Below are 55,383 nucleotides of genomic sequence, written 5' to 3' on the forward strand. Positions count from 1 at the left end.
GTTCCTCTGGAACCGCGGGGTCGTCAGCTACGGGCTCGGCGTTCACCCGGACCTCGTCTGCGACGCCGATCTCCACCCCTACACCGAGCGGTACCTCCGGCGCGCCCTGTTCGAGGAGTCGCTCGGCGCCGTCTCGCCCGCCGACCGGTGGACCGACGAGTGGTTCGACTTCGAGACGGGCGACCCGCGCGCGTGGCGCGAGAACTCCGGCCCCACGACGTGGGTCGGGCCCGACGCCGACCCCGACGAACCGGTCCGCGGCCGAGTGTGGGGCGGCTCCTTCGGGATCGTAAAGTGGCACCTCCAGGCGGACCGATACCTGCCGGACCCCGAACGGTTGGACGGGGCGGTCCTCGCGCTGGAGACGTCGGAGGACGTGCCGCCGCCTCGCGAGGTCGGCTACACGCTGCGCGCGATGGGCGAACGCGGGCTGTTGGAGCGGTTCGACGGCGTGCTCGTCGGTCGCCCGCGGACAAACGCGCCGACACTGGAGTGGGACCCGGACCCCGACGAGTACCCCGCCGAGCTGGAGCGTGCGATTGCCCGCGAGCTCGAACGGTACGCTCCCAACGTCGTCGCCGGCTTCGGCTACGACTTCGGCCACACCGACCCCTCGTTCCCGCTCCCGCTCGGCGCGGTCGCGACGCTCGATCCGACGGACGGGGCACTCCGATTCGACCCTGACTGACCGCTCGTTGCCCGAACGGACCGCTCAGGTCAGGTCTCGAGCCGGTACCGGTACGGCCGCTCGGCGATGACCTCGACCTCGCCGCGCTCGGCCCACCGCCCCAACACGGTGGCGACGCGGTGCGGGCTGTCGAGCCCCTCGCACTCCTCGACGAGCGCGAGGATCTCCCGCGCCGTCAGCGGCTCTTCGGCCTCGGCGAGCACGCTGCGGATCCGGTCGTATCGACCGTGTTCGCCGGCGCTCATGCGTCTTACGTAAGAGTGCCGGACATATAGGGTTCAGTGAGACAAGAGTCAGACAATCGTCTGACACGGGGGCTGAAACGGACGTTCGTCGGGGTTTCGGAGGGATTCGGGCGTCCCGATCCACCGCCCACCAATCCTCAGGCGTAGGGGTCCTCGGCCTCGAGGTCGCGCTCGGCTCGGTACTGCTCGACGAACTCGCTCACGTCGAACTCGACCATCTCGCGCTCGAACGCCGAGAGCGCCTCGTCGTCGTCGGCGTGGCTCACGGCGTGTTCCATCAGCTCGACGACGAGCTCGACGACGACCTCGTGGAGGCGGCGAGAGTCGAAGTCGGTCACCCACGCCATCGCGTAGCCCACGTCCGCGTTCTCGCTGGCGTCGTGGACGACGACCGCCTCCGGGAACTCCTCCAACACGACGCCGAGCAGGTGCGGCGTGTCGAACTCCGGCATCTCCTCGCTGGTGGTCTCGATCGCCTCCCGCAGCACCTCGACGAGGAAGTCGGGGAGGAACCGCTCGGGCGGGTGGACGTCCATCACGACCGCGTGCGTCTCGCCGCAGTCGCACTCGAACTCGCGCATGCCGAGGTCCAGCTCGCCGGCCGCCATCGTCCGCCCGCAGGGCAGCTCCAGCGTGTTCTCGTCACCGCCCGGGACGCGCGGCTGGGACATGGCCCCGCTTGGTCGCTGTCGGGGTTAAAAGACGCGGAACGAGACGGTCCCGGGTCGGCTCGGCGGTCACTGGCCGTCGTTCTCCCCTCCCTCGTGATCGCTCTCGTCTCCCTCGTGGTCGTCGTCTTCCGAGTCGGAGTCGCTCGCCGCGCGGTGGTCGTCTCCGCCGTGCGTCTCCACTTCGGCCTCGATGTGGATCTCGACGCCGCCGGCCTCGTAGCTCGCCTCGACGAGCTCGGCGTCGTCGCGTTCGATCTCCAGTTCGTCGCTGTCGACCTCTACGTCGACCTCCACGTCAACGGTGACGTCTTCGGGCATGGTCGGGTGTGAGTACGTGCCCCACACCAAAAAGCGGTCGACGGTCGGGAGGGTAGATCGGTAGCGGGCGGTCGGCGGCGTCAGCAGCGGCCGGTCGGCGATGAAGTCGACGGCGACGAACGGTTCACGGGGGCGTTCCGTCGCCTACTGGAATCCGATGCGGCCGCCGGTGTCGCGGATCGCGCTGCCGCTGCCGCCCTTGAACTGCTGTTCGACCTCCTCGTAGTACGCGAGGATGTCGTCGTTGATCGTGGGGCGGACGGACTCCAACGCGGCCCGGAAGTGCTTCATCTCGACCTCCTCGGCGTCGTCGTCGTCGCGGAGCGCCTCGATGGCGGCCTCGCGGGCGATCCCCTCCAGGTCGGAGCCGACGTAGCCGTCGGTGATCTCCGCGATCTCGCGGAGGCTCACGTCCGGCGCGAGCGGCGTGTTCTGGGTGTGGATCTCGAGGATCTGCTCGCGGCCCTCCTGGTCGGGCTGGCCGATCATGACGAGCCTGTCGAACCGCCCGGAGCGCAACAGCGCGGGGTCGATCATGTCGGGCCGGTTGGTGGCGCCGATCACCATCACGTCGCCCATCTCTTCGAGGCCGTCGAGCTCGGTGAGCAGCTGGTTGACGACGCGCTCGGAGACGTTGTTCCCCATCTCCTGCCCGCGCGAGGGCGCGAGGCTGTCGAGCTCGTCGAAGAAGATGATCGTCGGGCTCACCTGCCGGGCCTTCCGGAAGGTCTGGCGGATCGCCTTCTCCGACTCGCCGACCCACTTCGAGAGCAGCTGCGGCCCCCTGACCGAGATGAAGTTCGCGTTCGTCTCGTTGGCGACCGCCTTCGCCATCAGCGTCTTCCCGGTGCCGGGCGGCCCGTACAGCAGCACGCCCTTCGGCGCGTCGACGCCCATCCGGTCGAACTTCTCCGGCGAGGTGAGCGGCCACTCCACGGACTCTTGGACCTGCCCCTTGGCGTCGTCGAGCCCGCCGACGTCGTCCCACGAGATCTTCGGGAGCTCGACGAGCACCTCCCGCATCGCCGACGGCTCCACCTCCGTGAGCGCGCCCGAGAAGTCGTCGCGCTTGACGATCATCCGGTCGATCAGGCTCGGCGGGACCTCCTCGTCGTCTAAGTCGATCTCGGGGAGGTAGCGCCGGAGCGCCTTCATCGCGGCCTCCTTCGTCAGGCTCTCGATGTCGGCGCCGACGAACCCGTGGGTCTCGTCCGCGAGGTGATCGAGGGAGACGTCGTCCGAGAGCGGCATCCCGCGGGTGTGGATCTGGAGGATCTCCTTGCGCCCGACCTCGTCGGGGACGCCGATCTCGATCTCGCGGTCGAACCGTCCCGGGCGGCGGAGCGCGGGGTCGACGCTGTCGACGCGGTTGGTCGCGCCGATGACGACCACCTGCCCGCGCGTCTCGAGACCGTCCATCATCGTCAGCAGCTGCGCGACGACGCGGCGCTCGACCTCGCCCGTGACGTCCTCGCGCTTGGGCGCGATCGAGTCGAGCTCGTCGATGAAGATGATCGAGGGCGACTCCTCTTTCGCGTCCTCGAAGATCTCCCGGAGCTGCTGTTCGGACTCGCCGTAGTACTTCGAGATGATCTCCGGGCCGGCGATCGAGAAGAACGACGCGCTCGTCTCGTTGGCGACCGCCTTCGCGAGGAGGGTCTTCCCCGTGCCCGGCGGGCCGTGGAGCAGGACCCCCTGCGGCGGCTCGATCCCGAGCTTCGAGAAGATCTGCGGGTGTTTCATCGGCAGCTCGACCATCTCCCGGACGCGCTGGATCTCGTTCTGGAGGCCGCCGATGTCCTCGTAAGTGATCCCGCCGCCGGTCTTCTCGAACCCGGAGATCGGCTCCTCGCGGAGCTCGACCTCGGTGTCCTCGGTGATCAGACAGACGCCGTCGGGCTCGGTCTCGACCGCGATCAGCGGGATCGCCTGCCCGGGCGACCGCATGAACGGGTGGTTCGTCGAGGACATCACCGGGACGATGTCGCGCTCGACGACCGGCCGCTTGAGGATCTGGCGTTTCACCATGCCGGCGGCGTCGGAGCCGAACTGGACCGACGCCTCCTCCGGCGGGGCCAAGACGAGCGTTTCGGCCTTCTCCGCTTCCGCCTTGCGGATGGTGACGCGCTCGCCGATCCCCACGTCCGCGTTCTGTCGGGTGAACCCGTCGACGCGGACCGTGTCGGTGTTCCAGTCCTGGCGGTCGGCGCGCCAGACCTTCGCCGCGGTCGTCTTCGCGCCCTCGATCTCGATGATGTCGCCGGGCGAGAGCTTGAGGTGCAACAGCGTGTCGGGGTCGAGCCGGGCGATGCCGCGCCCCGAGTCGTTCGGGTACGCCTTCGCCACTTCGAGTTGGACTTCGTTCATGGTTCCTCGCGGGGGTTGTCCGTATCTCCACCGGGTTCGGGAATAAGCCTGTTGCCCGTGTTGGCGCCGCCGGTCGATTCGGACGAATCGGCGGCCGCGGCAGACTGTGTCATCATGTAGCACGATATGGTTCCCGGTCTTAAAACCCCGTCGTAAGCGTGCGTTTTCGCCGTCGACCCGAGCGTGGTGGAGACCGCTGGATCCGGGAGTATATGTCCCGGGCTCGCCTCCCGTCTGCCATGCGAACGCTCGTCTTCGACGGCCGAACCGGCGCCGCCGGCGACATGATCTGCGCCGCGCTGATCGCGACTGGCGCCGATCCCGCCGTCCTCGCGCCCGTGACCGACCGTCTGCCGGTCCGATACGAGGTCGATGAGACGACGAAAAACGGGATCCGAGCGACGACCGTGGACGTGCTCCTCAGGGAGTCGGGGGACGGTGGGGGGGACAACGCCGAGCCAGCGACCAAAAGCGATCGGAGTCACGCGCACGGCCACGACCACAGTCACGATCAGGGCCACGAACACGACCACGACCACAGTCACGATCAGGGCCACGAACACGAACACGGCCACCACGAACACGAACACGCCGAGGGCGCGGGCGTTCACCGCAGCTACCCCGAGGTCGTCGCGCTCGTGCGGTCGATGGACCTCTCCGATCCCGTCGAGTCGGTCGCGCTCGACGCGTTCGAGCGCCTCGGTCGCGCCGAGGCGTCGATCCACGGCACCGACCTCGAGGGGACGCACTTCCACGAGGTCGGCGCCGACGACGCGATCGCCGACGTCGTCGGGGCGGCGCTCCTCCTCGACGACCTCGATCCCGACCGCATCGTCACCACCCCGGTCGCGACCGGCGGCGGCGACGTCGAGATGAGCCACGGCGTCTACCCGGTTCCCGCGCCGGCGACGACCGAGATCGTCGCCGGCGCCGACTTCTCGGTGGTCGGCGGCCCCGTCGATCGCGAACTGCTCACGCCGACCGGGGCCGCGATCCTCGCCGCTGTCGCCGAGGGCGTCGACCGGCTGCCCGCCCTCGACGTCGACGCCTCCGGCTACGGCGCGGGCGACGCGACGTTTCCGGACCGCCCGAACGTCCTCCGCGCGCTCGTCGGCGACGGCGGTGAAGGCGTCGCAGACGACGCGACCGAGCCAGGCGACGGACTCGTCTGGGACGACATCGCGGTCTTGGAGACGAACCTCGACGACGCGTCCCCGGAGGTGCTCGGCGGGCTCCAAGAGACGCTCTCGCGCGCCGGCGCACGCGACGTGACGGTCGTCCCGACGACGATGAAGAAGTCGCGGCCGGGACACCTCGTGAAGGCCATCTGCAAGCCGGCCGACGCCGAGGCGGTCGCGGAGCGGCTCGCCCGCGAGACGGGGACGCTCGGCGTCCGACAGTCGGGCGCGAACCACCGGTGGATCGCCGAGCGCGCCTTCGAGACGGCGACGATCGCGGTCGACGGGGACGAACACGAGGTGTCGGTGAAGGTGGCCTCGACCGCCGACGGCGACGTCTACGACGTGAGCGCCGAGTACGACGAGGCGGCCGCGGTCAGCGAGGCCACGGGGCTCCCGATCCGAGACGTGCTCCGGCGGGCAGAGGCGCGGGTTCGCGAGTCGATCGGCGAGTAGCCGGGCCGCGGATCACGCCCGTTCGACGCGCTCGGGCTCCACGCCGAACCCGTCCGCCAGTCGCTCCGCGACCCGGTCGGCGACGCCGCCGGGAGCCGCCGCGTCCGGGTGTCGGTCGGGGTCCGCGACCGGTCGCTCGCCGTCGACGGAGAGGGTCGCGACCGCCTCCACCGTCGTGTCGTTGAGTCCGGGCCGGAGGCCGACGATCGACAGCTCGTCGACGGCGACGCCGTCGACCCGCTCCAGCTGTCGGCGGGCGCCCGCGGCGAGGTCGCCGGCGGCCGCCTGCGAGACCCGAACGGTCACCGTCGCTTCCACCGTTCGCGTGTGGATGGCTGCTGCCATGAGCCCCCTCGCCGCGAGTCGAACGCGGTGCGGCCCCGAGCGCCGGATCCCGCCCTCGACGCCCGCGGAGAGCGGGCGGCGAGAGGCGACATCGGCGCTCGCGAGGGGGAACGGTCGCGTGCGCACGGTTCCGCGAGAGAGACGGCGACGGCTGGAGAGGACAGGATGCGGTCCGTCCCGCGGGGGAACCCTCCCCAGCCGACGCGCGTTACGCGGCCGGCCGGACGGACCGTGTACCCGGAGTCCCGTAGCCGGTCCAGCCGCGGAGCCCGCCGCTATTCGGGGCGGCGGACGTCGAGACGGCGGAACGGAGGCGGGTCATACGTGAACTCCGGCGGCGCGAGTGCGCCGTTACCGTCACGTTCGGTGGATGGGTATTAAATCTGTGGCGAGCGTGCGAACCGCTGTCACGCACCGCGGTCCGGGACCGCTCCCGACCGGGCGACCGCCGAGAATCCGCGTCGAGACCGGCGCGCGCGACGGGTTCCGTCGACGGCGAGACGACAGGCCTATGGCCGACGCCCGAACAGGTGCACCTAACGCAGTCACCGTCATGATCGAGCGAATCCACACGTCGGACGTCGAACCGGACGCGGACGAGGTCGCCATCGCCGGCCACGTCCACGAGATCCGCGACCTGGGAGGCCTCGTCTTCCTCATCGTGCGCGACCGCGAGGGCCTCATCCAGGTCGTCTTCAAGGAGGAGCGCGAGCCGGAGCTGTTCGAGGCCGTCCAGGACGTCGGCGCCGAGGACGTGGTCCGGGTGGTCGGCGAGCCGCTGGAGAGCGGTCAGGCGCCGGGCGGCGTCGAGATCGCGCCGACCGAGTACGAGGTCATCGACGAGGCGGACTCCCCGCTCCCGCTGGAGATCTCCAAGGACATCGAGGTCGACCTCTCGACCCGGCTCGACAACCGGGCGCTCGACCTCCGAAAGCCGGAGACGCTCGCCGTGTTCACCCTGCGCTCGAAGCTGATGACGGCGATGGAGGAGTGGTTCGACGACGAGGGATTCGTCGACATCAAGACCCCGCTCATCTCGAAGGGCGGCGCCGAGGGCGGCGCCGAGCTGTTCCCGATCCTCTACTACAACAAGGACGCGTTCCTCTCGCAGAGCCCGCAGCTGTACAAACAGATGCTGATGGCCTCCGGCTACGAGGCCGTCTACGAGACGGGCACCGCGTTCCGCGCCGAGGACTTCGCCACCTCCCGGCACGTCTCCGAGATCTCGATGTTCGACGTCGAGCTCGCGTACATCGAGGATCACGACGACGTGATGGACGTCCAGGAGGAGTCGCTCCGGCACGCGCTGCGCGCGGTCGCCGAGAACGCCGAGCGCGAGCTGGACCTGCTCGACGTCGACCTCGACGTGCCCGAAGACGACTTCCCGCGGATCACCTTCGACGAGGCGCTGGACATCCTGGAGACGGAGTTCGGTCACTTCCCGGACGACCCGACCGACCTCGACACGAAGGGCGAGAAGCTGCTCGGCGAGCACTTCGAGGAGCAGGGCCACCCCGCGTTCTTCGTCGTCGGCTACCCCGACGAGAAGTTCTACTACATGCAGGACGTCGAGGGCGACGAGATAGCCTCGCGCAAGTTCGACCTCATCTACAAGGGCCAGGAGCTCTCCTCCGGCGGCCAGCGCGAGCACGACGTCGACCGCATGGTCGAGGTCATGGAGGAGGAGGGCGTCGAGACGGCCAACTTCGAGTTCTACATCGAGGCGCTGAGCTTCGGGACCCCGCCCCACGGCGGCTACGGGCTCGGGATCGACCGGCTCGTCCAGAAGGTCGCCGGTCTGGACAACATCAAGGAGGCGATCATGTTCCCGCGCGACCCGAACCGGCTGGAGCCCTGACCGGATCGACCGGACCCGTCGCGCGCGGCGAACCGGTTTCGACCCGATCCGCAATCGCGTCCGACCCGTCTCGCCGTCGCGTCCGACCCGTCTCGCCGTCGCGTCCAATTCCGGTGCGCGCTCGCGACGTCGACCGCGACCGTCCGACGCGTTCGTTTATATCTGTCGTCCAGTATTCCGGAACTGCACCGTCGAGCGGTCTGCGTTCGGTTAAACCGGGTTTAACCGGGCGAAACTCGGCTGAACGGCGTGTGCCATTAAAGGGCGTCGGGCTCCGAGCGGGAGTCGCTATGAACGCAATCCGAACGACGCTGATCGCGGCGCTCGCCGCGGTGGTACTGATCGGGACCGGCGCGGCCGCCGGCGCCGTCGCGGCGACCCCCGGTCCGGACGACGCCGCGGGCGACGTGGGGCCGCCGAGCGACCTGCCGGACCAGGTTCCGGACTTCGTCGGCGACATCCTGGGTAGCGTGAACGACTTCCTGTCGGGCGGCGTCGACGACCTCGGTGAGACCGTGAGCGGGATCGCCGGCGGCGACGAGGCCGCCGACGGTGGCGATACCGACGAGGAGGGCGCGTAACGTGACTGACCACACGCCCGACCTCGACGCGCTCGACCGGCGGACCTACCTGCAGGCGACCGGCGCCGCCGCGCTCGGCGCGGCCGGGCTCGCCGGCTGCGTCGGCAAGGCGACCGGAACGCTCGCGACGCGGGTGACCGATCAGCCGGCCGACATCGGCGACTTCGAGTCGCTCGTCGTCACCATCGAGGGGATCTGGCTCGGGCCGGAGGGCGCCGAGAGCGGTGCGGACGGCAACGAGACGGACGACGGCGGGAACGAAACCGACGACGGCGGAAACGAAACCGACGACGGCGGAAACGAAACTGACGACGCCGAAGAAGACGACAACGACGGCGAGGAGGACGACGAAGAGGACGAGCCCGCCGGCCGCGAGTACCAAGAGTTCGACGAGCCGCAGGAGGCCGACCTCGTCCAGCTCCAGGACGGCGAGACGCAGCTGATCGACGAGCGCGAGCTCGAGGTCAACACCTACCGGTTCCTCCAGCTCGACGTGTCGGCCGTCGACGGCACCCTGGAGGGCGGCGACGAGGCCGAGATCGACCTGCCGGGGAACGCCCCGCTCACGTTCAACGAGGAGTTCGAGGTCCGCGAGAACACCCAGACCAGCTTCACCGCCGACTTCGCGCCGGTGCGCCGCGGGACCGGCTCGTACCTCCTGCGCCCGGTTCCGAGCGGGATCGAGGTCTCCTACGAGGAGTCCAGCGGCGACGAGAGCGAGGACGACGAGGGCGGCGAGGAGTAACGGCCCGCGGCGCGCGTCCGCTCGCGCGACTCCTTCGGTCCCCCGTTGAAGCCGCCGCCCGCGGTCTGTCGGACCCGTCCGACCGGCGGCGAGTGCGCGGCTTCGGGGTCAGGGCTGGGAGCGGTCCCGGGAATCGGGGACCGGGGGAATGAGCGCTCGGATCGGTCTCACAGAGGCACACGGTCCCTTTTCGGTCGTCCCGCCCCGGAGCGCCGCGGCGGGACGGTCGGTTCGACACTGACGCCGCGACGACGCACCCTCAGGGTGTCGCGTCGTCGGAGTGCCGCGTCGTCGGAGTGCCGCGTCGTCGGAGTGCCGCGTCGCCGGGGCGTCGTTCGGTCGCTCACGCCGCCGGCACGCGGCGGTCGCCGGCGAACGCACGATACGCGGGTCCTGCGAGCAGCAGGGCGCCGACGGCGGTCATCGCGACCAGCGTCGCGGGGTCGGCCGCGGAGAGGTCACCGGCCGCGAGACGGTCCAACGAGACGCCGACGGCGACGCCGAGGACCACCCACGGGAGCTCGCCGACCGCGGTTCCGAGGAGGAACGGCCGGGAGCGGATCCCGGACGCGCCGGCGCCGACGGAGACGACGTCGGAGGGAAGCGGGAGCAGCCGCGCGGCCGTCACCGCCCGGAGGCCGCTCGTGGCGCTCGCCAGCCGCTCGCCGGCGTCACAGAGGCGAGCCGCGGCCTCGAAGGACTCTCGGGCTCGGACTCGCCCCGAGCGCGCGAACCAGTACGGCAGAATCGCCGTCAGCACCAGCAGGGCGACCCCGATCGGGACGCCGGGCCAGCCGTAGCCGAACCCGACCGCGACGGCGAGCAGCGTCGTCGGCCACGCGAGGAGGGGTCTCACGGCCGTCAGCGCGAGCAGCGCGGCTCCGAACCGGATCGGGTCGTCGTCGAGCCCCGAGAGCGGCGCGAGCACGGCGTCCGGCGACGCGAGCCAGGCGGCCGCCGCGACCGCGGCGAGCGCGGCTCCGCCGACGACGTACCCGACGACCGCGGACCGACGGTTCACGGTCGAGGGTTCATCCCCGGAGATAAACGCTTTGTGGGCGACCGGGCGGTGTCCTCACTCCTCGGCGCCCGTCGCGTCGGACACGGGGTCGGTCAGGCGAGCTTCCCCAGCGCTTCGAAGAAGTCGGTCGGCGGCCCGGCGATCCGCACCGGCGGCGTCGTCCGTTCGACGGTCACCTCGACCGGCGCCTGCAGCGTCGTCGCGTTCCGGCCGTCGCTGACGACGACGACCTCCTCGGCGCCCTCGACCGCCACCGTGACGGTCATGTCGTCGTCGACCACCAGCGGCGGCATCCCCTCGGCGGCGACCATCTCGTTGACGACGAGGGCGCTCACGCCCGGTCCGACCAGCGGACCGCGTTCGGAAAGGTTGTACGCCGTCGATCCGGTCGGGGTCGCCACGAGGACGCCGTCCGCGTGTCCCGCCGAGTACACGCTCCCGTCGACGCGCACCTCGTAGTCGATCCCGGCGCCGGGACCGCGGCGGTCGCCCTGAACGACGACCTCGTTCGCCGCCGGCACTGAGGTCCAGTCGTCCGCGGTGGCGGCGAGCCGCGGCACCTCGCGGACGTTCATCTCGCCGCGGCCGAACGCCTCGACCTCGGCGAGGACGGTTTCCTCGGCCCTCGCGGGCGGGACGGCGTTGAGGAACCCGACCTCGCCGAGGTTGACGCCGACGATCGGCGTGTCGCCGGCGTTGCGCGCGACGAAGAGGAACGTCCCGTCGCCGCCGATCGCGACCGCGAGGTCGCAGTCGGTGAGCGCGTCGACCGATCGCCCGCGGTCGCCCTCGCCGAGCGCGGTCGCCGTCTCCGCGTCGAGCCAGACCGACTCGCCGGCGTCGGCGATCGCGTCCCGCAGGTCCGACGCGAGGCTCGCCGCGCGCTCGCTCCCCTTCCGTGCCACGATTCCCACCTCCATGAGAAGCAGATGCTCGCCGCCGGACAAAAGGGTGCGGACTCCGGACCCGGGTCCGGAAAGTTTCAAGCCGCCCGACCGCGTTGCCCGAGACATGTCGACCGTCCCCGGCCGACTGGAACGATGAGCGAGGAGGACGACTGGTTCGAGCGCGCGCTGCGCGACCTCGACGATGAGTCCGACCGCTCGGCCGACGGAGAGGCCGCAGACGGCGAGGACAGCGAGGCCGCCGACGATGACCGCTTCGTCGACGGCGACTTCGGCGAGGATCACGTCGGCGACCCCGAACCCTCCGGGGGGGACGAGGACGCGGGAGGTCCGTTCGGCGGCGGGGGAGACGGTGATCCCTTCGGCGGTTCGGGAGGGGGTGGCGGCGACCCGTTCGGCGGTTCGGGAGGGGGTGGCGGTGACCCCTTCGGCGGCGGGTCGTTCGGCGACGACGACCCGTTCGGCGGGTACCGGAACAGCGCCCCGAGAGGATCCGACGACTTCGGGTTCGGCGAGTTCGTCGGAGAGGACCGAGGGGGCGGTGAGACGACCGATTTCGACGTCGACCCGGACGAGCTCGACTCGTCGATCGAGCGCACGAACGTCGGGATCGCGGGGCTCGACGAGATGATCCTCGGCGGGGTCCCGCGGAGCTCCCTCCTCTCCGTCATCGGGGGGGCCGGAACCGGAAAGACGACGTTCGCGCTGCAGTTCCTCAACGAGGCGCTCGAGTCGGGTGGGAAGGGCGTGTACATCACGCTCGAACAGACCAGCGACTCGATCTTCGCGACCGCCGAGGAGAAGGGGTGGTCGTTCCGCGAGCACGCCGACGCGGACCGGCTCGCCGTGGTCGACGTCGACCCGATCGAGATGGCGAACTCGCTGGCGTCGATCCGGAACGACCTCACCCGGCTCATCGCCGAGTTCGACGCCGACCGGCTGGTGCTCGACTCGGTCTCCCTCTTGGAGATGATGTACGACCACCCGGCGAAGCGGCGCTCGGAGGTGTTCGGGTTCACCCGGTCGCTGAAGAGCGCGGGCGTGACGACGCTGCTCACCTCCGAGGCCAGCGAGGAGAACCCCTACGCGTCCCGCCACGGGATCGTCGAGTATCTCACCGACGCGGTGTTCGTGCTCCAGTACGTCCGCGGCTCCGACTTCCGAGAGACGCGGCTCGCCGTCGAGATCCAGAAGATCCGCGACGCGAACCACTCCCGGGAGACGAAGCCCTACGAGATCACCGACACCGGCATCTCGGTGTACGGGCAGGCGAACATCTTCTGAGCGCTCTCCCAGAGTCCTCCACCGGTGTCGCGGTCGGGACCACTCCGTTCGAGAAATGCACCGTCCGGGAATTGAACCCGGGCTATTAGCTTGGGAAGCTAATGTCCTACCACTGGACCAACGGTGCTCGGTCCGAACTACCCGACCGCCCCACTTCAACGTAGCGTTTCCGGTGCCGGGAGCCACACGCTTAACACGCTCCCGGAGCAGTCTGTGACATGCACTCGCAGCCGGCCGGAACCGACGCAGCCGTCGAGCGCGAGGCCGTCGAGCGCGTCCGCGAGCGACGCGACGCGCTCGCCCCGGCGCTCGGCCGAGCGTGGATCGACCGCGAGCCGTGGCGCTTCCTCACCGACCTCACCGCGATCGGGAGCCGCATGGCCGGCAGCGACGGGGAGCGCCGGGCGGCGGGGGTCGTCGCGGAGGCGTTCGAGCGCGCCGGCCTCTCCGACGTCGACACCGAGCCGTTCGAACTGGACGCGTGGGAGCGCGGAAGCGCGGAGCTTCGGGTCCGAGTCCCGACCCGGGAGGGCGAGAAGACGACCCGGGAGGGGGAGACGGCGACCCGCGAGTTCGAGGCGATCGCGCTGCCGTACTCGCCCGCGGGCTCGGTCGCGGGCAGGCTCGTCGACGTCGGGTACGGCACGCCGGCGGAGATCGACGAGCGCGACGTCGAGGGGCAGATCGCCGTCGCCTCGACGACGACGCAGCCGGGCGGACGGTTCGTACACCGGATGGAGAAGTTCGGCTACGCGATAGACGCCGGCGCGGTCGGGTTCGTCTTCGTCAACCACCTCGACGGCCAGCTCCCGCCGACCGGCTCGCTGACGTTCGGCGACGAGGCCGACGCGGTCGCCGTCGGCGTGTCGAGGGAGACCGGCGCGTGGCTCCGGGAGTACGCCGGCGGCGGGACCGGCGCGGGCGCGACGGACGACTCGTTCGCGGCGGCGGCCGCTCCCGAGGCGGAGATCGCGGTCGAGGCGACGACCGAGCCGGGAGAGAGCCGGAACGTGGTCGGTCGCGTCGGTCCGGACACCGACGAGCGGCTCCTGCTCACGGCCCACTACGACGGCCACGACATCGCGGAGGGCGCGCTCGACAACGGCTGCGGGATCGCGACCGTCGCGACCGCGGCGGGCATCCTCACGGAGGTCGACCTCCCGATCGGCGTCGACGTGGTCGCCGTCGGCGCGGAGGAGGTTGGGCTGCTGGGCGCGGAACACCTGGCCGAACGGCTCGACCTGGACCGCGTGCGGGGCGTGATCAACGTGGACGGCGCCGGTCGGTTCCGCGACCTCGTCGCGCTCACGCACGCCTCCTCGGCGGCGGAGTCGGTCGCGGGCGCGGTGTCGACGGCCACCCGCCACCCCATCGCGGTGGAGCCGGAGCCGCACCCGTTCTCAGACCAGTGGCCGTTCGTCCGGCGGGGAGTGCCGGCGCTTCAGCTCCACAGCGACTCCGGCGACCGCGGACGCGGGTGGGGACACACGCACGCGGACACGCGGGACAAGGTCGACGACCGCAACGTCCGGGAGCACGCGATGCTGACGGCCCTGCTCGTCGCCGAGTTCGCGTCTCCCGACCGGGAGGTGCCGCGGCTCGACCGCGAGGAGCTGATCGGCGCGTTCCGCGACGCCGACTTCGAGACGGGCATGCGAGCGGCCGACCTCTGGCCTCGCGGCTGGGAGTAGCGCTCGCGGGAGGGGGTCCGTCCCGACCGTCTACCGTCCGCGACCCGTCGGCATCGCCGGCGTCGTGCGCTTGTGGGCCGCCGCCCGGTGTCGCGCGAGCAGGCCGGCAACCGTCTCTTCGTCGACGTCGACGCCCGCATCTCCCGACTCGCCCGAGTCCCCCGACAGTCGCTTCGCGATCGCCGCCGCGTCGAGTCCGCGGTCGACGCCGAGTCGGAGCACGGGGTCGATCACCTCGTAGGGGGCGCCGAGGTCGTCGGCGTCCCGCTGGCCCGGAAGGAACCCCGCGGTCGGCGGCTTTTCGACGACGAACTCCGGGACGTCGAGCTCGGCCGCGAGCGCGCGGACCTCGGTCTTGTACAGGTGGCCGATCGGGTGCATGTCCGCGCCCCCGTCGCCGTGTTTCGTGACGTAGCCGAGCAGCAGCTCGCTCCGGTTGGCGGTGCCGCAGACGAGCCGGTCCGTCGCGTTGGCGGCGAGGTACGCGAGCGTCATCCGGAGCCGCGCGACCGCGTTGCCGGACAGGATCGGCTCGTCGTGGAGATCGAAGCGGTCCGGCGCGACCGCGCCGAGCTGCGCGAACAGCGGGTGGAGGTGCACCGTGTCGTGATCGATCTCGAGCGCGTCCGCGAGCGCCTCCGCGTCGCGAGCGTGGCGTGCGCCGACCTTGTTACACGGGAGTATCAGGCCGTACACGCGCTCGGCCCCGAGCGCCTCGACGGCGAGCGTCGCCGTCACCGTGGAGTCCAGTCCGCCGCTCATGTTGACCACGACCCCGTCTGCGCTCGCGGCCGCGACGGTCGACTCGACGAACGATCGGACCCGCTCGCGCTCGGCGCTCGGGTCGCAGGGAGCGATGTCGCGGTCGACGGGACGTCCGTCCAGCGAGTCATCCTCGAACGCGGACGTCTCGGGGTCACGCATCGGCCAGCCCTCCGTTCTCTCGGGTCGTCGCTCCGCGCTCTCGCCGCGCGATACGCTCCGCTGCCACGGTACGGCGGCCACGCGTCTGCTGTCGACCGCCGGTTCGACGGTTCATGTTCACTCGCCGCTTCCAAACGCACGGATAAATACTCACGGTGGAAATTGTATAAGGTATTCTGTGTTTTTCACGGTGTATGAGGAGTTTCTGAGAGATCACTGCCGGTAAACAGACAAAATAACGAATATAGTAGAGTTATTTCAATAGATCCACTCTCCACTTAGGCCATGATAGCTTTCTTTATTTTCTGAGATGAATAGACCACGTTTGTGACTAAATCTGGGTAAATACAACTATATAGAGAATATAAGGCGCGTAGAACCCAACGTTTATCCATACCACGCACCTCCGTTCGGCCATGTCGACGATACGGCTCACGTCGAGTCAGAAACGCGTGCTCACCGCTCTCGTGAACCTCGCTGAGAACACCGACCGGCCGGTGTCGGGGAGCGAGATCGCCGAGACGATCGATCGGAACGCCGGAACGGTTCGGAACCGGATGCAGAGCCTCCGAGACCTCCGGCTGGTCGAAGGCGTCGCGGGTCCCGCCGGCGGCTACCTCCCCACCGACGACGCCTACGACGCCCTCGGAGTCGAGCGGATGGACGGCGCGGCGAGCACGCCCATCGCGGTCGACGGCGTGCCGGTAGAGGGAGCGAACGTCGAGGAGATCGACCTATCGAGCGTCGCGCACCCCGAGCTCTGTCGGGCGAAGCTGGTGATTCGCGGGCCGGTCGACTCCGTCGAGGTCGGCGACCGCGTGACCGTCGGCCCGACGCCGGGGGCGGGGCTCAGGCTCTCCGGTCTCGTCGACGCCGCGGGCCTCGACGGCAACACGCTCGTGTTGCGGATCGACGGAATGGAGACGCCGGCGGTCGACGCGGCGACCTAAGGGTCCGCCTCCCCGTCGAGGCCGCCGCCCTCGGAGTCCGCCTCCCCGTCGAGGTCGACGTCGCCGGCTCGCGCGACGATTCGGTCTCGAATCGCTCCCGTCGCGGCGGCGACGTGTCGGGCAGTCCGGTACCGCTCGCCGAACGCGACGCGAGCGCTGTCCGCGGCCTCCGCGTCGACGTCGAAGGAGACGCCGTCGTACGTCACGTCCCACAGCACCAGCGGCTCTGGCGGTGCGGGACCGACGCCGAGCGCTCCGGACACCGGCTCCGGCGCGAGCAGCCGGTCGATCCGGGCCGGCGACGTCGTCCCCGCTCCGACCGCCCGGACCGCCGCGACGAGCCGACGGACCAGCGCGCGAGGGAACCCGTCCGCGGACACCTCGATCACGAGGAGGTCGCCGTCGCGGGTCGCAGCGGCGGTCAGGTCCCGGACCGTTCCCGTCGCGTCGCTCGTCAGGTTGTGGAAGTCGTGCTCGCCCGAGAGGCGAGACAGCGCCTCGCGAACCAGGCCGTCGTCCACGACGTGGGACGGATCGGCGGCGCGGTCGGCGTCCCCCCGCGCCGGCCGGTCGCTCCCACCTGTCGGGTCGCCACCGGTCCGAGGCGCGTAGAGGTGGTAGCGGTACGTCCGTCGGACCGCGTCGTGGGTCGCGTGGAATCCCTCGGTCACGTCGGCGGCCGCCCACACCCGGATCGACCCGGGGAGGTGACCGTTGAACGCCCGCGGCGTGAGCCACGCGGGAGCCTGGAAGGCCACGGTCTGGGCGACCGCGGAGACCCCGGCGTCGGTCCGGCCCGCGGCGGCGTACCCGGGGGGCGTCGCGTGCGTCGGTCCGTCGCCCCGATCGAGGATCCCGTGTTCCGCGAGCGCCCGGAGCAGGGTCCCCTCGACCGTCGTCGCGTGCGGCTGCCGCTGGAAGCCGGCGAACTCGCGGCCGTCGTACGCAACCCGGAACGCGCGTCGCGTCGCGTCGGCGGTCACGCCCCGTCCGACTCCGACTCGCGGTTCGCCATCGGCACGGTGACGACGGGGACCGGAGAGACCCTGACAACCTTTTCCGTGACGCTTCCGAGGAGGACCCGGCGGATGCCCGTGCGGGTGTGGCTCGGCATCAGGACGATGTCGGCGCCGGCGTCCGCGATCGCGTTCTCGATGACGTCGACGGGAGGACCCTGACGGATGTCGCCGACGACGTCGACGCCGGCCGCTTCCAGCTCCGCGGTGACCGTCTCGACGCGCGCTTCCGCCGCGGACTCGACGCGCTCCGCGAGCGCGCCGGCCTGGGGGCCGCGCAGCGTCCGCGTGATCGTGTCGACCGCGCTCACGACGTGGACGGTCGCGTCGTATCGCTCCGCGAGACTGGCCGCGTGTGGAATCGCGTCGTTCGCCTCTCCGCCGGGTGCGACGGGCAGGAGGATGTCGTCGTACATACGCGACACTGCTCGCGCCGCGTGGAAAACGGTACCGGCCGTCGAGGCGGTCGACCGCGGCGGCCACGGTCGAATCGGCCGATTCGGCGGCTACAGCCCGAGCGCGTCGAGCAGATCGAAGCCGACGCCGGCGTAGCCGACGAGCCGAAACCCGAGGTAGATCCCGACGATCGCCATCACGCCCGGCAGCTCCGGCGGGGCGGGGATCGGGACGCGGAGGAACGCGAACAGCGCGCCGACCGTCACCCCGACGACGAGCGCGGCGACGGTCAGGACCGGAGTCGAACTCATGGCCACGGCTCGGCGGCGTCCCCCCATAAGGCCGACGTTCGCGCCCGACGGCGCACGCCGGATCGCCCTCGCGCCGTCCTCAACCCCCTCCAGTGCCGCCGGCATCCGGCACCTGGGGACGGCGCACATGGGTAGGGTTTTCCGGCGCGCGCTCCTCCGGGGGGACATGGCACGAGAGGTTTCCGACCCCGACAATCCGCAGGTGACGCTTCACACCAACCACGGCGACGTCGTCGTCGAGCTCTTCGCCGACCGCGCCCCGAAGACGGTGGAGAACTTCCTCGGGCTGGCGCGTCACGACCCCGCCGCGGACGCCGACCCCGCTCGCGACACCAACACGTGGGAGGACCCCGAGACGGGCGAGGTTCGAGGCGACTCGCTGTACGAGGGGAACGTTTTCCACCGCGTCATCGAGGGGTTCATGATCCAGGGCGGCGACCCGCAGCAGAACGGCCGCGGCGGCCCCGGCTACCAGTTCGACGACGAGTTCCACGACGACCTCACCCACGACGGCCCCGGGATCCTCTCGATGGCGAACTCCGGCCCGAACACCAACGGCTCGCAGTTCTTCATCACGCTGGACGCCACCCCGCACCTCGACGGCAAACACGCCGTCTTCGGACAGGTGATCGACGGGATGGACGTCGTCGAGGAGATCGGCTCCGTGCCGACCGGCCGGCGCGACGAGCCCCGTGACACGGTCGAGATCGAGCGCGTCACCGTCGAGGAGTAGCGCCGCGCCCGCGAACTGTTTGTCGCGCGCAGTCGCCGTTCGCTCAACAGGAGCAGTAGTAGTCGCGGTCGACGAACGCAGTCTCGAACAGCTTCGCCGCCGGCCCGGGGTCGGAGGGGCGGTAGACGCCGGTCGTCAGGTCGCCCTCGCGCTCGAACGCGCCCGAGACAAGCCGCCGCCAGTCGGCCGCCGACAGCTGGTCCCAGACGGCGTCGTCGCCCGCGAGCAGCGAGAGGTAGTCGCGGAGGGACACCCACCGGGCCGGCTCGACGCCGGGCGACTCGTACGTCGCGTCGGTGACGGCCGCGTAGGCGGCCATCGGGAGGTTCGCGCCCGCGGCGACGGGCAGCGAGATCCACTTCCACGGCCTGGTGTTGACGTCGAGCAGGAGGAACTCCTCGCGGGCCTCGTCGTACACGAACTCCGCCTCGCTGATCCCGTGGTAGCCCGCCTCGTCGAGCACCGCCAGCGCCCGCGCTTCGATCGCGGGCTCGTCGGCCGTCTCGACCAGACACGAGGTGCCGAACTGCCGGGGGTACCGCATCGCCGCGTTGCCGACGACGGCGAGCGCGTCGGCGGTTCCGGAGGGGGGCACGTACGAGGCGAGCGAGTGGTCGCGTCCGGTCGCGATCTCGACGCGTTTCTGGGCCATCACCGCCGTGCCGGCCTCGCGGGCGGCCGCCACGACGTCCGCGAGCTCCCCGCGGTCCGCGACCTCGATCACGTTGGTGCCGAACGCCTCCTCGAAGTCCCGCTTGAGCTCAGGTTTCACCACCAGCGGGAATCCGAGCGCCTCGGCCGCCTCGTCGAGCGTCGCGTCGGCGTCCGGCGACCCGGTCGCGGCCGCGGCCGTCTCCGCCAGCCGGTACGTCTCCGGGTACGGCACCCCGAGCGCCTCGCAGGTCGCGTACAGCTCCGACTTGTTCAACACGTCGTCGAGCGCGTCGATCCCGGCGAAGGGGAGCCGGACGCCGTCGGAGTCGGCCTCGGCGTACGCCAGCGCCCACTCGTCCATGCAGCCGAACGCGACCGCCTCGGTCCCCGCGGCGTCGACGACCGCCTCCACGTCCGCGCGGAACCCCTCGAGGTCGTCGAGGGGGTAGGTGACCGCGCCGGCGAAGTCGACGGCGTCCGAGGGCGGTGCGAGCCCGTCGTGGCGGACCGCGGTGGCGCTTCCGCCCGCGCCGTCGCCGGCGCGGTCGAGCGCGATCACGGGCACGTCGTGAGCGTCGAGCGCGCGGGCGACGCCGAGCCCGGTCACGTGGGCGTTGCTGACGAGCGCCGGCGGGCGGTCGAACGAGACGTCCGCGAGGGCGTCGATCAGCGCCTCGGTCGAGCGGAACTGCTCTGCCATACCGTCCGTCGCCGGTCCAGGTACAAAGGCGCACCAGTTCCGGCTCCGCGTGCCACTACCGGTGACGACCGGCCCGGTCCGGAGGGCGGCCGACGCAACGCGCTTTTGGTCGCGCCGCGCCTCCCGCTCTGTATGAGCGAGACCGAGCTCCCTGACCGGGTCCGCCGCGCGTTCGCGGACCACGGCTCCTTCGAACCCGCGGACGACGACGGCGCGTGGACCGCAGAGACGACCCCCTTCGACGGCGAGGTTCGCGCCGAACCGACCGCGGAGGGCCGCATCCGGTTCGTGGTGACCGTCCGCGTGCCGACCCTCTCCGCGACGGCCGCAGACGAGGTCGCCGACGTGGTCGAGGACGGGTGGGCCGAGACGTTCGAGCTCCGCGTCGTCGACGTCGGCGGCGTGACCCGCGGCGACCACGCGTTCGACCCGCGCGTCACGATCGGCGACGACGAGATCGTCGTCGAGTTCGAGCTGACCGACGTCGACGAGCGGCGCGGCGTCGACGACGCCGGGGCGCTGATCGACTTCGTCGAGGGGACGTACGTGCAGGGCGTGATCCCCGGCTACGAGTACACGGACCCGGTGGCCGGACTGCTGTCCGCGGCGCGCCAGCAGGGCGGCGGCACGTTTTGAGGCGCGTGGGGACCCCGCGTACGGACCGGCGTTCCCGCCGGGGTCACCGAGAGCGCCGGGGCGATAGGGGGAAATGTCGGGAGCCCGTACGGCGGGTATGATCGCGCTGATCGGGTACGTCAGCCTCCTCGCCCTCGTGGCGTTTCACACCCTGGTCGCCGGGGTGACGACCCGCTTCTTCCGGCTGCGGCTCGCGACGTCGTGGGGGTCGGTGGTGTACACGCTGGTGTTGACGCCGATGCTGCTCCTGATCTCGACGCTCGTGTTCACCGGTGTGCTCAACGTCGGCTCCGGGGTCGTCCTGGGCGGTCCGACGGTCCTCTTCGGACTGCTCGTGTTCCTCCCACTCGTGCTCGGCGCGGCCATCGACTACCTGTACGTGCCGTCGCCGGAGGAGTACGAGCTGCCGGACACTGGGTGAACGCGGGCTACGGCCCGCTCTCGACCAGCTCGGCCACGATCCCCTCGACGCGCTCGATGACCTCCTCCGGCGACCGCGTCGCGTCGACGCGGACGAAGCGGTCCGGCTCCGCGGCGATCAGCCGCTCGTAGTTGTCGCGGACCGTCGCGAGGTAGCCGTCCCGCTCGAACTTGTTCGTGCGACCCGACCGCTCGGCGGCGGTCGAGGCGTCGAGATCGAGGAAGACCGTCGCGTCCGGCGGCCGCGAGAACGCCGCGTGAATTCCCTTGATGTACTCCAGCGGGCGGGCGAGGTCGACGTCGCTCGCGGCGATCGTCGCCGCCTGATAGGCGAACCGCGAGTCCGAGTAGCGGTCGGAGACGACGAGGTCGCCGTCGGCGAGCGCGGGCTCGACCGTCCTCGAGAGGTGGTCCGCGTGGTCCGCGGTGTATAAGAACAGCTCCGCGAGCGGGTCGGCGTCGTCGGTCGCGATCGACCGGGCCACCGCCTCGCCGTACCAGCTGTCGGTGGGCTCGCGGGTGAACGTCGCCTCGGGGTAGACGTCGTGGAGCGCCTCCCAGACGGTCGTCTTCCCGCTCCCGTCGAGCCCCTCCAGCGTGATCAGCATGTCCGCGCTCCGGTGCGCCGGGGAATAAAGCGCCCGGGTTTCGCCGAGCCCCGACGGGCCCTTTTTGTCGCGCGCGAGCGAACCGCCGGTATGGAAAGCGACGCTCCCGGACCCGTCTCGAAGAGGAGGCACCGATGGTAGCCGTCGCGCTCTCCGTCGGTCGGGTGGCCCTCGCGCTCGTGCTGGTCGTCCTGAACGGCTTCTTCGTCGCGTCGGAGTTCGCGTTCGTCCGGGTCCGGTCGACCTCGGTCGAGCAGCTCGCCGCGGAGGGCCGCGCCGGCTCGGGGGCGCTGCAGGACGTGATGGACAACCTCGACGACTACCTCGCGGCGACCCAACTGGGGATCACGCTCGCCTCGCTCGGTCTCGGGTGGATCGGCGAGCCCGCGGTGGCCGCGCTCATCGAGCCGGCGCTCGGGACGGTGCTCCCGCAGAGCACGGTCCACCTCGTCGCGTTCGCGATCGCGTTCAGCGCCATCACGTTCCTCCACGTGGTGTTCGGCGAGCTGGCGCCGAAGACGATCGCCATCGCGCAGGCCGAGCGGATGTCGCTGCTGCTCGCCCCGCCGATGAAGCTCTCCTACTACCTGTTCTCTCCCGGCATCGTCGTGTTCAACGGGGCCGCGAACGCCTTCACGCGCGCCATCGGGATCCCCCCGGCCTCGGAGACCGACGAGACGATGGGCGAACGCGAGATCCGGCGCGTGCTCGCCCGCTCCGGCGAGGCCGGCCACGTCGCCGACGTCGAGGTCGACATGATCGAGGGCGTGTTCGACCTCGACGACACCGTCGTCCGCGAGGTGATGGTGCCGCGGCCGGACGTGGTGACGCTCGCGACGGATCAGACGCTCCCCGAGATCCGCGCGACCGTGCTGGAGGCGGGACACACGCGGTACCCGGTGGTGACCGACGAGGACGCCGACCGCGTGGTGGGCTTCGTCGACGTGAAAGACGTGTTGCGCGCCGGAGCGGCCGGCGACGAGTCGGCGACCGCCGAGGAGATCGCCCGCGATGTGCTGATCGTGCCCGAGACGACGACCATCGGCGACCTGCTCGTCCAGTTCCGCGAGGACCGCCAGCAGATGGCGGCCGTCGTCGACGAGTGGGGCGCCTTCGAGGGGCTCGCCACCGTCGAGGACGTCGTCGAGGCGCTCGTCGGCGACCTCCGCGACGAGTTCGACGCCGACCATGGGGAGCACACGATCCGGGCGGGCGAGGACGGCGTCCACGTCTCCGACGGCTCCGTCGCCCTCTCGGTCGTCAACGACGCCCTCGGCACCGACCTCGAGGGCAACGGGTACGACACGCTCGGCGGACTCGTGCTGGATCGGATCGGCCGCACGCCGGAGGTGGGCGACGTCGCCGAGGCGGGCGGCCACCGCTTCGAGGTGACGGCCGTCGACGGCGCCCGGATCTCGACGGTCCGGATCGACCGACTCGACGACGCGGACGGCGCGGACGGCGACGCGGGCGGCGGCCCCGTCTAGGAGCGCGTCACATCCCCGGGCGGCGCGGTGACGCTCCGTCGCTGATGTCCGGCGTTCCGACGGGACGGGACGGCGCGGGCGTTTTTTGTCGGTTCCCCGCGAGGGTACGCGTATGTTCGACCGAATTCTGTTTCCGACCGACGGCGGCGACGGGACGGACGCGACGCTCGACCACGTGCTCGACCTCGCGGCGGACCACGGAGCGACGGTCCACGTCCTCTACGTCGCCGACACGACTCACGACAGCGTCACGCGGATCGGCCGCGACGTCGTCGACGTGCTCGAACAGGAGGGAGAGGAGGCGGTCGAGGCGGTCGCCGAGCGCGCCGCGGACCGCGGCGTCGAGACGGTCACCGCGGTGCTCCAGGGCGGCGTCGCCGAGACGATCTCGGCGTACGTCGACGAGAAGGGCGTGGACCTGATCGCGATGCCGACGCGCGGGCGGAGCGGGCTCGACCGACTCCTCCTCGGGAGCACGACCGAGCGCGTCGTCCGAGAGGCGACCGTTCCGGTGCTCAGCCTCCGACCCGACGACGGGCCGGCGCGGTACCCGTATCGGAACGTCCTCGTGCCGACGGACGGGAGCGAACGTGCGACCGCGGCGCTGCGGCGGGGCGTCGAGATCGCCGCCCGAGCCGACGCGACGCTCCACGTGCTCTCCGTCGTCGACCTCGGCAGCGTCGGGATCGAGGCGTACTCGGGAACGGACGCGCTCGTCGAGGCGGCCGAGGAGACGGTCGCGGAGGCCGCCGCCGTCGCCGAGGAGGCGGGCGTGGAGGTGGTCGAGCACGTCGAGGTCGGGTCGTCGCCCGCCCGCGGGATCCGGACGTACGTCGAGGACCACGACGTCGACCTCGTGGCGATGGGCACGCAGGGGCGAACCGGCGTCGAGCGCTACCTGCTCGGGAGCGTCGCCGAGCGAACCGTCCGGACCTCCCCGGTGCCGGTGTTGACGGTCCCAGACACCGACGACGACTGAAACCGGGACGCGCCGGACGTCCGTCGTCGCGGGGTCGGACGACCGCGGTAGGTTTACGGGGGTTCCGTCCTTCGATCCGCCCATGAAGGTGTTGGTAGCCGGCGGGACCGGGTTCATCGGGTCGCACCTCTGTCGCGCGCTCGCCGAGGGGGGCCACGACGTGACCGCGCTCTCCCGGTCGGGAGGGGACACGGTCGAGGGGGCCGAGGTCGTCGGCGGCGACGTCAGGCACTACGACTCGATCGCCGAGGAGGTCGCAGGACAGGACGCGGTGGTGAATCTGGTCGCGCTCTCGCCGCTGTTCGAGCCGAAGGGCGGCAACGTGATGCACGACCGCGTCCATCGCGTCGGGACGGCGAACCTCGTTCAGGCGGCCGAGGCGGGCGGCGTCGACCGATTCGTCCAGTTGAGCGCGCTCGGCGCCGACCCCGACGGCGACACAGCGTACATCCGCGCCAAAGGCGAGGCCGAGGAGGTCGTCCGCGAGAGCGACCTCGACTGGACGATATTCCGCCCCTCCGTCGTCTTCGGGGAGGGCGGCGAGTTCGTCCCCTTCACCAAGCGGCTGAAGGGGATGTTTGCGCCCGGCCTGCCGCTGTACCCGTTACCGGGGGGCGGGAAGACGCGGTTCCAGCCGATCCACGTCGGGGACTTCGTCCCGATGCTGGTGGCCGCGGTAGCGGGCGACGACCACGTCGGCGAGACCTACGAGATCGGCGGACCGGAGACGCTGACGCTTCGACAGGTGACTGATCTGGTGTACGAGGCCGAAGGCGCGGACGTGCGGATCGTCCCGCTGCCGATGCCGCTCGCCAAGGTCGGCCTGTCGGTGCTCGGCGCCGTGCCCGGCTTTCCGATGGGCGCCGACCAGTACCGGTCGCTGAAGTTCGACAACACGACGGACGACAACGACGTCGACGCGTTCGGCGTCGACCCCGGCGAACTGACCACGCTCGCGGCGTATCTCGGTGTCGAATGACCGCGGCGTCCGCGAACGAATCACTGATACGACAGGACGAACCGGTGACACGGCGGAGGCGCCCGCATGCCGACAGCGGGGACGACCGAGCCGGCCGGTCCGACGGCTCTCGTTCGTGTCACGCAGTTGAATATCAGCGATGGTAACGGCAACCGAAGGCTTAAATACGCGATCGCGTTCTGTTCATTTCAAAGGCGGAGGGAGCACACGATGAAACTTGCAATGATCGGATTCGGACAGGCGGGGGGAAAAGTCGTCGACAAGTTCCTGGAGTACGACAAGCGGACGGGCTCGGAGATCGTCCGCGCGGCCGCGGCCGTGAACACGGCCAAGGCCGATCTCATGGGCCTCGAACACGTCACCGAGGACCAGCGCGTGCTCATCGGGCAGTCCCGGGTGAAGGGACACGGCGTCGGCGCGGACAACGAGCTCGGCGCGGAGATCGCCGAGGAGGACATCGACGAGGTGCAGGGCGCCATCGACTCGATCCCGGTCCACGAGGTCGACGCGTTCCTCGTCGTCGCCGGGCTGGGCGGCGGCACCGGCTCCGGCGGCGCGCCGGTGCTCGCGAAGCACCTCAAGCGGATCTACACCGAGCCCGTCTACGGGCTGGGGATCCTGCCGGGCAGCGACGAGGGCGGCATCTACACCCTCAACGCGGCCCGCTCGTTCCAGACGTTCGTCCGCGAGGTGGACAACCTGATGGTGTTCGACAACGACGCCTGGCGGAAGACCGGCGAGTCCGTCCAGGGCGGCTACGCCGAGATCAACGAGGAGATCGTCCGGCGGTTCGGCATCCTCTTCGGCGCCGGCGAGATCCAGCAGGGGCAGGAGGTCGCCGAGAGCGTCGTCGACTCCTCGGAGATCATCAACACGCTCTCCGGCGGCGGCGTCTCCACCGTCGGCTACGCGGAGGAGGAGGTCGAGGAGCGCACCTCGGGCGGGCTGCTCTCTCGGCTCCGAAACGACGAGGGCGGCGACGAGCTCGACAGCGCACACACGACGAACCGCATCACCAGCCTCGTGCGCAAGGCGGCGCTCGGCCGGCTCACCCTCCCCTGTGAGATCGAGGGCGCGGAGCGCGCGCTGCTCGTGCTCGCCGGACCGCCGGAGTACCTCAACCGGAAGGGCATCGAGCGCGGCCGCAAGTGGCTCGAAGAGCAGACCGGCTCGATGGAGGTCCGGGGCGGGGACTACCCGTACCGCGGCGCCGGCTTCGTCGCGACCGTGATCCTGCTGGCGGGCGTCACCAACGTCCCGCGGATCAAGGAGCTCCAGCAGGTCGCCATCGAGGCGCAGGACAACTTGGACGAGATCCGCGAGGAGAGCGAGGAGAACCTCGACGAGCTCGTCAGCGACGACAGCGACGAGCTGGAATCCCTGTTCTAGGGCGACCCTCCAGATGGAGGTCCTCGTCCCGTTCTCGACCGACCGCCCGAAGTCGCGGCTCTCCGATGTCCTCGACGCCGAGGAGCGCGTCCGGTTCGCGCGGACGATGCTCCGCGACGTCCTGGACGCGGTCGCGGCCGCCGACGGCGACCCGCGAGTGCTCGCGACGAGTCCCGTCGACGCCCCCCTCGGCTGTCCGGTCGACGTCGACGACCGTCCCCTGACGACCGCCGTCAACGCGGCGCTCGACGCGCGGTTCGACGAGCCGGCGGAGGACCCGGACCCCGTCGCGGTGGTGATGGCGGACCTCGCGCTCGCGACCCCCGAGGCGCTCGGAGAGCTGTTCGCGGCCGGACGCGAGGCCGACGTCGCCGTCGCGCCGGGCCGCGGCGGCGGCACGAACGCCGTCGTCGCCGGGCACCCGGCGTTCCGGGTCGACTACCACGGCGCCTCCTACCTCGACCACCGACGGATCGCGGCGGGGATCGGCGCGACCGTCGCGGTCGTCGACTCCCATCGGCTCGCGACCGACGTGGACGAGCCGGCGGACCGCGCGGAGGTTCTGATCCACGCCGAGGCGGACGGCGCGGCCGGTGAGGGCGGTGAGGGCGACGGGGGGAGAGCGGCGCGCTGGCTCCGCGACGCCGGGTTCACGCTCGACACGACGGACGGACGGGTGGGGGTCGAGCGAGAGTGACGCGGTCAGGTCAGCGGCCGGACCGCGACCCCGCTCGGATCCGCGACCGCGATCCTTTTTGAGGTCCGAGCGTGAGGGGCGGACGTGTTCACGGCGGCCGAGGAGTACGGGATCGACCTGTCGGTCGACGCCGAGCGCGTCGAGCGGCTGCTGTCGGTCACCCCCGCGGACGTCGAGCCCGCCGAGCGACTCACGTTCGCGCGCAACGTCTTCGTGCCGCTCACCACGGCCTGCCGGTACACCTGTACGTACTGCACCTACTACGACGTCCCCGGAGAGGCCTCCCTGCTCTCGCCCGCGGAGGTCCGCGAGCGCTGTCGCGTCGGCGCCGACGCCGGCTGCACGGAGGCGCTTTTCACCTTCGGCGACGACCCCGACGACCGGTACGCGGAGGTCCACGCGCGGCTCGCCGAGTGGGGATTCGACTCGGTCCACGACTACCTGTACCGGGCCTGCGAGATCGCCTTGGAAGAGGGGCTGCTCCCCCACTCGAACCCGGGCGACCTCACCGGGTCGCAGTTCGCGGACCTCCGCGAGGTGAACGCCTCGATGGGCGTCATGCTGGAGACGACGGCCGACGTCGACGCCCACAACGGAGGACGCCGGAAGACCCCCGGGCAGCGGCTCAACACCATCAGGGCGGCCGGCCGGCGGGGCGTCCCCTTCACCACCGGAATCCTGGTCGGCATCGGCGAGGGGTGGCGCGACCGCGCGGAGAGCCTGCTCGCGGTCCGCGAGTTACACGAGCGACACGGTCACGTCCAGGAGGTGATCGTACAGAACGTCGTTCCGAACGAGCGGTCGGACTTCGCGAAGCCGGACCTCGAGACGATGCGCCGGGTCGTCGCGATGGCCCGGGCCGCGCTCCCGCCGGAGGTCTCCGTGCAGGTCCCGCCGAACCTCTCGCCCGCGGCCGACCTCGTCGACTGCGGAGTCGACGACCTCGGCGGCGTCTCGCCGGTGACGGACGACTACATCAACCCCGACTACGCGTGGCCCGACCTCGACGGCCTCCGGGCGGTCGCCGACGCCGGCGGGATGGCCCTCCGCGAGCGACTGCCGACCTACGCGCGGTTCCTCCCGGACGACCTGCGGCCTGCGAGCGTCGATCCGGCACCCGCGCCGACGAACCGCGAGGCGTGGCTCCCGCCGGCGGTCCGCGATCGGATCCGCGCGGACGACGTTCACGGGCGGCGACTCCGCGGGGTCGCCCGAGGCGAGGGACCGCTCGCGGTCCGCGGCGACTGACCGAGGGCCGACCGTCGCCCGCCCGCGGCGACTGACCGCGACGGACGGGGGCGTCGGTAAACAACTGCGCCGTCAGTAGCTTCTTTAAATACCCTTCCCAATGTGCGGGTGATGCACCTCTTACAGCTGGACGCGATCACGAACGCGGTCGACGTCGCCGGCATCGCGACGGCGGCGGCCGGGTTCCTCCTCGGATTCCTCGTCGTGTTGCTGTTCGGGAAGTACGCGTTCGTTCCGGGCGTGCGCCGGCTCCTCGTCTCGCGGGGATTCGACGGGGCGGTCCAGAGTCTCGCGACGAGCGTCGCCAACGCGGTCGCGTGGGTCGCGGCGATCGCGATCGGGTTCACCGTCGCCGGCTACGGCGCGTTCCTCTCGGCGTTCGCCGTCTTCGGCGGCGCGGTCGCGCTCGCCGTCGGCTTCGCCGCCCAGGACCTGCTCGGCAACTTCGTCGCCGGCGTGTTCATCCTGAAGGACAAGCCGTTCGAGGTCGGCGACTGGATCGAGTGGGACGGGAACGCCGGGCGCGTCGAGGACATCGACCTGCGCGTCTCGCGGGTCCGGACGTTCGACAACGAGCGGGTCACGGTGCCGAACGGCGACCTCGCGAACAACGCGGTCACCAATCCGGTCGCCTACGACACGCTCCGCCAGAAGTTCGTCTTCGGGATCGGCTACGACGACGACATCGCGCAGGCGACCGACATCATCGTCGAGAGGGCGGAGGCCCACGAGGAGATCCTCGACGACCCGGGCGTCTCGGTCCGCCTCGTCGAGCTCGGCGACTCCGCCGTCGGGCTCCAGTCGCGCTGGTGGATCGCGGACCCCGACCGCGGCGACTTCGTCCGGGTGCGCTCGGAGTACGTCACCGCGGTGAAGGAGGCGTTCGACGAGGCGGGCATCGACATGCCGTACGTCCACCGACAGCTCACCGGCAGCGTCGAGGTGCTGGAGTCGGTCGCCGACGACGAGTAGCCGCGTCGGGGCGAGCGTCTCACTTCGCCGACGCGTCGCCCTCGCGTTCGAACTCCGGGTCGAAGAGGCGCGCCGACATCGGCGCCGGGTCGCCGTCGGTGAGGTTGTACGCCGAGAAGTCGGTGACTCCCGCCTCGCGAAGCAGGGCCTCGTCGTAGAAGCTGTTGCCCGTACACGCCGACGGGTCCCGCGCGAGGATCTCGAGCACCGCGTCGGAGACGACCTCCGGGGTGCGCCAGTCGTCCTCGGTCCCGAGCCCGAAGTAGCGGGTCGCGCGGGTGTCGACCGTCGTCACCGGCCAGAACGTGTTACAGCCGACGTCGTCGCCGGCCAGCTCCTCGGCGAGCGAGAGCGTGATGTACGACATCCCGAGCTTCGACCACGCGTACGGCGCCTTCCCCGGCGAGCGGTCGGTCACCACCGGCGGCGAGTTCGACAGCAGCCACGCCCCGTCGAGCCCCGCGAGGTGGTCGGCGAACGCGTGCGCGACGAGGTGGGTCCCGCGGACGTTCACCTCGGTCAGGAGGTCGAACCGGTCGGCGGGCAGGTCGGCGACGTTCGCCAGCTGGATGGCGCTCGCGTTGTTGATCACGACGTCGACCTCGCCGAAGTGATCGATGGCTTCCTCGACGACCGTCTCGACGCGGGCCTCGTCGCGGAGGTCGAGTTCGAGCGCGAGCGCCTCGGCCCCGCGGTCGCGCACCTCTCGGGCCGTCTGCTCGATCGATCCCTCGAGCTCCGAGTCGTCGTCGTCGGTCGTCTTCCCCGTCGAGACGACGTCACAGCCGTGGTCGGCGAGCGCGAGCGCGATCTGTTTGCCGATGCCGCGGGTCGTCCCGGTGATGAACGCCGTCGAGCCCGAGAGGTCGGGGTCCGCGAGTGCCATACGCCCCGTTCGGCCGACCGGAGTATAGTTCTCGGTGCCCAGGCCGCGAGGTCAGCGATGTGATAGTTAAATACCGATAAGCGAAGACGCAATCGCTTATGAATTAACGAGGCGGTCGGCGCGCGCCTGCGAGCGGCCGCTCCTGACGGCCGCGAGTCAGCGCGTGCGAGGTCGCCGGCGCTACGCGCCGGCTGCCAGAGGGACCGGAGGTCCCTCGTTGGAGTCGCGACCGAAGGGAGCGACGAGGCCGGGGAGGTGTGAGGTGCGGTTGCGGTGCGGTCGGGGTGGGACTCAAAGGGGCAGTCGCGAGGACAGCGCAGGCGACGCAAGCACCGTAACGAGAGAGCGTAAGCGACCGAGTGAGGCGCGCAGCGAGCGTGCGCCGTCCTCGCGACTGGGGCTTTGGAGGTGTTCGCTGTCGAGCTTCAGTCAGACGAGTACAGCCGAGCGGCCGGGGGTTTGACGGCCTTCGCAGTTGAGCCACACTCGTTCGAGTCCTATCGCGTCGCCGACTTCCACTCCCGCAGACCCACCCGCTCGCCGTTCAGGTCTGCGGCGGGCGCCTCGGTGGCCGCCCAGACGAACAGCGGCGCGACGCTCTTCGGGTCCCTGGCGCGCTCCTTCCCGGTGAGGTCGGTGGCGACGAGCCCCGGGTCGACGACGCCGACCGCCGCGTCGATGTCGGCCGCGAACCCGCGGGCGACCGCCTCGGCCGCGGCCTTCGAGACCGCGTACGCGCCCATGCCGGGCCTCGACTCGTGGGCGACCGCGCCGGAGGGGACGAGCACTCGCGCGTCGTCCGCGAGGTGCGGGACCGCCTCGCGGATCGTCGCGAACGCGCCGCGGGCGTTGGTGCGCATCGTGTCGTCGTAGTCGGCGTACGAGAGGTCGTCGGTCGGGCTCTCGCCCGGCGCGCCGTGGAACACCGCGGCGTTCGCGATCACGACGTCGATCGGGCCCGCCTCGCGGTCGACCCGCTGGAAGAAGCGTTCGAGGTCGAACTCGTCGCGGACGTCGACGCGAGCCCCCCACGCGACGCCGCCGAGATCGCTCTCGGCGTCAGAGGCCTCCTCGGCGTCAGAGGCGCCCTCGTCGTCGCCGGCGGCCGCCGACTCCGATCCCCCGTTCAGCTCCGCGACGGCGCGATCGACGGCGTCGCCGTCGCGGCCGGAGACGGCGACGAACGCCCCCTCGTCGACGAACGCCTCGGCCACAGCCCGCCCGATCCCGCTCGTTGCGCCGGTGATCGCGACCGTCGGTTCCATGTGGGTACCGGTAGGCGCGTCCCCGACTTAGGCGTACCCACTCGACGTGTCTGACGGGTGGGCGCCCGCGGCTCGCGTCGGCGCCTCCCCGCCGCGTCTGGCCGGTATTTATACCGCCTCCTGTCCTACGATCTACCATGGACGTGGCCCCGGACATCGACGACGTGGCCGGCGAGTCGGTCGTCGTGATCGGCGGCGGCTTCGGCGGCCTCTCGACCGCCTGTTACCTCGCCGACGCCGGCGCGGACGTGACCCTCTTAGAGAAGAACGAGCAGCTCGGCGGGCGCGCGAGCCGGCTGGAGGCCGACGGGTTCCGGTTCGACATGGGTCCCTCGTGGTACCTGATGCCGGACGTGTTCGAGCGCTTCTTCGGCCACTTCGGGCGGTCGCCCGAGGAGTTCTACGAGCTCGAGCGGCTCGACCCCCACTACCGCGTGTTCTGGAAGGACGGCGACGCGGTCGACGTGCTTCCGGACCGCGAGGACAACAGGGCGCTGTTCGAGGAGTACGAGCCCGGCGCGGGCGAGGCGTTCGAGGCGTATCTGGAGGAGTCGGAGCGCACCTACGAGATCGGGATGGAGCACTTCGTGTACGAGGACCGCCCGCGGCTCCGCGACTACGTCGACAGGGACGTGCTGCGGTACTCGTGGGGGCTCTCGCTGCTCGGCAAGATGCAGGGACACGTCGAGGGGTACTTCGACCACCCGAAGCTCCAGCAGCTGATGCAGTACACCCTCGTCTTCCTCGGCGGCTCCCCGCACAACACCCCGGCGCTGTACAACCTGATGAGCCACGTGGACTACAACATGGGCGTCTACTACCCCGCGGGCGGGATCGGCGCGGTCGTCGACGGGATCGCCGAACTCGGTGCCGACCTCGGCGTGGAATACGTCACCGACGCCGAGGTGACGGCCATCGAGGGGCGTCGCGGCGGGTTCGCCGTCGACACCGCGGCCGGCGAGCGCTACCTCTCCGACCTGGTCGTCTCCGACGCCGACTACGCGCACACCGAACAGGAGCTGCTCCCGCCGCGCAAGCGACAGTACGCGGAGGCGTACTGGGAGTCGCGGACGTACGCCCCCTCGGCGTTCCTGCTGTACCTCGGCGTCGAGGGCGACGTGCCCAACCTCGAACACCACACGCTGGTGTTGCCGACCGACTGGGACCCCCACTTCGCGCAGATCTTCGACGACCCGTCGTGGCCCGACGACCCGGCCTACTACCTCTGTGTCCCCTCGAAGACCGACGACACGGTGGCGCCCGAGGGCCACAGCAACCTCTTCGCGCTGGTCCCCATCGCGCCCGGACTGGAGGACACCCCGGAGATGCGCGAGAAGTACCGCGACCTCGTGTTGGACGACGTGGCCGAGAACACCGGTACGGAGCTTCGCGACCGGATCGTCTTCGAGGAGACGTTCTGCGTCGACGACTTCGCCGACCGGTACAACAGCTACCGGGGGAGCGCGCTCGGGCTGGCGCACACGCTGCGGCAGACCTCGCTGCTCCGACCGTCGCACGCGTCAGACGCGGTCGACGGGCTCTACTTCACGGGGTCAACGACGACCCCCGGCATCGGCGTCCCGATGTGTCTCATCAGCGGACAGATAACGGCCGAGGCGGTCTCGAAGACGGCGTGAGCGGAGCCGTGACCGACACAGCGACCAACGCCGACCGACGGTCGATCGCCGGCGACCTCCGGTACCTGCTGGTGCTGTCGCGGCCGCGCTTCTGGCTGTACCTCGCGGGTCCCGTCGCGGTCGGCGTCACCTACGGGATCAGCGACGTGAGTGGCCTGTTCACGCCCGTCACGGTCGCGCTGGCGGCGTACTTCCTCGTGCCCGCGAACGTCTTCCTCTACGGCGTCAACGACGCGTTCGACGCCGACATCGACGAGCTGAACCCGAAGAAGGAGGCCCGCGAGGCGCGCTGGCGGGGGAGTCGCCTCGTCGCCGTCGCGGTGCTGGCGTCGGGCGTCGCGGGAGTCGGCACGTTCGCGGTCGCGCCGCGGGTCGCGTGGCCGTACCTCGCCGGCTTCCTCCTGCTGTCGGTCGGCTACAGCGCCCCGCCGGTGCGGTTCAAGACCACCCCGTTCCTCGACTCCGCCTCGAACGGCCTCTACGTCCTCCCGGGCGCGGCCGCGTACGCCGCGGTCGCGGGGAGCCACCCGCCGCTCGCGGCGCTCGCGGGCGCGTGGCTCTGGACGATGGGGATGCACACGTTCTCCGCGATCCCGGACATCGAGCCCGACCGGGCCGCCGGGATCCGAACGACGGCGACGCTGCTCGGCGAGGGGCGGACGTACGGCTACTGTCTCGCGTGCTGGGTCGCCGCCGCGGTCGCGTTCGCCGCGGTGGACCTCCGGCTCGGCGCGTTACTCGGCGTGTACCCGGTCTTCGTCGCGTGGGTCGCCGCGTCGTCGGTCGCCGTCGACCGCGCGTACTGGTGGTTCCCGGCGCTGAACACCGCCGTCGGCACCCTGCTGGCGATGGGCGGGCTGTGGCGCATTTATCCGGTCACGGAGGCGCTCGCGTGAGCGACGAGGGCGGAGCCGCCGAGTCGGGTCCCGCCGGCACGAGCGCCCTCCGCGCGCGCCTCCCCGACACGCGCCGCGGGGCGGAGGCGCTTCTCGACCGGACGGTGCGGGAGAACCGCTTTACGATCGCGGTGCTGTTCCCCCTCGTCGGCGCGGTCGCGCTCGTCGGCAGCGCGGAGGGGTGGGTGCCGGAGCCGCTCGCCTTTAACCCCTGGTTCGTGCTGTTCGGCGTGCTGGTGATGCGCTCGCCGCTCGTCGTCGGGGTGTTGCCCGCGGTCGACCGCCGCGCGCTCGGGTGGGTCGGCGTCCTGATCGCGTACACCTACGCGATCGAACTCGTCGGCGTCGCCACGGGGTGGCCGTACGGCAGCTTCGAGTACACCGTGAGCCTCGGGCCGATGGTCGGGGGCGTACCGCTCGCGCTCCCGGTCTTTTTCATCCCGCTCGTCGCCAACGCGTACCTGCTGTGTCTCCTGCTTCTCGGTCCGCGGGCGTCGAACGGGTGGGTCCGGCTGCTCGCGGTGATCGCCGCGGTCGTGGCGATGGACGTGGTGCTCGACCCCGGCGCGGTCGCGCTCGGCTTCTGGAGCTTCGGCGGCGGAGCCTTCTACGGCGTCCCGCTCTCGAACTACGCCGGCTGGGTGGTCTCGGCGACCGTCGCGGTCGTCACGCTCGACCGTGCGTTCGCGGGAACGACGCTCCGCGACCGCCTGCGCGACTGCGAGTTCATGCTCGACGACATGGTGAGCTTCGTGATCCTCTGGGGCGGGATCAACCTGTGGTATGGGAACCTCCTGTCGGTCGCCGTCGCGGCCGCGTTCGGCGTCGGACTCCTTCGAGCGGACCGATTCGACGCACGGCTGTTCGCGCCGTGGGGGTGATCCGGTCAGCCCGAGGACGGGAGGGCCCCCGACCCGACTCGATGCACCTTATATACGCCCGTCTCGTCTCGGAGATATGAGCGTTCAGGAGAGTTGCGGACGGCACGGTGGGGCGGCGGAATGAGTCGGCTGGCGATCGAGTACGGCGCCCACGAGCGCGTCCGAGAGGTCGTCGACCGACTGACGTACTGCGCCGAGCACGTCAGCGTCGAGTTCGACGGGTGGGAGGAGCCGCGCGTCAAGGGCCCGGGACTGTACTTCGCCGTCGTCGCCGACCGCGACTACGGCGCGTACGCCGACTCGATGGGCGACAACCGGTGGCCCCGACAGAGCTGTGCGACGGTCTTCGACGAGGACGCGTTCGTCGACGCCGCCGGGACGGTGAGCGTGGAGCAGGACGGCGGGGTCGTCGTCGCGGTCGACGGCGAGATCGAGGCGCAGATGGTGCGGTTCCGAGACCTGGGCACCCGGAGCGGCGAGTCCGACCTCGTCGACGACGTGGACTACGAGTCGTGGATGGGCTCGCGTCACATGAGCGCGATAGAGACCTCGGTCCGCCCCGAGGTCGTGGCGACGGTGACGCTCAGCGAGGAGACGGGGCGCGTGAGCGTGTTCCGCGACGGCGAGGCGACGTCGATGCGGCGCCACGAGCTCGGCGGCGAGTGGCGCGCGGAGTGAGGCGTGAGCGCTGCGCGGAGTGAGGCGTGAGCGCTGCGCGGAGTGAGGCGTGAGCGCTGCGCGGAGTAAGGCGTGAGCGCGGGTGTCGCTCGCGCGACCGGCGACCGCGTTCCCGGTTCCCGAGCGCGAGGCCCCACCGTTATGGGCTCCGCGGTCGAACCGTCGCATATGTACGACGAGATTCTTGTGCCGACCGACGGGAGCGAGGCCGTCGACCGCGCGCTCGACCACGCGATCCGGCTGGCGACCGACCACGACGCGACGGTACACGCGCTGTACGTCGTCGACCGACGGATCGCGACCGCGAACTCCGGCGACCTCCACGACGAGATCGTCGAGGACCTGGAGGCGCAGGGTGAGGCGGCGGTCGCCGCGGTCGCCGAGCGCGCGGAGGAGGCGGGACTCGCCGTCGAGACGCGCGTCGTCCGGGGGACGCCCGACACGGAGATCGTCTCCTACGCCGACGAGAACGGGATCGACGTGATCGTGATGAGCCCGGAGGGGAAGTCGCCGCGCGAGCGAATCCGGTCGCTCGGCAGCGTCTCCGACCGCGTCGCCGACGACGCGACCGTCCCCGTGTTCCTGATCAAGTGACCGTGGAGCTCACCGTCCTCGGCTCCGGCAGCGCGATGCCGGTGCCGGAGCGCGCGCAGGCGGGATACCTCCTCGCCGAGGGCGACCGGTCCCTGCTCGTCGACTGCGGCGAGGGCGTCCTCCACCGACTCGCCGGCACCGAGACCGGCTACGAGGGCGTCTCTACCGTCCTCCTCACGCATCACCACCTCGACCACGTCGCGGCGCTGTTACCCCTGTTGAAGGCGCGGTGGCTGGCGGGGGCGGAGCACCTGGAGGTGATCGGTCCGGCAGGGACCAAGTCGCTCGTCGACGGCCTCCTCGACGTGCACGCGTACCTCGACGGCCGGGTCGACCTGGCGGTCCGGGAGGTGTCTGCGGCGCGCCCGTTCGCGGCGGCCGGGTTCGGCGTCGCCGCCCGGGAGACCCGCCACTCGATGGAGGGGCTTGCGTACCGGTTCTCGCCGCCGAGCGCGGACGCCGACCCCGCGGACGGCCCGGTCACGCTCTCGGGCGACACGGAGGCGTTCGCGGGGATGGCGTCGTTCGCCGACGGGAGCGACCTGCTCGTCCACGACTGCTCGTTCCCGGACGGCACCGACGTGTCGAACCACCCGACCCCCACGGAGCTGGGCGCGTCGCTCGCGGGCGTCGACGTCGATACGCTCCTCCTGTCGCACCTCTACCCGCACACGGGCGGCCGCGAGCTGGAGATGGCCCGGAGCGTCCGCGAGGCGGGATTCGAGGGCGACGTCGAGGTCGCGAGCGACGGGCTCCGCGTCGAGGTCTGAGCGGCCGGGCCGTCGGGGCGCAAGCCGACTCGTGGCCGGCGTAACCGAGGAGAGTTACGCGACGTCACGATCGACCCCGATGTTTAAGCGATCACACCCGCTCCGTTCGGGCATGGCCGGCCCACTCGCGGACGACTTCGGACGGGAGGTGACGGGCGTGCGGATCTCGCTGACCGACCGGTGTAACTTCGACTGCGTCTACTGTCACAACGAGGGGTTAGGCGACACGCGGGGGCCGATGGAGCCGAGCGACGAGGAGATGAGCGCCGACGACGTGGTCCGCTTCCTGGAGGTCGTCGAGGGGTACGGCGTCGACTCGGTGAAGCTCACGGGCGGCGAGCCGATGCTTCGGCAGGACTTAGAGGAGATCGTCGAGCGCACGCCCGACTCGATGGAGGTGTCGATGACGACCAACGGGACGTTCCTCCCCGGACGCGCCGAGGACCTGAAGGCGGCCGGGCTCGACAGGGTGAACGTCTCGCAGGACGCGCTCGACCCGGACGACTTCGCGGAGGTGACGAAGTCGGGCGCCTACGAGCGGGTGCTGGAGGGCGTGAAGGCCGCCGTCGACGCCGGGCTCGACCCCGTGAAGCTCAACATGGTCGTGTTCACCCACACGGCGGGCTACGTGGAGGAGATGGTCGAGCACGTCGCGGAGAACGAGGGGCTCCAGCTCCAGCTCATCGAGTACATGCCGGAGCTCACCGGGAAGCCGGAGTGGAACATCGACATCGGGCGCGTCCACGACTGGCTGGCGGAGGAGGCCGACCGGGTCGAACACCGCGAGATGCACGACCGCAAGCGCTACTTCGTCGGCGAGGACGCCGAGGGCGAGGGCGGCGGCATGGTCGAGATCGTCGACCCCGTCGAGAACGAGTCGTTCTGCGCGAACTGCGGCCGCGTCCGCGTCACCCACGAGGGGTACCTGAAGGGGTGTCTCAACCGCAACGACGACCTCCGGTCGATGGGGGAGATGACCCGCGCGGAGATCGCCGAGACGTTCGAGGCGGTCGTCGAGAACCGCGTTCCCTACTACGGCGAGTACCTGATCGAGAACGACGAGGGCGAGTACGAGCTCAACGAGAAGTACCTGGGAACGCCGAGCGCGGCGGACTGAGGGAGGCGACCTGACGAATCGGAGGACGCCGCCCCGCCAGTTACTCCGGCGGCTCGTACGGCCGACTGCCCCCGTCGTCGGGGAGCTCCCGCAGGTACTTCGCGAACAGGTCCGCGACCCGCGTGTACGCGTCGACGACGTCTTCCAGCTTCCCGAAGCCGTGCGGCTCGCCGTCGTACCGGCGGAGCTCGTGGCGGACGCCGTGCGCCTCCAGCTCGGCGACGAGCTGCTCCGACTGGCTGATCGGCACCCGGGCGTCCTCCTCGCCGTGGAGCACCATGAGCGGGTCGTCGATATCGGGCACCGTCCGGATCGGGCTCGCGTCGCGGTAGGCGTCGAGGTCGTCCACGAAGTCGCCGAGCTCCCGCTTCAGGAGCTGCCACCCCACGTCGTCCGTGTCGTCGACGAACGACTCGTAGTCGTACACGCCGTAGAAGGCGGCGCCGGCGCGGAACCGGTCGCTGGTGCCGAGCGCGTTCACGGTCATCAGCCCGCCGCCGGAGCCGCCGAAGATCCCGACGCGGTCGGCGTCGACGGCGTCGTACCGCACCGCCGTCGCGTCCGCGGCCCGGATTACGTCGTCGAGGTCGCCGCCGCCCCAGTCGCCGTCGTTCGCCATCCGGAACGCCCGACCGAAGCCGTCGGAGCCGCGGTAGTTCGGGCGGACGACGGCGTAGCCGAGCGCCGCGAAGTAGGCCGCCCGGTGGTCGAAGCCGAAGCCGTCGAAGGCGGTGGGACCGCCGTGCGGCTTCACGAGGAGCGGCACCGAACCCGGTTCGGCGTCCGACGGCGGCGGATGGATCACCGCCTGAATCTCGGTCCCGCCGGAGTCGTACGTGAACGCCTCGGGCTCGGGGAGCCGCGTCGCCAGCCCCGCCGTCGCCGGCGGCGTGAGCCGCTCCCCGCTCGCCGCGTCGACGACCGCGGGGGGTTCGGTCGGCGTCTCCCGCACGGAGACCACACGGTCGCCGTCCCACCGCGGCGCGCCGTGGAGCGCGTCGCCCGACGCGAGCACGTCCGCGTCGTCGGCCGACTCGGGGTCGGCGTCCAATCCGGGGGCGGACTCGGCGTCCGGGAGCGCGCCGTCGACGCCGACCGCGTGGACACCGACGCGGCCGTGCTTCGTCGCGGTCACGGCGAGTCGGTCGCCCGCGTCGTTCCACTCGGGCGCCGCGATCTCGGTCTCCGGGACGCCGTACAGCGCGGTCGCCGGGTCGGCGTCCGCACCCCCCTCGACGTCGCTCCCGTCGATCCCGTACACGGCGTCGTACCCGCTTCCGTCGTGGACGAACGCGACCGCCTCGTCGTCGCCCGGTCGCGGGCGCGGGCAGGCCGCCCGGACGCCCGGCTCGGCGAACAGCTCCGTGACCTCCCCGTCGGCGTCGAGGGGGACGCGGACGAGCGCGGCCTCGTGGTCGAAGAAGTCGGCGTGGGTGGATCGGGTCGCGACGACGGTCTCGCCCTGCCAGTGCGGGTCGGCGTAGAGGTACTCGTCGTTCGCGATCGCCTCAACGCGGTCGCCGTCGGGGGAGACGACCGCGAGGCTCGCCCGCGAGAAGGAGTCGGTGACAATCGCGATGCCGGGCTCGCCCCACGCGAGGCCCGAGATGCCGCCCTCCAGATCCGTGAGCACCTCGACCGTGCCGGTGTCGGCGTCGACGGTCGCCAGCTCGCTCTCGGCGGTGACGAAGGCGATCCGGTCGCCGTCGGGGCTCCAGTCGATCCACCGCGCGTCGGTGCGCCCGTAGCGCATGGCGGACGCGCCCTCGCTGGTGAGTCGAACGTCGGCGCCGTCGGCCGCCAGCCAGAGGTCGGTGGTCAGCTCGCGGGTCTTCGCGTAGGCGATCCGGCCGTCCGGCCCGACCGCGGCCTGCACGACCCGGTCCGCGACGGCCATGTCGGCGAGCAGGCCGTCGTAGTCGGTGTCTCTGAGGTCTCGTCGATACACGTGTTCGTCTCCGGTGAGGGGGTACTTGGGCGTGTGGCTCGCGGAACCGATCGTTAGAACCTCATCTCAGATTGATTGGTCAACTTCTCCCACGACGTACGGGCACGATGGGATTCGAACCCACGACCATCGGATTAGAAGTCCGACGCTCTATCCGGGCTGAGCTACGTGCCCTCACTCTCACCAGAACCGCCTCGCATAAAAAACGCCGACGGTTCGGCTTGGCGCCGGACCCCAACAGCAGACCTAAGTCTGCCACGGGACTACTCCGCGCCAATGAACGTCATCGGAACCGTCGGGCTCCCCGGGAGCGGGAAGGGGGAGGCGGCGAACGTGGCCGAGGCGGCCGGAATCCCGGTCGTCGTGATGGGCGACGTGATCCGCGCTGAGTGCCGTCGCCGCGGGCTCGACCCCGCCGAGCACCACGGCCGGATCGCGCGGGCGCTCCGCGCGGAGGAGGGCGACGACGCCATCGCGGCGCGGACGCTCCCGCTGATCCGCGAGGCCGCCGCCGAGAGCGAGCGCGACGCCGTCCTCGTCGACGGCCTGCGCTCCACCGTCGAACTGGAGCGCTTCCGCGAGGCGTTCGGCGACGACTTCACGCTCGTGGCGATCCACGCGCCCTTCGCGCTCCGCGCCGAGCGGCTGGACGCCCGGGGACGCGACGACTCCGACTCCGACCTGGAGGCGCTCCGCGAGCGCGACGCGCGCGAGATCGACCTCGGCCTCGGCGCCACCCTCGACCGCGCCGACGTCGAGATCGACAACACGGGGACGCTCGCCGAGTTCCAAGCTCGCGTCCGGGAGGTGCTCGGCGTCGCGGACGAGTCACTGGAGGCGGCGGACCCCGCGGAGCCGACGAACGCCGGGGGTGACGGCGCGTGATCTACAGCGTCGACGTGCGGATCGAGGCCCCGGTCCGCGACACGGAGGTGACCGATCGGGTCGCCGACGCGGTGCGGAACGTGTTCCCGGACGCGGAGCCGGTCCACGAGAACGGTCGGCTCGTCGCCGAGTCTCACACCCTCGACGCCTTCTCCGACGTGCTCCACGATCAGGAGATCCTCGACACGGCCAGACGGGTGTTTCTGAACAACGCCACCGACGAGGGGTTCTCGTTCTCGCTGAAGAAGCAGGCGGCGTTCGAGGGGGTCGTCAACTTCGCCGTGGGCGAACCGGACGAGCTCGGCGAGATCGACGTCGACGTCCGCGTCCGGGAGCCCGCCGTCGAGGCGTTCGTCGACTACGTCGCGCCGGAGACCGACGACGGCCGACCGGTCGACCCCGTCCGGGAGTACGGCGATCGGTTCGACCCCGACGAGGCCGACTACTGACAGTCTGGCGGTCGTCAGAATCGGCACGTCCCGCTGTCGCTCGCTCGTTCAGTCGCTCAACAGCGTCGCTCCCGCGCCGCCGACGGCGCCGAAGACGGCCGGGTACACCATACCGGCGAGGAGGACGGCCGTAATGAGGTCGGGCGCGACCGTCCCGTCGCCGACCGAGTACCGGAAGAGGAACGCGCCGACCACGGCCAGCGGGAGATACCCGACGAGGACGAGCGCCCCGGCCGTCGCGCCGTCGACCGGCTCCGTCGCCTCGGCGAGCCGACCCGCGACGAGTCCGGCGACGATCAGGAGGACGGGCGGGACGACGAACAGCAGCGTCAGCGACCCGCCGTCCGCCTGCGAGACGAGGTTCACCGACCGGGCCCCGCCGACCAGCGACGGGACCTGAGTGTCGACGAAGTGGCCGTTGTAGAACACCCACCCGATCGCCTGCCACGTCGGGATCGGGTCGCTACCGAAGAGGTCGGCGAAGAAGTTGAACCCCTCCAGCTCGGTCTCGACCGTCGACTGCTGGGTGACGTACGCGACCAGGTAGCCGAGGACGTACGCGACGGCGCCCGTGGCCGCGCCGCCGACGATACCGTTCGCTCCGCTCGTTCGATCGGAGACAGACATGTGCTCGCAGTCGTCCCGGCCGGGGTAAGTGTCTGTTGACTCGTGTCGACCGTCGAAAGAAACCGTTTCGGTGGCAGAGAGATGGTTCGTCCGGAATCGGTCACTCCGTCGCCGCCCGCCACTCCGCCTGCGAGATCGTGTACCGCACCTCGTCGTGGACGCTCCCGTCGAGGAACGTGAGCGTGTTCCGCAGACGGCCCTCGCGGCGACCGCCGAAGCGGTCGACGTACCGCTCGACCGCCCGCCGCGAGTTGTCGTTGTCGGGGTGGTGGCTCACGGCGACGACGTCCAGATCGAGGTCCGCGAACGCGACGCGCATCAGCGCGGCGGCGCGCTCGCCGGAGTAGCCGCGGCCCCAGAACCGCTTGCGGAGCCACGTGCCGAGCTCGGCGGTTCGCCGCTCCCAGTCGACCTCGAAGCCGCCGAAGCCGGCGATCTCACCCGCGCCGTCCTCGCCGTCGCGGGGGCGGATGACGTAGTCCGCCGCCTCGTTGTCCGCCCAGCGCTCGCGGCCGCGTTCGAGGAACTCCAGCGTCTCCTTCTTCGTCTCGTGGGGGTTCCACGTGACGTACTCGGTCACCTCGTCGATCTCCGGGTCCGACGAGCAGATCCGGTAGCACGCGTCGAGGTCGACGTTCTCGGGCCACCGAGGCTCCAGTCGGAGGCGGTCCGTCTCGATCGTCTCGGGGAACATGTCGGTCCGTCTCGCGGGACCGTCTAAAAGGATCGCCAGGCGTGGGGGTAGTTCACACCAGTCGGGACCGACGGCCGCGAGGGCGACCTCACCCGGATATCTCGTACTTGCGGAGCTCAGCGCGCAGCGCCGCCCGCTTCACGAGCGCGAAGCCGGCACAGATGATCAGGAAGCCGGCGACCGTGTTCGGGGTGATCCCCTCGCTCAGAAAGAGCCACCCGGCGACTGCGGCGAATATCGGGGCGACGTACGAGACGAGGTTGATCTCGATCGGGCCGAGCCGTTCCAGCAGGTCGAAGTAGACGAGGAAACCGAACCCGCTGGCGGCGATCGACAGGTACGCCAGCGCCGCGATCCCCTCTGTCGTCCACGCGACGTCGGCGACCGACTCGCCGAGCCCGGCCGACACCAGGTGCATCAACAGCGCGCCGAGGAGCATCGACCACGCCTCCATCGTCTCGATCGCGACGTCGGCGTCCGACGCGCGGGTGAGCACCGAGCCGAGCGCGAACGACGCCGCCGCCAGCAGCACGAGGAACTTCGCGACCGTGCCGCCGCCGGTCAGGTTCGCGGGGTCGGGCGCGGCCAGCACGACCGCGCCGACGAGGCCGACGAGGAGTCCGAGCACGCCGACGAGCGTCAGCCGCTCGGAGGGGAGGAAGGCGCGCGCGAAGACGGTCGTCAACACGGGCGAGAGGCTGACGATCACCGACGCGGTCGCGCTCGTCACGGCGGGATCAGTCTGACCGACGAAGAGTAACGCGTGGTAGGCGGCGATGATCAGCGTCGCGCCGATCGCGACGACGGTCCACTCGTCGCGCCCGCGGGGGATCGGGTCGTCGACCGCGTACGCGGCGTACGCGAGCATGACGACGCCGGCGACGTCGTACCTGAGCGCGGCGAAGAGGACGGGCGGGAAGTACGCCAGCCCGGCCGTGATCGCCATGAACGCGGAGCCCCAGACGGCGGCGAGGACGAGGAACAGGGCGAGGTCCCGTGCGCGGCTCACACCGGACGTCTCCCGGGAACGGTGCAAAAGGTTCCGGAAGCGGCCGGGCGTGCGGGAAGACGGCGTCGGCGACGAGCTACCGGACGCGGTATCGCTCGCCGTCCGCCTCGCTGGCGACCACGCCGACGTCGGCGAGGCGGCGGAGGGCGTCGGCGACGGTCTCCTCGCGGGTGCCGACCTCGTTGGCGACCGCCGCGGGAGTGCCGTCGGTCTCGGTCACCGCCGCAAGCACCGCGGCGTAAAAGCGGCTGTCGGCTTCGGTTCCGAGCCGCTCGTCGATCTCCGCGAGCGTGTCCTCGACCCGACCGTGGACCCATCGCTGGGCCAGCGAGAGCTCGCGGTCCAGGTCCTGCAGGCGGGCGTACTCGCCGGCGAGCTCCGAGAGATCGCTCGACGCCCCCGAGCCGATCGGCGCCTCGATCGTGAGGTGCGGACAGCGTCCGGACATGTCGAGGCTGTTCTTGGCCGGGTACGCGCTCTTCGCGCCGAATCCGTACGGGGAGACGTTCACCTCCAGCCTGAGACTGCGGGAGATGCGAAAGTACTTGCGGCGTTGGTCGTCGGTCGTCGACTCGATCAGTCCCGCCTCCTCCAGCTTCCGCAGGTGGTCGATCACCGCCTTCGGGCTCACGTCGAGGTACTCCGAGATCTCCGTGACGTAGCACGGCTTGGTCGCGAGAAGCCGGAGGATGCGCCGCCGGTTCTCGTTGCCGAGGAGATCGAGCAGTACCGCGGAATCCATTAACGTATGGTTAGCGTCGGACAGCTAAAAGGCTGACTTACCGCACCGCACGTCTCGCCCGGTCCGGTTCCCGGCGGCTCCCGCCGTCGCTCGGAGCGAAGGGTAGTTAGCCCGGGGACGGAAACGTGGCGTATGGAAACGGCGCTCGTTATCCTCGACGGCTGGGGGCTCGGCGGCGGCGCGGGCGAAGCGACCGGCGGCGGCGCCGACGGCCGCCTCGTCGTCTACGGGCGACGCGTGGGGCTCCCCGAGAACCAGATGGGCAACTCCGAGGTGGGACACCTGAACATCGGCGCGGGCCGGGTCGTCAAGCAGGCGTACACCCGGATCACGGACGCGCTCGTCGAGGGGTCGCTCTCGGACAACGAGGCGATCGCGGACGCCCTCGACCACGTCGCCGCGACCGGCGGTCGGGTCCACCTCATGGGGCTCGTCTCCGACGGCGGCGTTCACTCAGACGTCGAGCACCTGCTCGCGCTGATCGACGCCGCCGCGGACGCCGGGGTGCCGGCGACGACGCACGCGTTCACGGACGGCCGCGACACCGCACCCGAGATCGCCGACCGCTTCCTCGCGGACGTGACCGCGAAGGCCGACGAGCGCGGGACGGGCCACGTCGCCACCGTCACGGGCCGCTACCACGCGATGGACCGCGACGAGAACTGGGAGCGGACGCGGAAGGCGTACGACGCGATCGTCGAACGCGAGGCGCCCCACCGCGCGGAGACGGCGGTGGAGGCCGCGCGGGAGGCCCACGCCCGCGGCGAGACCGACGAGTTTATCGAGCCGACGCTGGTCGCCGGCGGGCCCGCGCTCGCCGACGGCGACGCCGTGATATTCTTCAACTTCCGGGCGGACCGCGCCCGCCAGCTCGTCCGGCTGCTCACCGGCACCCGTCCCGAGTGGGGGTTCGAGGTCGACCAGCCCGAGGTCCGGATGACGACGATGACCGAGTACGACGAGACGTTCGCGTTCCCGGTGGCGTTCCCGCCGGCGGTCCCCGAGAACACGATCGGCGAGGTCGTCGCCGACGCGGGGCTCACGCAGCTCCGGATCGCCGAGTCGGAGAAGTACCCCCACGTGACCTACTTCCTCAACGGCGGTCGCGAGGTGAAGTTCCCCGGCGAGCTGCGCGAGATCGTGGAGAGCCCGGACGTCCCCACGTACGACCTGCAGCCGGAGATGTCGGCGCCGGAGCTCACGGACCAGGCGATCGATATCATCGGCGAGAAGGACCCCGACCTGATGGTCCTCAACTACGCGAACCCGGACATGGTGGGACACACCGGCGACTTCGACGCCGCCGTCGAGGCCGTCGAGGCGGTCGACGCGCAGCTCGGCCGGCTCCTGGACGCGGTCGCCGACGCGGGCGGCCACGCGGTCGTGACCGCCGACCACGGCAACGCCGACGACATGGGCACGCCCGAGGACCCCCACACCGCCCACACGTTCAACCCGGTACCCTTCGTCTACCTGACGCCCGACGGCGACGACGGAGGGCGAACGGTCCGCGAGAACGGCTCGCTGTGCGACATCGCCCCGACCCTCGTGGAGCTGATCGGGCTCGACCGTCCACCGGAGATGACCGGTGAGCCGCTCCTCGAAAGTAAACGGTAAACTCCGGTCCGATTTCCGGCGGTTCCACGGCCATTTAAGACCGTCACCGGCCTGTGATCGTTCATGGCAGACGAGACCACGCCGGTGATCGCGGCCGCCTACCGGACGCCGCAGGGGAAGGACGGGGGCGTCTTCGCCGACGTCCGGAGTGAGGACCTCTCCCGAACGCTCATCGACCACGCGCTCGCGGAGACGGGGCTGACGAGCGACCACGTCGACGACCTGATGTGGGGGGTCGCCCAGCAGCGCGCCGAGCAGGACAACAACGTCTCCCGCGTCATCGCGCTGCTCTCGGAGCTCGGCGAGTCCGTGCCCGCGACCTCGATCAACCGCTGGTGCGCCTCCTCGATGCAGGCGATCATCTCCGCGTCGGACGCGATCGCCGCGGGCAACCGCGACTGCGTCGTCGCCGGCGGGGTCGAGAACATGAGCCGCGTCCCGATGGACGGCGACTCCTACCAGCACCTCCACCCGGAGCTCTCCGAGCGGTACAACGTCTTCCAGCTCCAGATGGGGATGACCGCCGAGAAGGTGGCCGAGGAGTACGGCGTGAGCCGCGAGGCGCAGGACGAGTACGCGGCTCGAAGCCATCAGCGGGCCGCCGAGGCGACCGACTCCGGCCGGTTCGACGACGAGATCGTCCCGGTCGAGACGGACGACGGCCTGATCGAGCGGGACGAGGGGATCCGCCCTGACACGACGGCCGAGACGCTCGCCGAGCTGCCGCCCGCGTTCACGGGCGACGGGACGGTGACGGCCGGGAACGCCTCGCAGATCTCCGACGGCGCGTCGCTGACGCTGGTGACGAGCCGGGCGTTCGCCGATGACCACGGGCTCGACGTGCTCGCCGAGGTCGGCACGAACGCGGTCGCCGGCGTCGACCCCACCGTGATGGGGATCGGGCCGGTGCCCGCGACGCGGAGCCTGCTCGACCGCGCCGGACGGACGATCGACGACTACGACCTCGTGGAGCTCAACGAGGCGTTCGCCTCCCAGTGCGAGTACGCTCGCCGCGAGCTCGGCGTCGACGAGGACAGCTACAACGTGAACGGCGGCGCCATCGCGATCGGTCACCCGCTGGGCGCCTCCGGCGCGCGCCTCCCGGTCACGCTGCTCCACGAGATGGAGAAGCGCGACGCCGACCGGGGGCTCGCGACCCTCTGTGTCGGCTTCGGGCAGGGCGCCGCGATCGAGTTCTCGCGGTAGGCCCCGTCGGCAGCGGTTTTTTCACCGTTCGGAGCGGTGCGTTACGTATGTCAGATACCGAACCCGACGCCCCCGACGCGGACGACGACGGTCCGACCGTCGTCCTCCTGGACGTGCTGCCGAACGGGCGGCCGGACGACGACCGGCCCCCCTCCCGGAAGTCGCCGGTCGCGTACGGCCTCGGGGCGGAGTCGTTCCGACTGTACGAGCTCGACCTCGCCGCGGACGCTGACGCGTCCGTGAGCGACCGGGTCGCGCTCGACGGGCCGACGGTCGGCCGGTACCGCGAGGTGTCCTTCGACGGTCTCACGCGGAACGCGGCCGCGGAGGTGGAGTACGCCGTCGAGGCGATCGTCGACGCCAACGAGGAGCGCTTCGTCGACTTCTACAACGAGGCCGGCCCGATCACGCTCCGGCTCCACCAGCTCAACCTGCTCCCGGGGATCGGCAAGCAGCTCCGGAACAACGTCCTCGACGAGCGCAAGCGCGGTCCCTTCGAGAGCTTCGCGGAGGTGTCCGAGCGCGTCTCGGGACTCCACCGCCCGCGGGAGGTGATCGTCGAGCGAATTATCGAGGAGATACGGAAAGACGACCTGAAGTACCGGACGTTCGCCGGCCGCGAGGAGTGAGTCGAAACGGGACTTTTACCCGGACCCCCGGCCTATCGCGGCCATGACCGACGCACCGGCGGGAACGGCCGCGACGTACGGGGACCGCGACCCCGACGCCCTCGCGCGGCGCGCCGGGGAGCGCGCGAACCCCGACCGCGACCAGCACTTCCTCGTCGACGACCGCGTGCTCGACCGGATCCCGGGGTACCTGCCGGACGACGCGGACGCGAGTCACCTCCTGGAGATCGGCGGCGGCGCGGGCGCGCTCACCGACCGGCTGCTGGCGACGATCGTCGACGAGGCCGACGACGACCGCGACGGCGACGCTACCCACGGCGCTGCCGACGACGGCCCCGGTCACCTCTCCGTCATCGAGCGCGACGGGTCCTTCGCCGACTTCCTCCGCGAGGAGTTCGCGACCGCGGTCGAGGAAGGCCTCCTCGACGTGATCGAGGGCGACGCGCTCGACGTCGACCTGCCGCCGTTCACCGCCTGCGTCGCCAACCTCCCGTACGGCGTCTCCTCGGAGATCGCCTTCCGCCTGCTCCCCGAGGGGAAGCCGCTCGTGTTGATGTTCCAGGCCGAGTTCGCCGATCGGATGGTGGCGTCGGCGGGCGAGCCGGAGTACGGCCGGCTCTCCGTCTCGGCGCAGCACTACGCCGCCGTCGAGATCGTCGAGCGCGTCCCGAAGGAAGCGTTCGACCCCCAGCCCGCGGTCGAGAGCGCCGTCGTCCGGTGTACGCCCCGCGACCCCGACTACGCGGTCGGCGACGAGGCGTTCTTCCTCCGGTTCGTGAAGGCGCTTTTCACCCAGCGGCGCAAGACGACGCGGAACGCGATCCGGAACACCGCTCACATCTCCGGCCTCGACGACCCCGACGCCGTCGTCGAGGCCGCCGACGAGGAGCTGCTCGGCCGACGCCCCGGGACGCTGGAGCCGTCCGAGTTCGCCGCGCTGGCCGAACTGGCTCGCGAGCGCGGCTCTCCGACCGAGGTGTGATCGCGGGGATGACGGTCGCAGACGCGGTTCTCGCGGTCGGAGGGCTCCTCGTCGCGCCGCTCTCCGTCTCGCCTCTCCCTGTCGCGCCGCTCACGGAGGTGGTGACCGCCACTGGCACCTCCGCGGATCCCCTCGGCAACCTCTACAGCGTCCTGACCGAGAACGTCAGACGCACTCTCACGTCCGTGCTGATCCTCGCCGCCGTGCTCGGCGTCCGACTTCTCACCGGGTGGGCGAAGCGCCGAGACGAGGAGCTATCCTCGACGCAGCGGCTGCTGCTCTCGGCGTCCGTCGGCGCCGCCACCGCGGTCGGCGCGCTCTCGCTGCTCGTGGTGTGGGACCGGAGCGGGGCGCTCCTCAACGCGTTCGAGTCGGCGGCGATCGCCGACCAGCTGTCGAACGTCGTGATCGCGGTGGTGTTGCTGGCGATCGCCTACGCCGTCACCGACTTCCTCGGCGGCGTCATCCGCGAGATATCCGCCGAGAGCACCGTGCTCACGGACCACCAAGAGGAGGTCCTCCTCCGAGTCACGCAGCTGACGGTGTACACCTTCGCGCTGCTCGTCGTGGTCGGGCTGTTCACCGACAACGTCGGCGGCCTCCTCGTCGGGGCCGGCTTCCTCGGGATCGTGGTCGGGATGGCGGCCCGCCAGACGCTCGGTGCGGTGCTCGCCGGATTCGTGCTGATGTTCTCCCGACCGTTCGAGGTCGGCGACTGGGTCGAGGTCGGCGACCACGAGGGCACCGTCACGGAGATCTCGATCATGAGCACGCGCCTCCGGTCGTTCGACGGCGAGGTGGTCACGCTGCCGAACGACGACGTGCGCTCGGGCCCGATCGTCGACCGGTCGCGGCGCAACCGCCTGCGGATCGAAGTCGAGGTCGGCGTCGACTACGCGACGGACGTCGAGCGCGCGGCGAGCGTGATCGAGGAGGCCGTCGCCGGCGTCGAGGACGTGGCCGCGATGCCCGAACCGGACGTGGTGACGAAGCGGTTCGACGACTCGGCGGTCGTCCTCGGCGTCCGGTACTGGATCCGGAACCCGAGCATGCGGAAGCGCTGGCGCACCCAGACGGCCGCGATGGGCGCGATCAAGACCGAACTGGAGGCCGAGGGGATCGTCATCCCCTTCCCGCAGCAGACGCTCTCCGCCCGCGCGGAGGGGACGTCCGGGCCCCAGCTCGACGCGGAAGTCGAGGGTCGGGCGGCGACGCGGGGCGGAACGAGCCGGGGCGACGGCGGCGAGCCGGCCGACGGAGCCGGCCGCGGGAGCGGCGAGGGCGACGACGGGACCGACGACGAGGGGGAAAACGACGGGGAGGCGGACCGGTGAGCGACGGATCGGAGCGAGGAACGGCCGGCGAGAAGGAGCGCGACGCCGACGACGAACGCGACGACACCGCCGCCGACCTCGCGGCGCGCCGCGGCGTCGACGACGCCGTCGTCTACCAGCCCGCCGAGGACTCGGGGCTCCTCGCCGAGGCCGCGGTCGAGGCCGCGCGCGGCCGCGTGCTGGAGGTCGGCACCGGGTCGGGCTGGGTCGCGGCGACGATCGCCGCGGAGCGCGACCTCGACGTGGTCGGCGGTGACCTCAACCCGCACGCGGCGCGACAGGCCCGCGAGCGCGGCGTCGAGGCCGTCGTCGCCGACCTCTGTGCCCCGTTCCGCGGGGACGCGTTCGACACCGTCTGCTTCAACCCGCCGTACCTCCCGACCGACCCCGACAACGAGTGGGGCGACTGGATGGAGCACGCGCTCTCGGGCGGCGAGTCGGGGCGCGAACTGATCGAGCCGTTCCTCGCGGACGTCGGTCGCGTCCTCGCCCCGGGCGGCGTCGTCCTGCTCCTCGTCTCCTCGCTGACCGGGTACGACGAGGTGCTGGCGCTGGCCGAAGAGGCCGGCTTCGAGAGCGACGCCGTCGTCGAGGAGTCGTTCCCGTTCGAGACGCTCACCGTGCTCGCGCTTCGACGGGCGTGACGGACGCTCGGTGACGACCAGACCCCTACGTGACGTGTCGCTTCCAGTCGGTTTCGCGCCGGCCGCGGCGCACGCGTTCGACGCGGAACCGTCGGCAAGCGGACTCAGTCCTCGGCCGCGAACTCGACGCCGCTGATCTCGAACCGGGCCCCGCCGAGCGTTCCCGTCGTGATGCGGATCTCCCAGTCGTGCGCTTCCACTAACTGTTTCACGGTCGCTAACCCGAACCCGGTGCCGCCGTCTTTCGTCGAGTGCCCGGCGTCGAAGACCGCGTCGCGTTGGTCGGGTGGGATCCCCGGACCGTCGTCTTCGACGTACAGTCCGGGCTCGTCCGGCAGCAGTCCGACGCAAACCGAGACGGCGCTTCCGCCGTGTTCTATCGCGTTTCGAAACAGGTTCTCCAACAGTTGCTGCAGCCGACTGGCGTCCGCCTCGACCTCCCCAGTCCCGGCGACCTCGAGCGTGGCGTCCTCGGAGCGAATCATCGCCCAGGCGTGTTCCGAGACCGTCTCTAACTCGGTCGTCTCGTAATCGCTCGCGTGGATCAGATCGCCGGTCTGTGCGAGCTCCAGAATGTCCGTGATCTGGCTGTCCATGCGATCGATCGCCGTCATCGCGGTCTCGTAGTGCGTCTCGTTTCCCCTCTTCCGGTACAGATCGAAGTGCCCCCTCGCGATGGCGACCGGATTCCGAAGATCGTGCGAGAGGACCTGGGCGAAGTGCTCGAGTCGTTCGTTCTGGCGTTCGAACCGCCGTTCGTACCGCTTGCGCTCGGAGATGTCCCGCCCGAGTCCGATGCGGCCGATCACGTCTCCTCCGTCGTTCACCACGGGCTTCGAGATGAACTCGTACGGGATCGTCTCGCCGTCCTCGCGCCGCAACTGGACCTCGACCCGAGCCGTGCCGTTCTCACGGGTGGCCTCCAGGTACCTGTTCACCTCGTCCCGGTCCGCTTCGCGGACGAAGTCCTGGGGCGTTCGTTTCGACAGTTCGGCCGCCGTGTAGCCCGTCACGGTTTCGACTCGCTCGTTCCAGAACTCCAGATTCCCCTCCTCGTCGAAGAAGAACAGCAGGTCGTCCAACGCGTCGAAGACGTCCGCAAGCAGGCCGCGCCGATCTCGCTCCGCCGAGAGCGTGTTGATGTTGCAAACCATCGTACCGTCCGGCGTGTATGAGAGCGCGTGATCGACGAGGATCTCGGACCCGTCCGCTCGCTCCATGACCGTTCGCTCTCGGACATCGCCCTCGTCGGGAATCATCGGGAGGAGACGTTCGTAGACGCGATCGAGTCGGTCCTCCGGATAGAGCACCTCCCAGTGTTCGCCGAGTAACTCCTCGCGATCGTACCCGTACGCGTCCGCGTAGGAGCTGTTCACGTATGTGAACCGTCCCTCTTGGTCGAGGAGGCTGATCCCTTCGCGGGCGGTTTCGATCGCCGTGAGCAGCTGCCACTTCTTTTTCTCGGCGCGCGTCTGCTCGACGACGTTCCCGATCCGATTCGCGAGGACGGCGTACTGATCCGTTCCGTGCTCCTTCTGTAGGTAGTCGGTGACGCCGCTGGAGATGGCGCGTCCGGCGACTTCCTCCGAACCCCTCCCCGTGAACAGGATGAACGGGAGCGTCGGTGAGCGTTCCCGAACGGCTTCGAGGAGCTCCATACCGTCCATCTCCGGCATCTGGTAGTCGCTCACGACGCAGTCGATCGAGACGGTCTCGTCGTCGAGCGTCTCCAGGGCCGCTTCGCCGTTCGGTTCGTGGATGACACCCAGGTCGGGATCCTCGCGCTCGAGAAACGTCGCCGCCAGTTTCGCGAAGGCGAGATCGTCGTCCACGTGAAGCACGGTGATCTCCGCAATGTCAACGAGCGGAGAGAATTCGGCCGCAGTGGACGAGATATTTCGACCGACTGATCGTTCCATCGTCTCTACTCACCGGTCGGCGGCTGAAAACGTGCCTACCCTTAGAGAGCGGTATGACACCCACACAACACGTGTGAGCGCGGCGAGCCCCTCGGCTCTGTGGGATCAGTCTTCCTGGGAAGCGGCGTCCGAAAAGAGGGTGTAGAGGAGCTTTCGAAGCGCGGTGTGGAGGTGCTGACCGACCGTCGACGGCGAGAGATCCAGCTCCTCGGCGATCCCCTCCTGGGTGATTCGTCGCGGACGTTCGAAATAGCCGCGCTCGAACGCGAGGCGAAGCGTGTTCCACTGCCGATCGGTCAGCCGTTCGGCGAGGAGCCGCTGGAAGGCCCGCCGCGTGACGAACGGTGCGGCGATGCTCGTGGGCTGTCTTCGTCTCAGTTCGATCGCCGGATGCTGACTCTTGACCCAGTCGATGACTTCACTCGGCACTCTGTCCGGGGGCACCGTTGCGACGAGGCGCGCGTCCCCCTTCGAGACGCTCATCGATTGAAGCGGAATGTTGGCCCTTGCGAGTGTGCTGAAGACGCTGTGGACGACCGAGACTCGAAGGACACACTCGTGGTCGTACCTGTCGACGATATCGGCGTGCTCGCAGTGCTCCGCCGAGAGACACTCCCGAAGGATCCGGTTCGGCTGTCCGCCCGTGACGTGGAAGAACGCGGTCGTCAGCTCGTCTACGGGTCGGAACACGTCGAGCAAGTCTACTTCGCAGTCGTGGTCCCGAGAGAGACGGATCACCGGGTACGCGTCGTCCGCTATCGAGAATTCGAGTTCGACGAACGAACCGTTCTCCTGGGAAGCCATTGGGACCCTTCGCTAGCGGTACCGTGGCAAAGTGTTTATGTCTGGCCCTTGTTCACACAGTTGACGCTTATCAGCGACGGAATACGACTCGTCAGATCTCGGTGTCGTTGGTCTGGGTGGTTCTCATGCACTGACTCGCGTACGCCTACACCACGTATGTTACAGATCCAACTCGCCGAGCCCGTAGACGAGGAAGCGTTCCGGCACGGCCTCACTGAATTTCTCTGCGAAGCCGCGCGCAACGGCGTCGCCGTAGAGCGCGCGTGGGAGTGTCGCGTCGACGACGACCGCGGCTGGGAAGTCGAGGTCATTCGATTACGTTCCAAGAAGTCGCCGACTGACCTCGGTCCGTAATTACGGAACGAGCCGCAGCCGCGCCGATCGCGTCCCGGGGTTCCTACGTCGACGGTCCGGCCGCGCCCCCGTCGACGCGCCGCACCTTCTCGTCGGTTCCCTCGAACCGATCGGGGTGGACGACGGCCGCCAGCGCCTCCAGCGTGTCGACGACGCGGTGGCTGTGGCGGTTCAGGTAGGCGGTGCCGTCCATCGCGTACACCCGGCCGTCGCGCACCGCCGCCACGTCGTCGAGGGACTCGCGGGCGAGCAGGTCGGCGGCCGCGCGCTCGGCCTCGTCGACGTCGGCGCTACAGGGGCCGACGACGACGACCTCGGGGTCGAAGGCGCGCAGTTCGTCGGGATCGACCTTTCGGGACCGCTCGCCCGACGCGACGAGCCCGGGCTCTCCGCCGGCGACCCGAATCAGGTCGGGGACCCAGAGCCCGGCGTGGCGGAGCGGGTCGGTCCAGTCGAGGACGGCGACGCGGGGGCGCGCGTCGGCCGAGACGGCCTCCCCCGCGTCGGCCGAGGCGACCGCGTCGCCCGCGGGGACCGCCTCGGCGACGGCGTCGATCCGGGCGTCGAGGTCGGCGCGCAGGTCGGCCGCCGTCGCCGGCCGGTCGACCGCCTCGCCCACGCGCTCGACGTTCGCGAGGACGTCGTCGAGGTCGTCGGCGTGCACGTCGAGCACCGCCGCGTCGAGGTCGAGCCGCTCGACCGCCCGGTGCGCGAGGCCGGCGTCGAGCGCGCAGACCGCGCAGACGCCCTGCGTGAGGATCACGTCGGGATCGGCCGCGGCGAGCCGGTCGCCGTCGAGGTAGTAGGTGCCGTCGTGGGCCGCGATCCGGTCGATCGCGGCGGGGTCGGCGTCGAGGTCCCGGACGAGCCCGGTGAGCGTCGGTCGGTCCTCGACCGCGGCCGGGCGGTCGCACTGGTGTGAGACCGCGGCGGGCGTCGCGCCGAGCGCTGCCGCCAGCTCGGTGGCGGAGGGGAACAGGGAGACGACGGTCATGGGTATCGCTTCGCGACCGCGGGCTTAACCGTTCTGTCGGTCGCAGAGAATAACCCAAACGCATAAAATGTATTAGCAAATATTATACGGCGGCATATCGAATGACTGGTGATGACTGAACGTGTCGCGGCCACGCCGGGGCTGTATCCGCTCCCGGACTGGGCGAAAGAGACGCTTTCGGACCTCAAGGGGCACCAGAAGGGCGACCTGTTGAGCGGCCACGAGGGCGAGGCGATCGTCGAGCAGTACGACGAGGTCCGCGCGGAGTTCGTCGACGACCAGTTGGACGCCGGCCTCGACCGCGTCGTCGAGGGGCAGGGCCGCTGGGACGACATGATCGCCCACCCGCTGACGGTACACGAGAGCGTCG

At 70.6% G+C, this 55,383-nt stretch carries 58 protein-coding genes and 2 tRNA genes (2 of these 60 only partly in view); 35 read left to right on the forward strand and 25 right to left on the reverse strand.

What is annotated here, in order from left to right; genetic code table 11:
• On the forward strand, positions 1–688 hold the 3' portion of the coding sequence (locus U4E84_RS00290) for a S66 peptidase family protein (protein ID WP_322530089.1). It extends 350 nt beyond the left edge of the window; 688 of the gene's 1,038 nt are visible here — the last part of the coding sequence; the start codon falls outside the window, past its left edge; it ends in the stop codon at positions 686–688.
• A gap of 29 nt (positions 689–717) precedes the next feature.
• On the opposite strand, the gene U4E84_RS00295 is transcribed toward U4E84_RS00290, so the two are convergent.
• The 4 genes from U4E84_RS00295 to U4E84_RS00310 all read right to left on the reverse strand — a co-directional run bounded on the left by U4E84_RS00295 (position 718) and on the right by U4E84_RS00310 (position 4,289).
• The gene (locus tag U4E84_RS00295; RefSeq protein WP_322530090.1) at positions 718–933 is read right to left on the reverse strand and encodes a hypothetical protein; all 216 of its coding nucleotides are present in this window, start codon (positions 931–933) and stop codon (positions 718–720) included.
• A 137-nt stretch (positions 934–1,070) separates the two neighbouring features.
• A complete protein-coding gene (locus U4E84_RS00300) occupies positions 1,071–1,604 on the reverse strand; it encodes a DUF5815 family protein (protein WP_322530091.1) in 534 nt (177 codons plus the stop codon).
• A 66-nt stretch (positions 1,605–1,670) separates the two neighbouring features.
• On the reverse strand, positions 1,671–1,922 hold the full coding sequence (locus tag U4E84_RS00305; RefSeq protein ID WP_322530092.1) for a hypothetical protein: 252 nt from the start codon (positions 1,920–1,922) through the stop codon (positions 1,671–1,673).
• A 144-nt stretch (positions 1,923–2,066) separates the two neighbouring features.
• Complete coding sequence (locus U4E84_RS00310) at positions 2,067–4,289, reverse strand: CDC48 family AAA ATPase (protein ID WP_322530093.1); 2,223 nt, start codon at positions 4,287–4,289, stop codon at positions 2,067–2,069.
• 239 nt (positions 4,290–4,528) lie between these two features.
• Here U4E84_RS00310 and larC point away from each other — a divergent pair, with 239 nt between their 5' ends.
• On the forward strand, positions 4,529–5,923 hold the full coding sequence (larC, locus tag U4E84_RS00315) for a nickel pincer cofactor biosynthesis protein LarC (protein WP_322530094.1): 1,395 nt from the start codon (positions 4,529–4,531) through the stop codon (positions 5,921–5,923).
• A gap of 12 nt (positions 5,924–5,935) precedes the next feature.
• Here the strand turns inward: larC and U4E84_RS00320 are convergent, their stop codons facing one another.
• The gene (locus tag U4E84_RS00320; protein ID WP_322530172.1) at positions 5,936–6,268 is read right to left on the reverse strand and encodes a hypothetical protein; all 333 of its coding nucleotides are present in this window, start codon (positions 6,266–6,268) and stop codon (positions 5,936–5,938) included.
• Between the two features lie 553 nt (positions 6,269–6,821).
• Between U4E84_RS00320 and aspS the strand changes: the two genes are divergently transcribed.
• The 3 genes from aspS (at position 6,822) to U4E84_RS00335 (ending at position 9,452) form a co-directional block, all read left to right on the forward strand.
• Positions 6,822–8,126, forward strand: coding sequence for an aspartate--tRNA(Asn) ligase (gene aspS, locus U4E84_RS00325; protein WP_322530095.1), 1,305 nt, complete (start codon positions 6,822–6,824; stop codon positions 8,124–8,126).
• A 290-nt stretch (positions 8,127–8,416) separates the two neighbouring features.
• Positions 8,417–8,707: a hypothetical protein gene (locus U4E84_RS00330; protein WP_322530096.1), complete on the forward strand. Its 291-nt coding sequence runs from the start codon at positions 8,417–8,419 to the stop codon at positions 8,705–8,707.
• Between the two features lies 1 nt (position 8,708).
• Positions 8,709–9,452 carry a DUF4382 domain-containing protein gene (locus U4E84_RS00335; protein WP_322530097.1) on the forward strand — a complete coding sequence of 248 codons (744 nt, stop codon included), beginning with the start codon at positions 8,709–8,711 and terminating at the stop codon, positions 9,450–9,452.
• A 343-nt stretch (positions 9,453–9,795) separates the two neighbouring features.
• Here U4E84_RS00335 and U4E84_RS00340 read toward each other — a convergent pair whose 3' ends face one another.
• Complete coding sequence (locus U4E84_RS00340; RefSeq protein WP_322530098.1) at positions 9,796–10,473, reverse strand: VTT domain-containing protein; 678 nt, start codon at positions 10,471–10,473, stop codon at positions 9,796–9,798.
• A gap of 92 nt (positions 10,474–10,565) precedes the next feature.
• Entirely contained in the window at positions 10,566–11,393 is an 828-nt protein-coding gene (locus tag U4E84_RS00345; protein ID WP_322530099.1) for an NAD(+)/NADH kinase, read from the reverse strand.
• Between the two features lie 120 nt (positions 11,394–11,513).
• Between U4E84_RS00345 and U4E84_RS00350 the strand changes: the two genes are divergently transcribed.
• Positions 11,514–12,662, forward strand: a complete 1,149-nt coding sequence (locus tag U4E84_RS00350; protein ID WP_322530100.1) for a KaiC domain-containing protein — start codon at positions 11,514–11,516, stop codon at positions 12,660–12,662.
• A gap of 56 nt (positions 12,663–12,718) precedes the next feature.
• On the opposite strand, the gene U4E84_RS00355 is transcribed toward U4E84_RS00350, so the two are convergent.
• Positions 12,719–12,789: transfer RNA gene (locus U4E84_RS00355), tRNA-Gly, on the reverse strand.
• A 91-nt stretch (positions 12,790–12,880) separates the two neighbouring features.
• On the opposite strand from U4E84_RS00355, the gene U4E84_RS00360 reads away from it, so the two are divergent.
• Positions 12,881–14,353, forward strand: coding sequence for a M28 family metallopeptidase (locus U4E84_RS00360; RefSeq protein WP_322530101.1), 1,473 nt, complete (start codon positions 12,881–12,883; stop codon positions 14,351–14,353).
• A 30-nt stretch (positions 14,354–14,383) separates the two neighbouring features.
• Here the strand turns inward: U4E84_RS00360 and nadE are convergent, their stop codons facing one another.
• Positions 14,384–15,277 (reverse strand): NAD(+) synthase, encoded by an 894-nt coding sequence (gene nadE, locus U4E84_RS00365; RefSeq protein ID WP_322530102.1) that lies wholly within the window; start codon positions 15,275–15,277, stop codon positions 14,384–14,386.
• Between the two features lie 416 nt (positions 15,278–15,693).
• Between nadE and U4E84_RS00370 the strand changes: the two genes are divergently transcribed.
• Complete coding sequence (locus U4E84_RS00370) at positions 15,694–16,227, forward strand: Rrf2 family transcriptional regulator (RefSeq protein WP_322530103.1); 534 nt, start codon at positions 15,694–15,696, stop codon at positions 16,225–16,227.
• On the opposite strand, the gene truA is transcribed toward U4E84_RS00370, so the two are convergent.
• The 3 genes from truA to U4E84_RS00385 all read right to left on the reverse strand — a co-directional run bounded on the left by truA (position 16,224) and on the right by U4E84_RS00385 (position 17,950).
• On the reverse strand, positions 16,224–17,210 hold the full coding sequence (gene truA / locus U4E84_RS00375; RefSeq protein WP_322530104.1) for a tRNA pseudouridine(38-40) synthase TruA: 987 nt from the start codon (positions 17,208–17,210) through the stop codon (positions 16,224–16,226). The two genes, U4E84_RS00370 and truA, sit on opposite strands and share 4 nt — an antisense overlap.
• Complete coding sequence (locus tag U4E84_RS00380) at positions 17,207–17,659, reverse strand: universal stress protein (RefSeq protein ID WP_322530105.1); 453 nt, start codon at positions 17,657–17,659, stop codon at positions 17,207–17,209. The genes truA and U4E84_RS00380 overlap by 4 nt, the downstream gene beginning before the upstream one ends.
• 90 nt (positions 17,660–17,749) lie before the next feature.
• Positions 17,750–17,950, reverse strand: coding sequence for a DUF1427 family protein (locus tag U4E84_RS00385; RefSeq protein ID WP_322530106.1), 201 nt, complete (start codon positions 17,948–17,950; stop codon positions 17,750–17,752).
• A 166-nt stretch (positions 17,951–18,116) separates the two neighbouring features.
• On the opposite strand from U4E84_RS00385, the gene U4E84_RS00390 reads away from it, so the two are divergent.
• A complete protein-coding gene (locus U4E84_RS00390; protein ID WP_322530107.1) occupies positions 18,117–18,683 on the forward strand; it encodes a peptidylprolyl isomerase in 567 nt (188 codons plus the stop codon).
• Between the two features lie 43 nt (positions 18,684–18,726).
• Here U4E84_RS00390 and U4E84_RS00395 read toward each other — a convergent pair whose 3' ends face one another.
• Positions 18,727–20,037, reverse strand: a complete 1,311-nt coding sequence (locus U4E84_RS00395; RefSeq protein WP_322530108.1) for a carboxylate--amine ligase — start codon at positions 20,035–20,037, stop codon at positions 18,727–18,729.
• A gap of 132 nt (positions 20,038–20,169) precedes the next feature.
• Here U4E84_RS00395 and U4E84_RS00400 point away from each other — a divergent pair, with 132 nt between their 5' ends.
• A complete protein-coding gene (locus tag U4E84_RS00400; RefSeq protein ID WP_322530109.1) occupies positions 20,170–20,673 on the forward strand; it encodes a DUF5813 family protein in 504 nt (167 codons plus the stop codon).
• A 97-nt stretch (positions 20,674–20,770) separates the two neighbouring features.
• Positions 20,771–21,094, forward strand: a complete 324-nt coding sequence (locus U4E84_RS00405; protein WP_322530110.1) for a hypothetical protein — start codon at positions 20,771–20,773, stop codon at positions 21,092–21,094.
• Between the two features lie 7 nt (positions 21,095–21,101).
• Here U4E84_RS00405 and tmk read toward each other — a convergent pair whose 3' ends face one another.
• Positions 21,102–21,701 (reverse strand): dTMP kinase, encoded by a 600-nt coding sequence (gene tmk / locus U4E84_RS00410; protein WP_322530111.1) that lies wholly within the window; start codon positions 21,699–21,701, stop codon positions 21,102–21,104.
• Positions 21,702–21,835: 134 nt separating this feature from the next.
• On the opposite strand from tmk, the gene U4E84_RS00415 reads away from it, so the two are divergent.
• The 7 genes from U4E84_RS00415 to U4E84_RS00445 all read left to right on the forward strand — a co-directional run bounded on the left by U4E84_RS00415 (position 21,836) and on the right by U4E84_RS00445 (position 29,452).
• Positions 21,836–23,188 carry a hemolysin family protein gene (locus U4E84_RS00415; protein ID WP_322530112.1) on the forward strand — a complete coding sequence of 451 codons (1,353 nt, stop codon included), beginning with the start codon at positions 21,836–21,838 and terminating at the stop codon, positions 23,186–23,188.
• A 112-nt stretch (positions 23,189–23,300) separates the two neighbouring features.
• Positions 23,301–24,167, forward strand: a complete 867-nt coding sequence (locus U4E84_RS00420) for a universal stress protein (protein WP_322530113.1) — start codon at positions 23,301–23,303, stop codon at positions 24,165–24,167.
• A gap of 82 nt (positions 24,168–24,249) precedes the next feature.
• Positions 24,250–25,146 (forward strand): complex I NDUFA9 subunit family protein, encoded by an 897-nt coding sequence (locus U4E84_RS00425; RefSeq protein WP_322530114.1) that lies wholly within the window; start codon positions 24,250–24,252, stop codon positions 25,144–25,146.
• 210 nt (positions 25,147–25,356) lie between these two features.
• The gene (locus U4E84_RS00430; protein ID WP_322530115.1) at positions 25,357–26,535 is read left to right on the forward strand and encodes a tubulin/FtsZ family protein; all 1,179 of its coding nucleotides are present in this window, start codon (positions 25,357–25,359) and stop codon (positions 26,533–26,535) included.
• A gap of 13 nt (positions 26,536–26,548) precedes the next feature.
• A complete protein-coding gene (gene cofC, locus U4E84_RS00435; protein ID WP_322530116.1) occupies positions 26,549–27,232 on the forward strand; it encodes a 2-phospho-L-lactate guanylyltransferase in 684 nt (227 codons plus the stop codon).
• An 84-nt stretch (positions 27,233–27,316) separates the two neighbouring features.
• Positions 27,317–28,480, forward strand: a complete 1,164-nt coding sequence (gene cofG, locus U4E84_RS00440; protein WP_322530117.1) for a 7,8-didemethyl-8-hydroxy-5-deazariboflavin synthase subunit CofG — start codon at positions 27,317–27,319, stop codon at positions 28,478–28,480.
• Positions 28,481–28,591: 111 nt separating this feature from the next.
• Complete coding sequence (locus U4E84_RS00445) at positions 28,592–29,452, forward strand: mechanosensitive ion channel family protein (protein ID WP_322530118.1); 861 nt, start codon at positions 28,592–28,594, stop codon at positions 29,450–29,452.
• 19 nt (positions 29,453–29,471) lie between these two features.
• On the opposite strand, the gene U4E84_RS00450 is transcribed toward U4E84_RS00445, so the two are convergent.
• On the reverse strand, positions 29,472–30,338 hold the full coding sequence (locus U4E84_RS00450; protein ID WP_322530119.1) for an SDR family oxidoreductase: 867 nt from the start codon (positions 30,336–30,338) through the stop codon (positions 29,472–29,474).
• Positions 30,339–30,835: 497 nt separating this feature from the next.
• Positions 30,836–31,603: an SDR family oxidoreductase gene (locus U4E84_RS00455; RefSeq protein WP_322530120.1), complete on the reverse strand. Its 768-nt coding sequence runs from the start codon at positions 31,601–31,603 to the stop codon at positions 30,836–30,838.
• A gap of 137 nt (positions 31,604–31,740) precedes the next feature.
• Here U4E84_RS00455 and U4E84_RS00460 point away from each other — a divergent pair, with 137 nt between their 5' ends.
• The 7 genes from U4E84_RS00460 to moaA all read left to right on the forward strand — a co-directional run bounded on the left by U4E84_RS00460 (position 31,741) and on the right by moaA (position 38,176).
• Entirely contained in the window at positions 31,741–33,240 is a 1,500-nt protein-coding gene (locus U4E84_RS00460; protein ID WP_322530121.1) for a phytoene desaturase family protein, read from the forward strand.
• Positions 33,237–34,136: a prenyltransferase gene (locus tag U4E84_RS00465; protein ID WP_322530122.1), complete on the forward strand. Its 900-nt coding sequence runs from the start codon at positions 33,237–33,239 to the stop codon at positions 34,134–34,136. The genes U4E84_RS00460 and U4E84_RS00465 overlap by 4 nt, the downstream gene beginning before the upstream one ends.
• On the forward strand, positions 34,133–35,017 hold the full coding sequence (gene cruF / locus U4E84_RS00470) for a bisanhydrobacterioruberin hydratase (protein WP_322530123.1): 885 nt from the start codon (positions 34,133–34,135) through the stop codon (positions 35,015–35,017). Before U4E84_RS00465 ends, cruF begins: the two co-directional genes overlap by 4 nt.
• A 120-nt stretch (positions 35,018–35,137) precedes the next feature.
• Complete coding sequence (locus U4E84_RS00475) at positions 35,138–35,695, forward strand: hypothetical protein (RefSeq protein ID WP_322530124.1); 558 nt, start codon at positions 35,138–35,140, stop codon at positions 35,693–35,695.
• Between the two features lie 168 nt (positions 35,696–35,863).
• Positions 35,864–36,289: a universal stress protein gene (locus tag U4E84_RS00480; RefSeq protein WP_322530125.1), complete on the forward strand. Its 426-nt coding sequence runs from the start codon at positions 35,864–35,866 to the stop codon at positions 36,287–36,289.
• A gap of 2 nt (positions 36,290–36,291) precedes the next feature.
• Positions 36,292–37,059 carry an MBL fold metallo-hydrolase gene (locus U4E84_RS00485; protein WP_322530173.1) on the forward strand — a complete coding sequence of 256 codons (768 nt, stop codon included), beginning with the start codon at positions 36,292–36,294 and terminating at the stop codon, positions 37,057–37,059.
• A gap of 112 nt (positions 37,060–37,171) precedes the next feature.
• Entirely contained in the window at positions 37,172–38,176 is a 1,005-nt protein-coding gene (gene moaA / locus U4E84_RS00490; protein WP_322530126.1) for a GTP 3',8-cyclase MoaA, read from the forward strand.
• A 40-nt stretch (positions 38,177–38,216) separates the two neighbouring features.
• Here moaA and U4E84_RS00495 read toward each other — a convergent pair whose 3' ends face one another.
• Positions 38,217–40,124: a prolyl oligopeptidase family serine peptidase gene (locus U4E84_RS00495; RefSeq protein WP_322530127.1), complete on the reverse strand. Its 1,908-nt coding sequence runs from the start codon at positions 40,122–40,124 to the stop codon at positions 38,217–38,219.
• A gap of 99 nt (positions 40,125–40,223) precedes the next feature.
• A tRNA-Arg gene (locus U4E84_RS00500) sits at positions 40,224–40,298 on the reverse strand.
• A 102-nt stretch (positions 40,299–40,400) separates the two neighbouring features.
• Here U4E84_RS00500 and U4E84_RS00505 point away from each other — a divergent pair.
• Together U4E84_RS00505 and U4E84_RS00510 are read left to right on the forward strand one after the other, a co-directional pair.
• The gene (locus U4E84_RS00505) at positions 40,401–41,009 is read left to right on the forward strand and encodes an AAA family ATPase (RefSeq protein WP_322530128.1); all 609 of its coding nucleotides are present in this window, start codon (positions 40,401–40,403) and stop codon (positions 41,007–41,009) included.
• Positions 41,006–41,458, forward strand: a complete 453-nt coding sequence (locus tag U4E84_RS00510) for an RNA-binding domain-containing protein (RefSeq protein WP_322530129.1) — start codon at positions 41,006–41,008, stop codon at positions 41,456–41,458. The genes U4E84_RS00505 and U4E84_RS00510 overlap by 4 nt, the downstream gene beginning before the upstream one ends.
• Positions 41,459–41,506: 48 nt before the next feature.
• Here the strand turns inward: U4E84_RS00510 and U4E84_RS00515 are convergent, their stop codons facing one another.
• From U4E84_RS00515 to U4E84_RS00530, 4 genes are all read right to left on the reverse strand, one after another.
• The gene (locus tag U4E84_RS00515; protein ID WP_322530130.1) at positions 41,507–42,085 is read right to left on the reverse strand and encodes a transporter; all 579 of its coding nucleotides are present in this window, start codon (positions 42,083–42,085) and stop codon (positions 41,507–41,509) included.
• 100 nt (positions 42,086–42,185) lie between these two features.
• Positions 42,186–42,779, reverse strand: coding sequence for a GNAT family protein (locus tag U4E84_RS00520; protein ID WP_322530131.1), 594 nt, complete (start codon positions 42,777–42,779; stop codon positions 42,186–42,188).
• Between the two features lie 88 nt (positions 42,780–42,867).
• Complete coding sequence (locus U4E84_RS00525) at positions 42,868–43,788, reverse strand: DMT family transporter (RefSeq protein WP_322530132.1); 921 nt, start codon at positions 43,786–43,788, stop codon at positions 42,868–42,870.
• Positions 43,789–43,864: 76 nt separating this feature from the next.
• On the reverse strand, positions 43,865–44,530 hold the full coding sequence (locus tag U4E84_RS00530; protein WP_322530133.1) for an ArsR family transcriptional regulator: 666 nt from the start codon (positions 44,528–44,530) through the stop codon (positions 43,865–43,867).
• A gap of 132 nt (positions 44,531–44,662) precedes the next feature.
• Here U4E84_RS00530 and gpmI point away from each other — a divergent pair, with 132 nt between their 5' ends.
• The 6 genes from gpmI (at position 44,663) to U4E84_RS00560 (ending at position 50,942) form a co-directional block, all read left to right on the forward strand.
• Positions 44,663–46,147 carry a 2,3-bisphosphoglycerate-independent phosphoglycerate mutase gene (gene gpmI / locus U4E84_RS00535; RefSeq protein WP_322530134.1) on the forward strand — a complete coding sequence of 495 codons (1,485 nt, stop codon included), beginning with the start codon at positions 44,663–44,665 and terminating at the stop codon, positions 46,145–46,147.
• A 63-nt stretch (positions 46,148–46,210) separates the two neighbouring features.
• Entirely contained in the window at positions 46,211–47,353 is a 1,143-nt protein-coding gene (locus U4E84_RS00540; RefSeq protein ID WP_322530135.1) for a thiolase family protein, read from the forward strand.
• 47 nt (positions 47,354–47,400) lie between these two features.
• Entirely contained in the window at positions 47,401–47,982 is a 582-nt protein-coding gene (locus tag U4E84_RS00545) for a DUF655 domain-containing protein (protein ID WP_322530136.1), read from the forward strand.
• Positions 47,983–48,025: 43 nt separating this feature from the next.
• Complete coding sequence (locus tag U4E84_RS00550; protein ID WP_322530137.1) at positions 48,026–48,964, forward strand: 16S ribosomal RNA methyltransferase A; 939 nt, start codon at positions 48,026–48,028, stop codon at positions 48,962–48,964.
• Positions 48,965–48,972: 8 nt separating this feature from the next.
• Entirely contained in the window at positions 48,973–50,298 is a 1,326-nt protein-coding gene (locus tag U4E84_RS00555; protein ID WP_322530138.1) for a mechanosensitive ion channel family protein, read from the forward strand.
• Positions 50,295–50,942 (forward strand): HemK2/MTQ2 family protein methyltransferase, encoded by a 648-nt coding sequence (locus U4E84_RS00560; RefSeq protein ID WP_322530139.1) that lies wholly within the window; start codon positions 50,295–50,297, stop codon positions 50,940–50,942. Before U4E84_RS00555 ends, U4E84_RS00560 begins: the two co-directional genes overlap by 4 nt.
• Before the next feature lie 104 nt (positions 50,943–51,046).
• On the opposite strand, the gene U4E84_RS00565 is transcribed toward U4E84_RS00560, so the two are convergent.
• Both U4E84_RS00565 and U4E84_RS00570 read right to left on the reverse strand, forming a co-directional pair.
• On the reverse strand, positions 51,047–52,774 hold the full coding sequence (locus tag U4E84_RS00565; RefSeq protein ID WP_322530140.1) for a PAS domain S-box protein: 1,728 nt from the start codon (positions 52,772–52,774) through the stop codon (positions 51,047–51,049).
• Between the two features lie 192 nt (positions 52,775–52,966).
• Positions 52,967–53,665, reverse strand: a complete 699-nt coding sequence (locus tag U4E84_RS00570) for a bacterio-opsin activator domain-containing protein (protein ID WP_322530141.1) — start codon at positions 53,663–53,665, stop codon at positions 52,967–52,969.
• 156 nt (positions 53,666–53,821) lie between these two features.
• Between U4E84_RS00570 and U4E84_RS00575 the strand changes: the two genes are divergently transcribed.
• Positions 53,822–54,019, forward strand: coding sequence for a hypothetical protein (locus U4E84_RS00575; RefSeq protein WP_322530142.1), 198 nt, complete (start codon positions 53,822–53,824; stop codon positions 54,017–54,019).
• Positions 54,020–54,062: 43 nt separating this feature from the next.
• Here the strand turns inward: U4E84_RS00575 and U4E84_RS00580 are convergent, their stop codons facing one another.
• Positions 54,063–55,013: an ABC transporter substrate-binding protein gene (locus U4E84_RS00580; RefSeq protein WP_322530143.1), complete on the reverse strand. Its 951-nt coding sequence runs from the start codon at positions 55,011–55,013 to the stop codon at positions 54,063–54,065.
• Between the two features lie 111 nt (positions 55,014–55,124).
• Here U4E84_RS00580 and U4E84_RS00585 point away from each other — a divergent pair, with 111 nt between their 5' ends.
• Positions 55,125–55,383, forward strand: the start of a protein-coding gene (locus tag U4E84_RS00585; RefSeq protein WP_322530144.1) for a 5-methyltetrahydropteroyltriglutamate--homocysteine methyltransferase. 743 nt of this gene lie beyond the right edge of the window; 259 of the gene's 1,002 nt are visible here — the first part of the coding sequence; the start codon lies at positions 55,125–55,127; its stop codon lies off the right edge, out of view.

The organism is Halorubrum sp. AD140 (assembly GCF_034497445.1).
Lineage (GTDB): Archaea > Halobacteriota > Halobacteria > Halobacteriales > Haloferacaceae > Halorubrum.

Coding starts and splice junctions, on each gene's coding strand:
- U4E84_RS00295 (WP_322530090.1), bottom strand. CDS start 933: ATGAGCGCCGGCGAACACGGTCGATACGACCGGATCCGCAGCGTGCTC.
- U4E84_RS00300 (WP_322530091.1), bottom strand. CDS start 1,604: ATGTCCCAGCCGCGCGTCCCGGGCGGTGACGAGAACACGCTGGAGCTG.
- U4E84_RS00305 (WP_322530092.1), bottom strand. CDS start 1,922: ATGCCCGAAGACGTCACCGTTGACGTGGAGGTCGACGTAGAGGTCGAC.
- U4E84_RS00310 (WP_322530093.1), bottom strand. CDS start 4,289: ATGAACGAAGTCCAACTCGAAGTGGCGAAGGCGTACCCGAACGACTCG.
- larC (WP_322530094.1), top strand. CDS start 4,529: ATGCGAACGCTCGTCTTCGACGGCCGAACCGGCGCCGCCGGCGACATG.
- U4E84_RS00320 (WP_322530172.1), bottom strand. CDS start 6,268: ATGGCAGCAGCCATCCACACGCGAACGGTGGAAGCGACGGTGACCGTT.
- aspS (WP_322530095.1), top strand. CDS start 6,822: ATGATCGAGCGAATCCACACGTCGGACGTCGAACCGGACGCGGACGAG.
- U4E84_RS00330 (WP_322530096.1), top strand. CDS start 8,417: ATGAACGCAATCCGAACGACGCTGATCGCGGCGCTCGCCGCGGTGGTA.
- U4E84_RS00345 (WP_322530099.1), bottom strand. CDS start 11,393: ATGGAGGTGGGAATCGTGGCACGGAAGGGGAGCGAGCGCGCGGCGAGC.
- U4E84_RS00350 (WP_322530100.1), top strand. CDS start 11,514: ATGAGCGAGGAGGACGACTGGTTCGAGCGCGCGCTGCGCGACCTCGAC.
- U4E84_RS00360 (WP_322530101.1), top strand. CDS start 12,881: ATGCACTCGCAGCCGGCCGGAACCGACGCAGCCGTCGAGCGCGAGGCC.
- nadE (WP_322530102.1), bottom strand. CDS start 15,277: ATGCGTGACCCCGAGACGTCCGCGTTCGAGGATGACTCGCTGGACGGA.
- U4E84_RS00370 (WP_322530103.1), top strand. CDS start 15,694: ATGTCGACGATACGGCTCACGTCGAGTCAGAAACGCGTGCTCACCGCT.
- U4E84_RS00380 (WP_322530105.1), bottom strand. CDS start 17,659: ATGTACGACGACATCCTCCTGCCCGTCGCACCCGGCGGAGAGGCGAAC.
- U4E84_RS00385 (WP_322530106.1), bottom strand. CDS start 17,950: ATGAGTTCGACTCCGGTCCTGACCGTCGCCGCGCTCGTCGTCGGGGTG.
- U4E84_RS00390 (WP_322530107.1), top strand. CDS start 18,117: ATGGCACGAGAGGTTTCCGACCCCGACAATCCGCAGGTGACGCTTCAC.
- U4E84_RS00395 (WP_322530108.1), bottom strand. CDS start 20,037: ATGGCAGAGCAGTTCCGCTCGACCGAGGCGCTGATCGACGCCCTCGCG.
- U4E84_RS00400 (WP_322530109.1), top strand. CDS start 20,170: ATGAGCGAGACCGAGCTCCCTGACCGGGTCCGCCGCGCGTTCGCGGAC.
- U4E84_RS00405 (WP_322530110.1), top strand. CDS start 20,771: ATGATCGCGCTGATCGGGTACGTCAGCCTCCTCGCCCTCGTGGCGTTT.
- tmk (WP_322530111.1), bottom strand. CDS start 21,701: ATGCTGATCACGCTGGAGGGGCTCGACGGGAGCGGGAAGACGACCGTC.
- U4E84_RS00415 (WP_322530112.1), top strand. CDS start 21,836: ATGGTAGCCGTCGCGCTCTCCGTCGGTCGGGTGGCCCTCGCGCTCGTG.
- U4E84_RS00420 (WP_322530113.1), top strand. CDS start 23,301: ATGTTCGACCGAATTCTGTTTCCGACCGACGGCGGCGACGGGACGGAC.
- U4E84_RS00425 (WP_322530114.1), top strand. CDS start 24,250: ATGAAGGTGTTGGTAGCCGGCGGGACCGGGTTCATCGGGTCGCACCTC.
- U4E84_RS00430 (WP_322530115.1), top strand. CDS start 25,357: ATGAAACTTGCAATGATCGGATTCGGACAGGCGGGGGGAAAAGTCGTC.
- cofC (WP_322530116.1), top strand. CDS start 26,549: ATGGAGGTCCTCGTCCCGTTCTCGACCGACCGCCCGAAGTCGCGGCTC.
- U4E84_RS00445 (WP_322530118.1), top strand. CDS start 28,592: ATGCACCTCTTACAGCTGGACGCGATCACGAACGCGGTCGACGTCGCC.
- U4E84_RS00450 (WP_322530119.1), bottom strand. CDS start 30,338: ATGGCACTCGCGGACCCCGACCTCTCGGGCTCGACGGCGTTCATCACC.
- U4E84_RS00455 (WP_322530120.1), bottom strand. CDS start 31,603: ATGGAACCGACGGTCGCGATCACCGGCGCAACGAGCGGGATCGGGCGG.
- U4E84_RS00460 (WP_322530121.1), top strand. CDS start 31,741: ATGGACGTGGCCCCGGACATCGACGACGTGGCCGGCGAGTCGGTCGTC.
- U4E84_RS00475 (WP_322530124.1), top strand. CDS start 35,138: ATGAGTCGGCTGGCGATCGAGTACGGCGCCCACGAGCGCGTCCGAGAG.
- U4E84_RS00480 (WP_322530125.1), top strand. CDS start 35,864: ATGTACGACGAGATTCTTGTGCCGACCGACGGGAGCGAGGCCGTCGAC.
- moaA (WP_322530126.1), top strand. CDS start 37,172: ATGGCCGGCCCACTCGCGGACGACTTCGGACGGGAGGTGACGGGCGTG.
- U4E84_RS00505 (WP_322530128.1), top strand. CDS start 40,401: ATGAACGTCATCGGAACCGTCGGGCTCCCCGGGAGCGGGAAGGGGGAG.
- U4E84_RS00515 (WP_322530130.1), bottom strand. CDS start 42,085: ATGTCTGTCTCCGATCGAACGAGCGGAGCGAACGGTATCGTCGGCGGC.
- U4E84_RS00520 (WP_322530131.1), bottom strand. CDS start 42,779: ATGTTCCCCGAGACGATCGAGACGGACCGCCTCCGACTGGAGCCTCGG.
- U4E84_RS00530 (WP_322530133.1), bottom strand. CDS start 44,530: ATGGATTCCGCGGTACTGCTCGATCTCCTCGGCAACGAGAACCGGCGG.
- gpmI (WP_322530134.1), top strand. CDS start 44,663: ATGGAAACGGCGCTCGTTATCCTCGACGGCTGGGGGCTCGGCGGCGGC.
- U4E84_RS00540 (WP_322530135.1), top strand. CDS start 46,211: ATGGCAGACGAGACCACGCCGGTGATCGCGGCCGCCTACCGGACGCCG.
- U4E84_RS00545 (WP_322530136.1), top strand. CDS start 47,401: ATGTCAGATACCGAACCCGACGCCCCCGACGCGGACGACGACGGTCCG.
- U4E84_RS00550 (WP_322530137.1), top strand. CDS start 48,026: ATGACCGACGCACCGGCGGGAACGGCCGCGACGTACGGGGACCGCGAC.
- U4E84_RS00555 (WP_322530138.1), top strand. CDS start 48,973: ATGACGGTCGCAGACGCGGTTCTCGCGGTCGGAGGGCTCCTCGTCGCG.
- U4E84_RS00570 (WP_322530141.1), bottom strand. CDS start 53,665: ATGGCTTCCCAGGAGAACGGTTCGTTCGTCGAACTCGAATTCTCGATA.
- U4E84_RS00575 (WP_322530142.1), top strand. CDS start 53,822: ATGTTACAGATCCAACTCGCCGAGCCCGTAGACGAGGAAGCGTTCCGG.
- U4E84_RS00580 (WP_322530143.1), bottom strand. CDS start 55,013: ATGACCGTCGTCTCCCTGTTCCCCTCCGCCACCGAGCTGGCGGCAGCG.